Below are 43039 nucleotides of genomic sequence, written 5' to 3'. Positions count from 1 at the left end.
ACCCACCCACAGAGTCAACAGCCATTTTCGCAAAACTGACATTTTTCGGATATTTCTCCGTTTGGCCGTCCACAGGGCCGGGGCAAAACCGGGCCTGTATATATTAAGTGGGGTTCGGGTCGGATTCTGCCTTATCGCCGCCGGAATTTCCGCTAGAAGGAGGAAGGGCGCCGGCTCGGGGCGCCGGTGGCCGCAAGCCAGGCGATGATTCGGCCCTGGCGCGCCTTCCCGTTTGACTCAGGCCCGGCTGCGGGGCACATCTTCAGCAGGCTGCGGCGCGCCAGGAGGGCGCCGCCGCGCAACACCGGAGGAACAATGCCAAACGACGAGTTTCTTGCACGGCAGATGGGCGATCAACCGCCGCTGCTGGCCGGCGGTCGCAAGCCGCCGGATAAACGCGAGATCTCGCTGCGCTGGCTTTCCGGAACCTTCATGACCGGCATCACCTCGAGCCTGCTGATGGGCGTGGCCCTGTTCGGTGCGCTGGAGGGACGCGAGCAACTGGCGATCCCGGCCGAGGCCCTGGCGGCGGCGGACCTGACCGCCGGCGGATCGGGTTCGGTGGAGAAGGGGTCGCGGCTGATCCAGTCGGTCGTTACCGCCAAGCCGGTCGACCGCGCCATCATGGAAGTCTCGACCATGGTCCGCGACGGCGACCACGACGTGGTCCGGCGGCAGCCCTTCGCCCATGTCAAGATCGCGCTGGCCGCCAGCCATCCCGCGGCAGCCTCCAAATCCTATCCGCGCTTCGACCCGCTCAAGATCTTCTCGGCCGGCGAGGCCGAGGCCGCATCGAGCGTCAGGACCGGCGTGATCTACGGCGCCGACGTCGATTCGGAAATCAGCCTGCGCTCCTTCGACTTTCCGCTCGAGGCGCCGGGGCGGCCGTTCGCCGCCTCGATGACGCTGGACGAGGCCGAGGAAACGGTCCGGATCAACGGCTCCGTGCTGACCGACGGGTCGGTCCAGCTCGCCTCGCTCAACTATGTCGACCCGCGGCGCTTCGTGTCCAATCGCATCGATCTCGATTTCAGCGCCAGCCTGAATGCGCGCGTGATCGCGGAGAACGTCTCGGTCGCCTCCTCCTCGCCGATCGGCGAGGCGCGCGTTGAATTCGTCGACGACATCGTGCCGGTCAGGAAGCCTGCGCCCCTGTCCGACATTCTCGATGGCGCGGGCTACGGCGCGGAGCAGTATGAGGCGGCGCTCGCGGTTCTGTCGCGGCAGGTCAACACCGACAAGGTCCAGGACAATTCGGTGATCCGCATCGGCGTCGAGCAGACCGGCGAGCGCGCGCGCATCATCCGCATGAGCGTGTACCACAACGCCAGCCACGTGATCACCGTGGCGCTGTCGGATCGCAACGGCTTCGTGCTCGGCAACGAGCCCCCGCCGACGCCGGCGATCAGGTCCGCCTTCGACGAGACCGCGACCCCGGTTGCGACCGCGCGCGACCTGCCCAATATCTATGACGGCATCTACCGGGCGGGGCTGACCTACGGCATGTCGACCGACATGGTGGAGCAGATCATCAAGATGCTCGCCAGCAATGTCGATTTCCAGTCGCCGCTGCGGCCGACCGACACGCTCGAGGCGTTCTTCTCGGTGGCCGACGAGACGGGGGCGGCGAGCGAGGATTCGGAGCTTCTCTTCGTCAATGCGAAATTCGGCGGCAACACGATACGGCTCTACCGGTTCCAGCATCCCGAAGACAATTCCATCGACTATTACGACGAGGAAGGCCGCAGCGCCCGGCAGTTCCTGCTGCGCAACCCGGTGCCGAACGGCAAGTTCCGCTCCGGCTTCGGCATGCGCCGCCATCCGATCCTGAAATATTCGCGCATGCACACCGGCGTCGACTGGTCGGCCCCGCGCGGCACGCCGATCATCGCCGCCGGCAATGGCGTGGTCGAAAAGGCGAGCTGGGACAAGGGCGGCTATGGCCGGCAGACCATCATCCGCCACGCCAACGGCTATGAATCGAGCTATTCGCACCAGAACACCATCGCCAAGGGCGTCGTCCCCGGCGCCAAGATCCGCCAGGGCCAGGTCATCGGCACGGTGGGGTCGACCGGCCTTTCGACCGGGCCGCACCTGCATTACGAGCTGATCGTCAACGGCAACAAGGTCGATCCGATGCGCATCCGCCTGCCCGACGGCAAGTCCCTGAAGGACGAGGCCTATGCGATGTTCGCCCGCGAGCGCGATCGCATCAATGCGCTTCTGGGCATCGAAGTCGCCAACAAGGAACTGGCGAGCCGCTGAGTTTCGGGATCCGGGACCGGGTCGCCCCGGTCTGGCCGCGCCTGAGGCGCTGGCGCTGTGCCTGGAGCGCGAACCAAGAGAAAAGGCGGGCCCCGAGGACCCGCCTTCCTTGTGGTCACTGGCCGTGATCGTCGACCGGCGTTACGCGGCCTCGCCTCTGGTCTCGTCCGCCGCCGATTGCTCTGCGGCAACGACGAAGACCAGCCTGTCGGACCCGGCGCTCACCGTGACATGGGCGCCCTCTCCGACCTCGCCGAGCAGGATCTTCTCGGCGAGCGGATCCTGCACGTATTTCTGCACCACCCGCTTGAGCGGACGCGCGCCATAGGCGGGATCGTAGCCCTTGTCGGCAAGCCAGGCCCTGGCTTCGTCGTCCAGCTCGACCTCGATCTTGCGGTCCGCCAGCAGCTTGCCCAGCCGAGAGAGCTGGATGTCGACGATCGCGCCCATTTCGGTCCGGCGCAGCCGGTGGAACAGGATGATCTCGTCGATCCGGTTGAGGAACTCCGGCCGGAAGGCGGAGCGGACGACGCCCATCACGTCGTCGCGGACGGCATCTGCATCCTGGTCGTCGCTGAGGCCGGCCAGATATTCCGATCCCAGATTGGAGGTCATGACGATCAGGGTGTTGCGGAAGTCGACCGTCCGCCCCTGCCCGTCCGTAAGCCGCCCGTCGTCGAGCACCTGCAAGAGCACGTTGAAGACATCCGGGTGCGCCTTCTCGATCTCGTCGAACAGGATCACCTGGTAGGGCCTGCGCCGCACGGCCTCGGTAAGCGCGCCGCCTTCGTCATAGCCGACATAGCCCGGAGGCGCCCCGATCAGCCGGGAAACCGAGTGCTTCTCCATGTATTCGGACATGTCCATGCGGATCAGCGCGGTTTCGTCATCGAACAGGAATTCGGCCAGCGCCTTGGTGAGCTCGGTCTTGCCCACGCCGGTGGGTCCCAGGAAGATGAACGAGCCCATCGGCCGGTTCGGGTCCTGCAGACCCGCGCGGGCGCGGCGCACCGCCTTCGACACGGCCTGGACCGCTTCGCCCTGGCCGACCACGCGCTTGCCGATCTCGTCTTCCATGCGGAGGAGCTTGTCGCGTTCCCCTTCCAGCATCCTGTCGACCGGAATCCCGGTCCAGCGCGAGACGATGTGGGCGATGTGATCGGGCGTCACTGTTTCCTCGACCATGCCGGCGGAGTCTGAGTCGCCATGAGCTTCGGCCTCCTTGAGCTGGCGCTCGAGGGCGGGGATCTCCGAATAGGCAAGCTCGCCTGCGCGCTGGTATTCGCCGTTGCGCTGGGCGATCGCCAGGTCGTTGCGGGCCGTTTCCAGCTTCTGCTTGATGTCGGCGGCCAGACCCAGCTTCTGCTTCTCCGACTGCCACCTTGCGGTCAGCGCGCCGGACTTTTCCTCGATGTCGGACAGTTCGCGCTCGAGCCGCTCAAGCCGGTCCTTCGACGCCTGGTCGGTTTCCTTCTTCAGCGCTTCCCGCTCGATCTTGAGCTGCATGATGCGGCGGTCGAGCTCGTCGAGTTCCTCGGGCTTGGAATCGACCTGCATCCTCAGCCGCGCCGCCGATTCGTCGACCAGGTCGATCGCCTTGTCGGGCAGGAACCGGTCGGTGATGTAGCGGTTGGAGAGAACTGCGGCCGACACCAGCGCGGAATCGCTGATCCGCACCTTGTGGTGCTGCTCGTATTTTTCCTTGAGCCCGCGCAGGATCGAGACCGTGTCCTCGACGGTGGGTTCTTCCACCATCACCGGCTGGAACCGCCGCGCGAGCGCCGCGTCCTTTTCCACATGCTTGCGGTACTCGTCGAGCGTGGTCGCGCCGACGCAGTGCAGTTCGCCGCGCGCCAGCGCAGGCTTGAGCAGGTTGGAGGCGTCCATGGCGCCATCGGCCTTGCCGGCGCCGACCAGCGTGTGCATCTCGTCGATGAACAGGATGATGCCGCCGGCATTGGCCTGGATTTCCGTGAGCACCGCCTTGAGCCGCTCCTCGAACTCGCCGCGATATTTCGCGCCGGCGATCAGCGCGCCCATGTCCAGCGCCATAAGCTGCTTGTCTTTGAGCGATTCCGGCACGTCGCCATTGACGATCCGGAGCGCCAGGCCCTCGGCGATGGCCGTCTTGCCGACGCCCGGCTCGCCGATCAGTACGGGATTGTTCTTGGTCCGGCGCGACAGCACCTGGATGGTGCGGCGGATCTCGTCGTCGCGGCCGATCACCGGGTCGAGCTTGCCTTCGCGGGCCGCGGCGGTGAGGTCGCGGGCGTATTTCTTGAGCGCGTCGAAGCCCTGTTCGGCGCCGGCGCTGTCGGCCGTCCGGCCCTTGCGGATGTCGTTGATGACCGTGTTGAGGCTCTGCGCCGTCAATCCGGCATTGGTCAGGATCTTCGAGGTCGCCGCCGAGGATTCTATGACAAGCGCGAGCAGGAGCCTTTCGACCGTGACAAAGCTGTCGCCGGCCTTCTTGGCGGCATCCTCGGCGGTCTGGAAGACCTTGGCGACGGGCTGCGACAGATAGAGCTGGCCGTTGCCGCCGCTGACTTTCGGCAGTTTCGCCAGAGCCGCCTGGTTGGCAAGCCGCACATCAGCGGGCCGTCCGCCGGCGCGTTCGATCAGCGACGATGCCATTCCCTGGTCGTCATCCATCAGCACCTTGAGCAGGTGCTCGGGCATGAACTGCTGATGATTTTCGGCCAGCGCATAGGTTTGCGCGGATTGGATGAAGCCGCGAACGCGTTCCGAGTATTTCTCGATATTCATGGTCTGCTCCTTTTCATGTCTCGCCCTTCTTGGCGCGGGACAGTGGGTCCGGACAGGCTCCCGGTTCCGGCAAGCCTGATTGATGAAGTAGATATGGGTATTCACAAACCCGTGAAAAAGACCTCCCGGCCGAATAAAAAGACCCCGGCTGCGAACAACCGGGGCCTGGATCTCGGACACTGCGGACTGCGATCAGTCGGCCGTTACCGGTTCGGCCGAGGCAGCCGTATCGCCGGCCGAACCCGTGTCAGCCGCATCTTCGCTGCGCACCCGCTTCGGCCGTCCGCGACGGCGCGGAGCCGGACGCGCGGCATCGGTTTCCGTTGTGTCCTGGTTGATCGCCACTTCCGCCGGCACGCCGATGATCTCCGGCTGCGGCGCATCGGCATCAAAGGCGGGCTTGGGCTGGGGTTCCGGACGCGGCGGGCGCTCGCGGCGCTCGCTCCGCTCGGCACGCTCCGGGCGTTCGTTCCTGTCGCTGCGATCCTGGCGCTCCGGCCGGTCCTGCTGCGGCTGCCGCTCGGGGCGGGCCTGCTGGTCGGTGCGCTCGCCGCGCGGCTCGTTCCGGTCGCCGCGCTGGTCGTTGCGATCTCCGCGCTGGTCGTTGCGGTCGCTGCGCTGGTCGTTGCGGTCGCTGCGCTGGTCGTAGGACACGCCGTCGTTGTCATCATCGGAATCGCGGTCGTCGTCGTCCTGATCCTGCGAGTCGCGCCCCTGCTGGAACCGTTCCTGCATCTGCGCCTGCGCCGTCAGGATGATCCGGTTGTAGTGTTCGGCGTGCTGCAGATAGTTCTCGGCCATGACCCGGTCACCGGAACTCTGCGCGTCACGCGCAAGATTCATGTATTTTTCCGCCACATGCTGGGCAGTTCCACGAATTTTTACATCGGGACCGGAGCTGTCATAGGTACGCGATAACGGATTCTGGCCCTTGCGATTGCCGCCGCCACCGTTATTGGGATTGTTTCCGCCGCGTCCGCGACCGCGCTTGTTTTGCTGTCCTGGCCTCATTCGATAGTCACCTGGTTATGTTCCTGAAAAAAACTGTTGGGCGCTTTGGCCGAAAAACGGCTCGCAGGTTGCGCCGCGACAAAGGACCGTCCACCGATCCCGTCACCGTTATGGGTTCAAATGCAGATACCCGCGCCAGAGGCTGTCCTGTGCCGCCAAACTGGCGGGTTCCCGGAACCGAGCCGTCGGATCGAATCTGTTTCAAGACTTGCTATCCGGCGCTGAACCGGAAACTAGCCATGTTTGTCTGCAATTCCAAGCCTTTTCTTGTCGGCCCCATTAAAAGTCGCCGCCGATCGCCTGCGGACCGCCCTGGCTTTTGAACAACAGCACCCTGTCGACACCGCCCAGATCCGCGCGAACCCCCGCCAATTCGAAGCCGCATGCGGCAAATAGCGCCGTGACCGGGTCCTTCTGGCGGATTCCGATTTCGACCGCCAGCAATCCGCCTGCCTCGAGCCGCCCGGCCGCCTGAGCAGCGATCGCCCGATACGCCGCCAGCCCGTCGGGGCCTCCGTCCAGCGCCAGCATCGGGTCATGCTCGACGACCTCCCGCGCAAGCGACGCCAGGTCGGCGGTCGGAATATAGGGCGGATTGGAGACGATCAGGTCGAACCGCGCCTTGATGCCGGTGAGCCAGTCGCCGGTCACCGCTTCGTACCGCGCCGACAGGCCGAGCGAGCGGGCGTTCTGAAGCGCGGCAGCGACCGCGTCCGCCGACACGTCAACGCCGAGACAGCGGGCCTGCGGGCATTCCGCAAGCAGGGCCAGGCCGATGGCCCCGGTTCCGATGCCGAGATCCGCGATGCTGCAGGCCCCCTTCGCCGCCACCGTCGAGCGGACGAAGGGAAGCACCGCGTCGATCAGCGTCTCGGTGTCGGGCCGCGGCTCGAGCGTTGCCGGCGTGAGCGCGAGCGTCAGTCCGTAGAACTCCCGCGCGCCGAGAATGCGGTGGACCGGCATGCCGCTGAGTCTGTCCCGGGCCGCCTGCTCCAGCCGCTGCCGGAGCGTCGGGTTCAGGGGGGCATCGCCACCCGTTGCCAACTCGTGCGGCTCAACCCCCATCATCCCGGCGGCCAACAGGCGTGCATCCAGATCGGCGGTGTCAAGATCGGCGGCGCGGAACGCCGCGCGCAGGGCAAGCCAGGCTTCGCCGATTGTCCCGGCGGCAGCCAGGTCAGGCTTGGTCATGACCGCCAAGGGTGGCAAGCTGACCCGCCTGGTGATCGGAGATCAGCGCGTCGACGATCTCGTCGATTTCGCCGATCATCATCCGGTCCAGCTTGTAGAGCGTCAGATTTATCCGGTGGTCGGTGACACGTCCCTGCGGGAAATTGTAGGTGCGGATCCGCTCCGAGCGGTCGCCCGAGCCGACCTGGCTCTTGCGGTCGGCGGAGCGTTCGCTGTCGAGCTTCTGCCGCTCCATGTCGAACAGGCGCGAGCGCAGCACCTGCATCGCCTTGGCGCGGTTCTGGTGCTGCGATTTCTCCGAGGACGTCACCACCAGTCCGGTCGGCAAATGGGTGATGCGGACGGCCGAGTCGGTCGTGTTGACATGCTGGCCGCCGGCGCCCGACGCCCGCATGGTGTCGATCCTGATATCCTCGGGCTTGATGTCGATATCGATGTCCTGGGCTTCCGGCAACACCGCCACCGTCGCGGCTGAGGTGTGGATGCGCCCGCCCGATTCGGTTTCGGGAACCCGTTGCACGCGGTGCACGCCGGACTCGAACTTCAGCCGGGCGAACACGCCCTTGCCGGTCACCGTGGCGATGATTTCCTTGAAGCCGCCGGCTTCGCCCTCGCTCGCCGACAAGACCTCCACCTTCCAGCCCTGCGCCGCGGCATAGCGTTCATACATGCGGAACAGGTCTCCGGCAAACAGGGCCGCTTCCGAGCCGCCGGTGCCGGCCCGGATCTCGACGATGGCGCTGCGCTCGTCGGCGGCGTCCTTGGGCAGCAGCATGATCTCGATCTGGTGTTCGAGATCTTCTATCTTCTCCCTGACCTTCTTCAGGTCCGCATCCACGAGCTCGCGCATCTCCCGGTCTGTCGTCCGGTCGGCGAGCATCGCCTCGAGATCGGCGCGCTCCGCCTGGGCCTTGTGGAGTTCGCGGATCTCGCCCACCAGCGGCTGCAGCTCGGAATATTCGGACGCCAGCTTCACATAGGTTTCCGCGTCGGGGCCCGCGGACATGCGCGCCTCGACCTCGTCGAAGCGACGCTCGAGTTCACGGATTTTCTGGGCCGGCAATTGTGCCATGGTCTGGTCCTAAAGGCTCACGCCGTTGGCGTCTGCAAAGTCCATCAGGAACTCGCGCACTGTCTTTTCGCTCTGGGTGTCGGCGACGGCGGGCAGCAGCCCCTCCTCCAGCTTGGCGAGGTCGAGCGACAGCAGCATCGACTTGACCGGTCCGATGGAGGACGGCGACATCGAGATGTTGCGGAACCCCAGGCCCAGCAGCGCCATCGCCGACAAAGGCTTGCCTGCGATCTCGCCGCACAGGGTGAGCGAGGTGCCCGCCTTGTTGGCCGCCACCACGATCTGGCGCAACACCCTGAGGAACGGGCGGCCCATCGGGTCGAACCGGTCGGCGACGCGGGAATTGCCCCGGTCGACCGCCATCACGAACTGGAATAGATCGTTGGAGCCGACGGACACGAAGTCCACCTCCTCCATCAGCTCGTCGAGCTGCCACAACAGGCTCGGCACCTCCAGCATCGCCCCGAACTTCAGGCTGCGCGGCAGTTGATGGCCGAAGCGCGACAGGTGGCGCACTTCCTTGTCGAGCAGTTCGCGCGCCAGGCGCAGCTCGTTGACCTCGGTGACCATCGGCAGCATCAGCTTGAGTTCGGTGCCGGCGGCGGCCTTCAGCAGCGCCCTGAGCTGGGTGCGCAGCAGGCCGGGGCGATCGAGCGACAGCCGGATGGCGCGCCAGCCGATCGCCGGGTTCTCCTCTTCCGCCGAGCGGAAATAGGGCACGACCTTGTCGCCGCCGATGTCGAGCGTCCGGAAGGTCACCGGCCGTCCGGCCGCCTCCCTCAGGACGCTGCGGTAAAGGGCCTGCTGCTCGTCGACCTTGGGCATGGTCGAGGCGATCATGAACTGCAGTTCCGTCCGGAACAGGCCGATGCCGCTGGCGCCCGATTCCTTGAGCTGCGGCAGGTCCACCAGCAGTCCCGCATTCATCTGGAGCGTGATGTCCTGGCCGTCGCGGGTGCGCGGCTTGACCTTGCGCAGCGCCCGGAACTGTTCCTGCCGCTTGGCGCGAAACCTGACCTTGTCCTCGTAGGCGCTCTGGATTTCCGAGATCGGGCGCAGATGGACGAAGCCATCCTCGCCATCGACGATGATCGGATCCCGGTTTTCCGCGAGCGAGGCGATGCCGATCACCTGGCCGACGACCGGGATGCCCATGGCGCGGGCGACGATCACCACATGGCTGGTGACGGCGCCGTCTTCGAGCACCAGTCCGCGGATCGCCTCGCGCGGATAGTCGAGGAGCTCGGCCGCGCCCATGGCGCGCGCCACGATGATCGCATCCTGCGGCAGGCCGGAGCCGCCGGGCACGAAGCCGGTCAACTGCCGGAGCAGGCGGTTGGCGAGATCGTCGAAATCATGCAGCCGCTCGCGCAGATACGGATCGGTCATGTGGATCATGCGGGCGCGGGTGTCGCTCTGCACCTTCTCCACCGCCGCCTCGCAGGTGAGCCCGTTGCGGATGGCTTCCTCGAGCTTCCTCACCCAGCCACGGTCATGGGCGAACATCCTGTAGGCCTCGAGCACCGCCCGGTGCTCGCCCTCCATCGAGACGTCGCGGCGCGACAGCATGTCGTCGATCGACACGCGCAAGGATCCGAGCGCCTCTTCCAGGCGCTTGAGTTCCGACTCGCTGTCGTCGTTGAGAAGCTCGGTGACCACGATCCGCGGCTCGTGCAGGATGACGTGGCCGAGCCCGATGCCGTCGCCATAGGCGTCGCCCTTGATCGTCACCGGCCGGCTCAGGTCGAGTTCCAGCCCCGGCCTTGTGATCTGCTTGAGCTCGCCCGTGGCGATCATCTCGGCGAGAACCATCGACGTCGTCTCGAGCGCCTCGACCTCGTCCTCGCGATACTTGCGGTGCGCCTTGTTCTGCACCACCAGCACCCCGAGCGAGCGGCCGGCCCTGAGGATCGGAACCCCCAGGAACGAGCTGTAGATCTCCTCGCCGGTCTCCGGCAGATAGGTGAAGGCCGGATGCGACTGGGCGTCGGAGAGATTGAGCGAGCGGGCGCTCGCCGCGATCGTGCCGACCAGGCCCTGGCCCATCTTGAGCTGGGCCAGGTGGACGGCGTCCTTGTTCAGGCCTTCGGTGGCGAACAGTTCCAAGGCGCCATCGGCGCGCAGCACGTAGAACGAGCACACTTCGGCCACCATATTGGCCGCGATCTGGCGGACAATGCGGTCAAGGCGCTCCTGCGGCTCAAGGGGCTCCGCCATCAATTCGCGCAGCCGCCTGAGAAGGACGCGCGGACCTGCTGAAAGGTCTCTCATCGCGCTTCATTCTCCCAATTCGTGTGGCCGGTCCGGAATTGCTCCCGGCCGGTTCCCCGGGGACAACTCCCGGCAGTTCGATATCGGCGTTTGCCGTTTTGATTTTATCCCGTCGGGCTAAGTCTTATCGAGACCGTAGACCGAATGCAAAGTCCGAACTGCAAGTTCGGCATAGGCGCCGTCGATCAGGATCGAGATCTTGATCTCGGAAGTCGTTATCGCCTTGATGTTAATAGATTTTTCCGCAAGCGCCTTGAAAGCGGTGGCGGCGACGCCGGCATGGCTGCGCATGCCGATGCCGATGACGGAGACCTTGGCGAGACCTGATTCGCTCTGGACCACGTCATAGCCGATCGTCTGCTTCTCGCCCGCCAGCACCGCAAGCGCCTTCTCCGCGTCGCTCGACGGCACGGTGAAGGTCATGTCGGTGCGCGATCCGTCCTCGGAGATGTTCTGGACGATCATGTCGACATTGATATGGGCGTCCGCAAGCGGTCCGAAGATCGCCGCCGAAACGCCGGGCCGGTCGGCAAGCCGCCTCAGGGAGATCTGCGCTTCGTCCTTGGCATAGGCAATGCCGGTCACGACTTCCTGTTCCACGATTTCTTCCTCGTCGCAAATAAGAGTTCCGGGCGGATTGATCAGATCGCTCATTTCGGGCGCGTCCGGATCGTCAAAACTGGAGCGCACGAAGGTCCTGACCTTGTGCACCATGGCTAGCTCGACCGAGCGGACCTGCAGCACCTTGGCGCCGAGCGACGCCATCTCCAGCATTTCCTCGAACGCGATCTTTTTCATCCGCCGCGCCTTGGGCACCATGCGCGGATCGGTCGTGTAGACACCGTCGACATCGGTATAGATGTCGCAGCGGTCGGCCTTGACGGCGGCAGCGATCGCCACCGCGCTGGTGTCCGATCCGCCGCGGCCCAGCGTCGCCAGCCGGTGATCCGGCCCGATCCCCTGGAAGCCCGCCACGACGGCGACCTGGCCCATTTCGAAACGGCGGATCAGTTCGGTGCCGTCGATCTCGAGAATGCGCGCGGCGCCGTGGGCATTGTCGGTCTTGACCGGAATCTGCCAGCCCTGCCACGAGCGGGCGTCGATCCCCATCGATTGAAGCGCGATCGCCAGCAGGCCGCTGGTCACCTGTTCGCCGGAGGCAACGATCGCGTCATATTCGCGGGCGTCGTAGAACGAGGCCTTGGCGCCGGCCACCTTGGGCATGGCCTGCACCCAGCCCACAAGCTCGTTGGTCTTGCCGGCCATGGCCGAGACCACGACGGCCACCTGGTGTCCGGCGTCAACTTCACGTTTGACATGCCGGGCGACATTATGGATCCGGTCCAGGTCGGCAACCGAGGTGCCGCCAAACTTCATCACGATGCGGGCCATATTGAATTATTCCGCTGGCTGACCCGTTTCCGGGCAAGAAAAACCGCCCCAGGTTCCGGAGCGGAAGGTGGCGGTCTCATAGCCATATTTGCCGCGGCCTGCAACAGCATGGATCATGCGACGTTCGCGCCACTTGACAAGCCCGGCCCGACGCCCGAGTTGAAGAGGCACACACCCAACGCCGGAGAGACCGATGAGCCAGACCACACGGACGACGATTGACCAGGGTGAAGTCGAACGTTTTTCTGCGATGGCGGCTGAATGGTGGGATCCGACCGGCAAGTTCCGCCCGCTGCACAAATTCAATCCCGTCCGCCTGACCTATATTCGCGACCATGTCGCAAGCCATTTCGGCCGTGACCCCAGGAGCGACAAGCCCCTGGCGGGCCTGCGCATTCTCGACATCGGCTGCGGCGGCGGACTGCTCTGCGAGCCGATGGCGCGCATGGGCGCGGACGTGCTCGGCGCCGATGCATCGCGCACCAACATCGAAGTCGCCACCATTCACGCCCGGCAGAGCGGCGTCACTGTCAGCTACGAGGCGATCACGTCGGAGGAACTGGCCGCCCGCGGCGAGAAATTCGACGTGGTGCTGAACATGGAAGTGGTCGAGCATGTCTCCGATGTCGACCTGTTCCTGACCTCCTGCGCCGACATGGTCAAACCCGGCGGCCTGATGTTCGTCGCCACCATCAACCGGACCATGAAGGCGATGGCGCTGGCCATCATCGGCGCAGAATATGTGCTGCGCTGGTTGCCGCGCGGCACCCATCAATACGAAAAACTGGTGCGGCCGGAAGAAATCGAAAGCCCGCTGGCGGGGTCCGGAATGACCATCATTGACCGCACCGGCGTGTTCTACAATCCCCTGCAGGACCAGTGGAACCTGTCGCGCGACATGGACGTCAACTACATGCTGCTCGCCGAGCGCCCCAAGGCCGGGTAGGCCCCACCCTCAGACAGGCATATGTTCGAGTTGCGCGAGCAGATCGCGCTGTCCCGGCGAATTGGCCTCGGCAAGGGTCTTCACCCGCGCCCGGTCAATGATGAGCGGCTCGCCATCCGCCCCAAAGGGCTGCTTGAAGGTGAACGCCTCCGGTCCCGCGCCATGGTCGTGCAGCCATTCGAGCTTCCTCGCCCCCTGCTCCCAGTCCGGGCGGCGGCCGGCCTCTACCCACCACAGGACCAGCGGCGGCCAGGTGTTCTTGGTGTTCCAGTTGCGGGCATTTTTCAAAGCTTCGGCGTGCACCCCGGCATAGGCAAAGGCCATCAGGCTCTCGATATTCTCCCACAAGGACAAGGATGACGGGCCCGAGTCCCGTCCGCTGCCCTTGAGAAAGCGCGGAAATATCTGAGGGCCCCAGCTCCTGGGTCCGGGTTCGCCGCGATACCCCGATCGCCCGACAAAGCCGGCGGCCTTCTGCGCGGCAGCAAAGTTCAGCGGTTCACGCCTGAGGAAGCCATGCACCTCGGGCGCATCGTAGTCCGCCACATGCAGACCGAAATTGTACATGGCAAGATGGAACACCGGCGCGTCCACGTCAGCTCAGATCCTCGGGGAATTCCGGCAGGGGGGCGATCTCGATGCCTTCCTCGATCAGCGAGCGGGCATCTTCGGTCGAGGCCTGCCCGATGATGCCGCGGGCTTCGGCTTCGCCATGGTGGATCCTGCGCGCCTCGTCGGCGAAGCGGTCGCCGACATCCTCGGAATTCTGCTTGACCGCCTTCACCAGGTCGCGGAGCTTGCGCATCATCTCGCGCTTCTGCGGATCCATCGCCAGCGGCCGCGCCGGGGTTTCCCGCGAGACAGCCACCGCCGGCGCCATCAGCGCCTTGCCGACCTTGCGCGACCCGCAGACCGGGCACTCGACCAGGCCCCGTTCGCTTTGCCCGTCAAAGTCCGCGCTTGAGGCGAACCAGCCTTCAAAGCCATGGTCCTTGTCGCACTGCAAAGAAAACCGGATCACGCCACTTGCGCTCCCCTGGCCGAGTCCGGGCCGCCTTCGATCCGGTAGCTGCGGGCATTCTTGAGGTTCGGGATCTTGGCGCGCGCGGCCTTGACGTCGTCAAGCGCCAGGGTGGCGACAATGATGCCCGGCTCGTTGCCCTCGGCCTCGGCGATCACCCGGCCCCAGGGGTCGACGATCATCGAATGGCCGTAGGTCTCGCGCCCGTCCTCGTGCACGCCGCCCTGCGCCGCCGAAATCACGAAGGCGCCGTTCTCGATCGCCCGGGCGCGCTGCAGCACATGCCAGTGCGCCTCCCCGGTCTGCCGGGTAAAGGCCGCCGGCGCGGTCAGGATGTCGGCGCCCGCCAGCGCCAGGTCGCGGAACAGATGCGGGAAGCGGATGTCGTAGCAGATCCCGAGACCCAGCCTCACGCCGTCGAGATCGACGGTCTGGGCAATCTCGCCCGGCCGGTACACCGCGCTTTCACGCCAGCTCTCGCCATTGTCGAGATCGACGTCGAACATGTGGATCTTGTCGTAGCGCCCCACGGCGCCGCCGTCGGGTCCGAAGACAACGGCGCGGTTCGCGGTCATCCCGCCCCCCGCATCGATCGCCGTCGATCCGATATGCAGCCAGATACCCAGTTCGGCCGCCAGCGCCGAGGCGGCGCCGAGCACCGGATCGTCGGCCTCGGGCCTGAGGATCCGCTTGAGCCCCGCCCGGTCCTTCTGGATGGCGCCGGTCATCTCCGGCGTCTGAACATAGCGGGCGCCGCGAGACGCGGCCTGCCGGACCAGGTCCTTCATCTCCGCGATATTGGTCTCCGGTGAAACGCCCGAGCGCATCTGCACGGCGGCGGCGACAAATTCGTTCATGGCTCAGGCTCCCGCCAGCATCGTGTCAAGCTTGCCGGACCGCTCCAGCGCATGCAGATCGTCGCAACCGCCGACGTGAACGCCATCGATGAAGATCTGCGGAAACGTCGTGCGGCCATTCGCCTTTGCGATCATTTCCTGCTTCAACTCCGGCGAAAAGGACGCGTCATGCTCGGTATAGCTCACACCCTTGTCGTCAAGCAGCCGTTTGGCTGCCGTGCAGAATCCGCAGAATTGTCGGGTGTAGAGAGTTACATCTGCCATTCAGGCCTCCAACTGTTCAGCCGCCATCGCGGGGTCTTCAGGCATATAGGGTTTCCTCGCCCGGGCTTGCAACCCTGGCAAAGGTCAGCACGTCGACTTGCCGGGCGCCGCCGCGCAACAGCGCCCGTGTCGCCGCCTCCACGGTCGAGCCGGTCGTGAACACGTCATCGACCAGCAGGACCTTGAGCCCCAGCATTCGTTGCGCCTGGGCCGGCGGCAGGGCGAACGCGCCACGCACATTGTCCTGCCTTGCCCGCAATCCCAGCCCCACCTGCTGCCGGGTGGCCCGCACCCTGCGCAACGCTCCGGCCAGAAACGGCTTCCCGGTCCTGACGGCAAGCGCGCGCGCAAGTTCCGCCGACTGGTTGTAGCGCCGCGTAAACAGCCTGTGCCGGTGCAACGGTACCGCCACGATCACGTCGCTGTCGTCGATGACGTCGCGCCCGGCGCGGACCATCCAGGCTGCCATCATCGCCGCCAGATCGGCCCGGTCGGAATATTTCAGCCCATGGACGAGCTTGCGGGCGACACCGTCGTGAAAGACCGCCGCCCGCGCCCTGTGGTAGAGCGGCGGGTTCGCGATGGCTTCCGGAGAGACCAGTCCCTCGCCGCGGTCGTGACTGAACGGCAGACCGGTGATTTCGCAATAGGGCCGCTCGATGAAGCGCACCGTCTCCCAGCAACCGGGGCACAGCGCGGCCGCCTGGCCGGTCATGATCCCGCATCCGGCGCAGACCGGCGGATAGACCAGGTGCATCAGCTGCACGGCGCCGCGATGAAGCGCGGCCGTGAGCCGATGCCTCTCGGTCCCGAGTCCGCGGCTCGGGCGCCCGTCGCCGCTGTGACTTGCTCGGGATAGGTCCATTGGTTGACTTTACCGCCATTCCATCCAACAAGCGAGCCGGAGTTCATCCAGCGGATCGGATCATGGACCGTCTCTTTGACCACACCCTCCTGCGCCAGCGCAGATTGCGCGCGCTCGCCGGACTGGAGCCAGGCGCGGACTTCCTGCTGCGCAGGGTGGCCGAGGACATGGCCGATCGCCTCTCCGTGGTCGAGCGCCGCTTCGAGCATCCGGTCCAGGTGCAGGGCGGCCTGGCCCTGGCCGCCGGGATGATGTCGGCGACGGGTAAGACCGGCGAGTTCCGCTATGTCGATCTCTGCGCCCTGCCGGGCGCCGACGCCGGTTCGGTCACTCTCGCCGATCCGGACCATGTGCCGCTGGCGCCGGCAAGCGCCGATCTGATCGTCTCGCCGCTGGCGCTGCATGTCACCAACGACACGCCGGGCGTTCTGGTGCAGATGCGTCGCGCGCTCAGGCCCGACGGCCTGATGCTGGCGGCCACGCCCGGCGCTGGCACCCTGGGCGAACTGCGCGAGAGCCTGCTGGCCGCGGAAAGCGAATTGACCGGCGGCGCCAATGCCCGCGTCCATCCCTTCGCCGATATCCGCGATTACGGCGCCCTGCTCCAGCGCGCGGGTTTCGCCCTGCCCGTCACCGACATCGATGACATCGTCGTCCGCTACGCCGACATGTTCGGGCTTCTCAGGGATCTGCGGGCAATGGGCATGACCTCGGTCCTGGCCGACCGAAGCCGCAAGCCGGTGAGCCGGTCGCTCTTCCTCAGGGCCGCACAGATCTACGCCGAACGCTTCTCCGACCCGGACGGGCGGATCCGCGCCAGCTTTTCAATCATCCATCTCTCCGGCTGGGCGCCGCATGAGAGCCAGCAGAAGCCGCTCAAGCCGGGATCCGCCAAGGCGCGGCTCGCCGATGCGCTGCGGACGCCGGAACGCAAGCTGCCGCGCTAGGCGGACGAGCCTACTGGCTGTTCTTGAGATGCTGTGCCGCGCCATCCATGGTGGAATTGACGGCGTTGCCGACCGACGCAGCGCCACCGATCAGCGCGATCGATATCATCGACGCAATGAGACCGTACTCGATGGCGGTCGCGCCGCGCCTGTCGCCCAGGAACCGGCGAAAGAGTGATTTCATGACTTGGATCCGATTCTGGCTGGGTGAGGAGCGGCAGGTCCGGGTCAGCAGTCTCCGGTTTTCATGCCATTGCTTTGAATGATGCAGAGCGCGCCGGGACTGTCCTGCAGGATCGACTTGCGGACCGTGTAGATCGTGTGTCCCGATCGGTTCGGGATCGAGCCGGTGGTGATGCTGTCGTACTGGTCGGGCGACCACGCCACCCGTGCCGAGGGTGACCGGTCAGCCAGGATCGGCGTCAGAATGGCCGCGACCGCAACGGCGGCGGTCCCGAACAGCAGCGCCACGCGAACGGCGCCGTATCTCCGGGGCGGAGTCTCCGCTCCGTCCCTGTCCATCACCGTCATCCAGAAATCGCCATCGGCCATGAAACCCCCACAGACAATCCACCCGGATCAGTCGCTGATCCTGATCTTGCGGGAAGGGAATTGAAGTTTCATTAACGCTAACGCCATCGATAAACTTTTAATCAATGGCGCGGCTGGCGGCCGCTCGCGGCCGGAAAAATCACAACAGATCGATCAGGTAGGGGATCAGCGGTTCATCCGCGGGCGGCATCGGATAGTCGCGCATGTCGCGCGGCCGGACCCATTTCAGCGCCTGCCCCTCGAGGCCGCGCGCGGTTCCCTCGAACCGGCGGCAGACGAAAAGCGGCATCAGCAGGTGAAAATCGTCATAGCTGTAACTGGCGAAGGTGAGCGGCGCCAGGCAGGCCTCCTTTGTCGTCACCCCGATCTCCTCGATCAACTCGCGGATCAACGCCGCTTCGGGCGACTCCCCCGGCTCAACCTTGCCGCCCGGAAATTCCCACAGGCCGGCGAGCTTCTTCCCCTCCGGCCGTTGCGTGAGCAGCACCCGCCCGTCGGCGTCGACGAGCGCGCAGGCGGCCACCAGCATGATTCTCTTTTCGCTCATTGGGTTCTATCCCGGTTGCTGGCGATAGGCGTAGCGGTAGACCTCGCCGAATCCCAGCCCCTTGTACAGTGCGACGGCCGCGGTGTTGCCGCTCTCCACCTGCAGCCAGGCGGTCTGGGCGCCACGATGCCGCGCCCAGCGCAATGCGGCCCGCACCACTTCCCGGCCATATCCGGTGCGCCGCATGTCCTGCCTTGTGGCGAGTTCGAACAATCCGGCCAGGTCGTTGTCGTGCACGCACAGAGCGGTCGACAGCGGGCCGGTCTCCTCCTCTTCGAGAACGAACAGGCCGCTCGGCGGCCGGATCGCGCTCAACACTTCCGTCAGGCCGGGCTTGAGCGACTGGTCCCGGCCATGCACGGCAATGGAGGCGTCGACATAGCGGCCGACATCCTTGAGCGGCAGATGATCCATGCCGCCATCGATATCGAGGCGGTCGATCTTGCCGGTCATCACGATGGTCTCCTCAAACCGCAGCCAGCCAAGCGCGTCGAGATGGGCTTCCAGCGGCGGCGGCGCCAGCGGCGTCTGCCGGAACACGAGCGGCCGGTCATAGGAATCGAAGCGGCGGGCGGCCCGTTCGACCCGGATCTCGATGTCGTCGTGATCCGAGGGATCGAGCGGATTGACCGAATTGAGACGCTTGGACGGATGGCCGGCGGTCAGGCGGATCTGCCAACTGCCGTCATACTGGATCGAGGCCGCGGGCCAGGCACGGAATCCAACGGCTTCAAGCCTTCTGACAATGGCAAGGTTTGGCACGGCAAGCCCTTATTCGACGGTGACTTCGACCGCTTAGCTGCGGTAGTCACCATTGATCTCAACATAGGCCTTGGTCAGGTCGCAGGTGAAGACCCGGGCTTTGCCACGGCCAATCCCGAGATCGACTCTGATGGCGATTTCATCCTGTTTCATCACCTTAGAGGCGGCGGCTTCGCTGTAGGCGGGATCGCGTTCGCCATCGACCGCCACGCGCACGTCGCCGAACCAGATGGCGAGCCTGTCGCGCTCGGCCTTTTCGCCGGCCTTGCCCACAGCCATGACGATGCGGCCCCAATTGGCGTCCTCACCGGCAATGGCGGTCTTGACCAGCGGCGAATTGGCGATCGAGCGGGCGATGCGGCCAGCGGCCTTCGCCGAGGCGGCGCCGGTGACCGTGATCTCGACCTGTTTGCGCGCGCCCTCGCCGTCCCGGACGATCTGGATCGCCAGATCCTCCATCAGGCTGGACAGGGCCTTCGAGAACGCCCGCCCGCGGGGATCGCCGGCTTCGGAAACCTTGCCGGCGCCGCGATCGGCGGCAGCGCCCGTGGCGAACACCAGCAGCGTGTCTGACGTCGAGGTGTCGCTGTCGACCGTAACCGCGTTGAAGGTCGCGCCGACATGGCGGCTGAGCATCGCCTGCAGGGCGGACGGTTCGATATCGGCGTCGGTGACGATGAAGGACAGCATCGTCGCCATGTCGGGCGCGATCATGCCTGCGCCCTTGGCCATGCCGTTGAGCGTCACCGACACCCCGTCGATCAGCGCCGTCCTTGTGGCGACCTTCGGATAGGTGTCGGTGGTCATGATCGCGCGCGCCGCATCGATCCACCGGTCGCCGCTCGCCGAAGCCGCCATCCGGTCCAGAACCGTGGCGAACTTGCCGGCGTCCAGCGGTTCGCCGATGACGCCGGTGGAGGCCAGGAACACCTCGGTCTCGGAGCATCCGACCGCCGCGGCGGCCGACTTCGCGGTCAGGTCCGTGGCGGCGCGGCCCTTCTGCCCGGTAAAGGCATTGGCGTTGCCCGAGTTGACCACCAGCGCCCGCGCCCGGCCACCACCGAGGTTTGCCCGGCAGAAATCTACCGGTGCGGACGGGCATTTCGACGTGGTGAACACCCCGGCCACCGCCGCAGGCTGATCAAACACCATCAGCATGACATCCGTCCGGTCCTTGTACTTGATCCCGGCCGCCGCCGTCTCGATGCGCACGCCGGCAATCGGCGCAAGCTCGGCGTAGGACTTCGGCGCAAGCGGAGAAATGGCGGTGGACATCAGGCAATCCTCTGGACGGGATACGGGCGGACGGGTGGTTACTGCTGCGGCTTGAGAGCCTCGTAGGCCGTCTTCAGGGCCGGATCGAGAACCTCGATCTTGGTCTCTTCACGCGCTGTCTTGAGCAGATCCGCATAGCGTTCGCGCATCACCACCTGGCGGACCTGGTCGGCGACGTCCTCGAATGCCGGGGGCGTGGTTTCGCGCCGGTCCTCAAGCTTGATCACGTGCCAGCCGAACTGCGTCTGGACCGGCTCCTTGGCATATTCGCCCGGCTTGAGCGCGAAGGCCGCGGCTTCGAATTCGGGCACCATCTGGCCCTTGCTGAAATATCCGAGGTCTCCGCCCTGCTCGGCGCTCGGGCCGGTGGACTTTTCCTTGGCCAGCTCGGCGAAATCCTTGCCCGCATCGAGTTCGGTGATCACCGCCTTGGCTTCTTCCTCGGTCTTGAGAAGGATGTGGCGGGCGCTGATTTCTTCTTCCGGCGGCGTGGCGGCGATTTCCTTGTCATAGCGCGCCTTGATGTCGGCTTCCGACACCGGATCGACCACGGCGGACTTGAAGATGGCGTTGTGCAGGGCCCGGTCGCGCTGGAAGGCCATCAGTTTCTTGAATTCGTCGGTCTCGTCGAGCTTCTCGGCTTCGGCCTTGCGCGCCAGCGTCTTGATGTCGATGACGGCGGCGAGCGCTGCGACCCGGCGCTGTTCTTCGGGAAGGCTGGCGAACTGGGGATCGAGATCGCCTTCCGCCAGGGCCAGCTCGGACGCGAGGATCTCGACGCCGGCGACCGTGGCCACGACCGGATCGGCTTCGTCGGCGGCGAAGCCTTGAACCGGCGCGAAGGCGATTGAACTGATGAGAAGCGTGGCTGCAAGCTGCGATAGACGCATGGGGAGACCTTTCAATGTGAAGCTTATTCCGGGCGGCCGACCATGTGCATGATGAATTGGGCCGCCGTAAGACGGCCTTTCGCCGCCGTTGACATCGTTCGAACCCCCTCTTATCTGTCAGCCAACCGTCCGTCCAGACGGCTTTCACCGGATGAGGGCCTTCGGGACGGCGTTTTTCAATCGTTTTGCCGGTCGCAGGCCAGCGCCGGTTTTCAGCCCTGCCTCAAGCGCAGCCCAAGAAAGGACCATACTAATGGTCAAGTTCGGCGCAATCGCCCGCAAATTGTTTGGTTCCTCAAATGATCGCCGCATCCGGGCCTATCAGCCAAAAGTCGCCGCGATCAATGCCCTTGAGCCCGAACTCCAGGCGCTCGGCGATGCCGAACTGGCGGCCCGGACCACACAATTCCGTGATCAGCTTGCCGCTGGCGCCGTGCTCGACGACCTGCTGGTTCCGGCCTTCGCCACCGTGCGGGAGGCGGCGCGCCGCGCCATCGGCCTCAGGCCCTTCGACGTCCAGCTCATCGGCGGCATGATCCTCAACGAAAACGCCATCGCGGAAATGAAGACCGGCGAAGGCAAGACGCTGGTGGCGACGCTGGCGGTCTATCTCAACGCGCTTGCCGGAAAGGGCGTCCATGTCGTCACCGTCAACGATTACCTCGCCCGGCGCGACGCCGAATGGATGGCCCGGATCTATCGCTTCCTGGGCCTGACCACGGGCGTGGTGGTGCACGGCATGGACGACAATGAGCGCCGCGAGGCCTATGCCTGCGACATCACCTATGCCACCAACAACGAACTCGGCTTCGATTATCTCCGCGACAACATGAAATATGACCGTGCCCAGATGGTCCAGCGCGGCCACAACTACGCCATCGTCGACGAGGTCGACTCGATCCTGGTCGACGAGGCGCGCACGCCGCTGATCATCTCCGGCCCGCTCGACGACCGCTCGGACCTCTACACCAGCATCGACGCGCTGATCCAGAAGCTCGAGCCCGACGATTACGAGATCGACGAGAAGCAGCGCTCCGCCACCTTCACCGAGACCGGCACCGAGAAGCTCGAGGCCATGCTGGCGGATGCCGGCATGCTCAAGGGCGAATCCCTCTACGACGTCGAGAACGTCGCGGTGGTTCACCACATCAACAACGCGCTCAAGGCCCACCGCCTGTTCACCCGCGACAAGGACTACATCGTCCGCAACGACGAGATCGTCATCATCGACGAATTCACCGGCCGCATGATGCCGGGCCGGCGCTATTCGGAAGGCCAGCACCAGGCGCTCGAGGCCAAGGAAGGCGTCAAGATCCAGCCGGAGAACCAGACGCTCGCCTCGATCACCTTCCAGAACTATTTCCGCATGTATTCCAAGCTTGCCGGCATGACCGGCACGGCCTCGACCGAGGCCGAGGAGTTCGGCGACATCTACGGGCTCGAAGTGGTGGAAGTGCCCACCAACGTGCCGATCGCCCGTATCGACGAGGACGACGAGGTCTACCGCACCGTCGAGGAGAAATACCAGGCGATCATCACCGACATCAAGGCGTCGCGCGAGAAGCAGCAGCCGGTGCTGGTGGGCACGACATCGATCGAGAAGTCGGAACTGCTTGCGGACCTGCTGCGCAAGGAAGGCGTGACCGAATTCAACGTCCTCAACGCCCGCTACCACGAGCAGGAAGCCTATATCGTCTCCCAGGCCGGCGTCCCCGGCGCCATCACCATCGCCACCAACATGGCCGGCCGCGGCACCGACATCCAGCTCGGCGGCAATGCCGACATGCGCGTCGCCCAGGAGCTGGGCGAGATGCCGGAAGGTCCCGAGCGCGACGAGAAGGAAAAGATCATCCGCGCCGAGATCAAGGCGCTCAAGGACAAGGCGCTGGCCGCCGGCGGCCTGTATGTGCTGGCCACGGAGCGGCACGAAAGCCGCCGCATCGACAACCAGCTCCGCGGCCGTTCCGGTCGCCAGGGCGACCCCGGCCGCTCCAAGTTCTTCCTGTCGCTGCAGGATGACCTGATGCGCATCTTCGGCTCCGAGCGCATGGACAGCATGCTCAAGACCCTTGGTCTGAAGGACGGCGAGCCGATCATCCATCCCTGGATCAACAAGGCGCTCGAACGGGCGCAGAAGAAGGTCGAGGCCCGCAACTTCGACATCCGCAAGAACCTCTTGAAGTTCGACGACGTGATGAACGACCAGCGCAAGGTGGTGTTCGAGCAGCGCAAGGAACTGATGGACTCGGAATCGATTGCCGAGACCATCGAGGACATGCGCCGCGAAGTCATCGACGGCCTGGTCAATCTGCACATTCCGGAGCGAGCCTATGCCGAGCAATGGAATGTCGCGGAGCTGAAGAAGGGCGTGCAGGCCTATCTCAACCTCGATCTGCCGATCGAGCAATGGGCAGCGGAAGAGGGCATCGCCGAGGACGACATTCGCAGCCGCATCATCGAGGCCAGCGACAAGCTGGCCAAGGAGCGGGCCGAGCGGTTCGGCCCCGAGATCATGGCCTATGTCGAGAAATCGGTTGTTCTCCAGACACTTGACCATCTCTGGCGGGAGCATCTCGTCAATCTCGACCATCTGCGCTCGGTCGTCGGGTTCCGCGGCTATGCGCAGCGCGATCCGCTCCAGGAGTACAAGTCGGAAGCCTTCGAACTGTTTCAGGCCCTGCTCGCGAACCTGCGCCAGGCCGTCATGGCACAGCTTATGCGCGTCGAGATCGTCCGCGAAGCCGCCGCCACGCCGGAACCCGAACTGCCCGAAGAGATGGAAGGCCATCACATCGACGCCACCACCGGCGAGGACGAGTTCGCTCCGTCCCAGGCCCAGTTGGCGGCCGGCGTCGTGGCGCCGGAAGACCGGGATCCGCAGGACGAATCGACCTGGGGCAAGGTCGGCCGCAACGAACCCTGCCCGTGCGGCTCCGGCAAGAAATACAAGCACTGCCACGGCGCCTTCTAGGGCAAGGCGCTCTTGTCTGGATCGGCGTGAGCCGTCTCCTGCCGCCCACGGCAGGGGACCGCGGAGCAGTGGGCGGTGCCGGAAGCCTCCATGCTCAGCCCGGGCCGCGCCTGACCGGGGTCCCGCCTCCGCGGGGCTTCGCCCGACACTGACACCGTGTTTTCCGCCCTTCTCCTGACCGGCATCGTCGCTTCCACGCCGCGCCACCGCGTGTGAGCCCTGCATGGACGGCAGAAATGTCCCGCGCCAGGAAGATACAAGCCCCTGAAGTTGCCGCTCAAACCGTTTCTTAACGTCGTCGTGACAGAGTGCCGGGGCAACAACGGGATGAAGCCTGAAAATGACGTTGATCGACACAGCGGGCAAGATACTGCCTCCGCGCTATGCCGCGCGGCTGGCGCCGGCGGTCGAGCGTCTGACCCTGCTTCTGGTCGCGACGGACGAAACCAGCGCGGCCAGCCGCATGGCCATCATCGCGTTTGCCATCCGCGTCGTCAGCGCAGCGATCGCCTTTGTCTCGCAGATCCTGCTGGCGCGGCTGATGGGCGAGTTCGAATACGGAATCTTCGTCTTCGTCTGGGTCATCGCCATTATCCTGGGCAATCTCTCCTGCCTCGGATTCCACACCGCCGTGATCCGCTTTCTGCCGCAATACCGGACCGCGGGCGCCGACGAAGCGATCATGGGCCTGGCCGCGACGGCGCGGATATTCGCGATGGTGTCGGCCACGCTGATCGCCGCCACCGGCATTGCCGCGCTCTATCTGCTCGGCGACAGGATCGAATCCCATTATGTCCATCCCCTGTTCGTCGGCGCCTTCGTGCTGCCGATGATCGCCCTCGGCGACGTGCTCGACGGCACCGCGCGCGCCAATGGCTGGCCGGTTCACGCGCTCAGCCCGACCTACATCGTCCGCCCGCTGCTCATTCTTGCCTTTGTCGCCGGCGCCATTGGCCTCGGCCGCGTGGCCGACGCCAACACAGCCATTCTCGCCGCGCTCGCGGCCGCCTACCTGACGACGATCGTTCAGTTCGTCATTGTCACCGGCAAGCTCCGGCACCGGTTTCCGGCGCGCCGGGTCGAGATCCATTTCAGGACCTGGCTGGTGGTCGCCTTCCCGATCTTCCTGATCGAGGGCTTCTATTTCATGCTCACCAATTCCGACGTCATCATCGTCGGGCTCTACCTGCCGCCCGACAAGGTGGCGGTGTATTTCGCCGCCGCCAAGACCATGGCGCTGGTTCATTTTGTCTATTTCGCGGTCAAGGCCGCCGCGGCACAGCGGTTTTCGAGCCTTGTCTCGGGCGCCGACATACCCGCGCTGGCGGCCTTCGCCCGGCAGACGGTGCAGTGGACCTTCTGGCCGTCCTTGCTGGTGGGCGGCCTGGTGATCCTGGCGGGACCGTTCCTGCTATCGCTGTTCGGCCCCGCCTTTCAGGAAGGCCAGATGATCATGGTCGTGCTGTTCGCGGGCATCATCGCCAAGGCCATGGTCGGTCCCGGCGAGGTGCTGCTCACCATGGCGGGCGAACACAAGATCTGCGCGGGCATCTACGCAACGGCGCTGGCGGCCAATCTGGCCATGAACGTCACCCTGATCCCCGCCTGGGGACTGCTCGGGGCCGCCACCGCCACGGCCTCGGCCATGGTGATCGAGGCCGGCCTGCTTCACCTCATCGTGCGGCAAAGGCTCGGCATCGTCATGTTCATCGCCTCCCGGATTCCCGCGGGCCACGGACATCCCGGACCGGAGGCGCGCTGACCATGGCATCGAGCCCCATCATCCATGAAGAAGTGGCGAGCCAGGCCAACACGATGATCGGCGAGTTCGCCGACGTCGAGACCGCCCGCCCGCTGCCCGAGCACGATGTCGAGGTCGGCCGCCCCGGACGGCATCTGGCAATCTATCCGGCGCGCGCCGGCTATGAGCTGCAGGACGAGCTCGACTTCCTGACCAACCGGGCCCTGGAGCCGAACATCTTCTTCTCAGGCCGCTTCCTGGCGCCGGCCATGCCGCGGCTCGAGGACCGGGTCATCCGCCTCATGCTCATGCGCGACGAGACCGAAACCCATTCCCGCATGCGGCTGCTGTTGCCCTTCTCGGTCGAAAAGCCCGGCTTCTCCGTGGGTGCCTCCATCATCCGCGCCTGGGCCAATCCGTTCGGCCCGCTGGGCACGCCTTTGCTCGACCGGGAGGATGCCGCCGAAACGCTCGACAACATGCTCGAGGCGCTGGGCCGGCCGGACTCCGGACTGCCCGGCATCCTGGTTTTGCCCGACATGCGCCTGAACGGGCCGGTGGCCGGGCTGATGCGCGCCGTGGCCGCGGGCCGCAACCTCTCGGTGGTCGTCACCGACGAGCTCGAGCGGCCTTTTCTCGAAAGCCCGCTGGACGGCGATGAGTATCTGGCCAAGTCGATGTCGCGGCATCACCGCCGGGAAATGCGCCGGCAATGGCGGCGGCTGTCCGAGCATGGCGAACTCACCTACATGGTGGCCCGCCAGCCCGACGAAATCCGCTACCATCTCGAGGAATTCCTCACGCTCGAGGATTCGGGCTGGAAGGGCCGCCGCAAGTCGGCGATGGTCGCCGACCGCTACCGCGCGGCCTTTGCCCGCGAGGCGATCAACGGGCTGGCCGAAATCGACAGCGTGCGCATTCATGCGCTGGCGCTCGACGGCGAACCGATCGCCTCGATGATCGTGTTCGTCTCCTCGGGCGAGGCCTGGACCTGGAAGACCGCCTACAACGAGACCTACGCGCATTACTCCCCTGGCAAGCTGCTGGTCGACCGGCTGACCGAGTGGCATCTCGACGACCTCAACATACGGCGCACGGATTCCTGCGCGGTGCCGGATCATCCGGTGATGAGCCGCATGTGGACGGAGCGGGAAGCCATGGGCACGATGGTCATCGGCCTCCACTCCAGGCACGACCGCGACGTCCGGCAGGTGGCGACCCAGCTCCACATCTACCGCAACACCCGAAACATCGCCCGTCTGCTGCGCGAAAAGATCCGCGGCATGGCCCGCCGCTGATCGGCCCGGCTAGTCCGGCCGCTCGCCCTCCCTGGCTTCCAGGATGGCCCGGTCCCTCAGGACCCGCCTGATCACCTTGCCGGTGGTGGTCAGGGGCAGGCTGTCGACGAACTCGATCTCGCGCGGATATTCATGCGCCGACAGCCGCGTCTTGACCCAGTCGCGCACCGCCGCCGCCAGATCGGCGCCCGCCTCGAAGCCGGGCGCCGCCACGATATAGGCCTTGACGATCTCGGTCCGCATCCTGTCCGGCTTGCCCACCACGGCGGCCAGCGCCACGGCGGGATGGCCGGTCAGGCAATCCTCGATCTCGCCTGGGCCGATCCGGTAGCCGGACGAGGTGATGACATCGTCGTCGCGGCCGAAGAACGAGAAATATCCGTCGCTGTCGACGACCCCCTGGTCGCCGGTCAGCATCCAGTCTCCGATGAACTTGGCCCTGGTCGCCTCCTCGTTCTGCCAGTAGCCCAGGAACATCACCGGGTCCGGGCGCCGGACGGCGATCTGGCCGGAGGTTCCGTTGGCCACGACCTGTCCCCGATCGTCGATGACGGCGACCTGGTGGCCGGCGACGGGCTTGCCGATGGCGCCGCCGCGGCTCACGCCCAGTCGGGCGCTGGACGACAGCACCAGGTTGCATTCGGTCTGGCCGTAGAATTCGTTGATGGTCAGGCCCAGCACCTTCTTCGCCCAGTCATAGGTTTCCCGGCCGAGCGCCTCGCCGCCGGATCCGACCGTGCGCAGGTCGAGCCGGTGGCGCGACAGCGGGTCGGCCACCGTGCGCATGATCCTGAGCGCGGTCGGCGGAATGAAGGCGTTGCGGACCTTCATCTCCGCCATGATCCGGTAGGCCAGTTCCGGATCGAATTTCTGCGCCCGCGACGAGACCACCGGCACGCCGAGCAGCAATCCGGGCAGCAGCACATTCAGAAGGCCGCCGGCCCAGGCCCAGTCCGCCGGGGTCCAGAGCTTGTCGCCGGGCTGCGGCATGAATTCATGGTGGGTCTGCACCCCGGGAACATGGCCGATCAGCACGCGGTGGCCGTGCAGCGCGCCCTTCGGCGGTCCGGTGGTGCCCGAGGTGAAGATCATCATCGCCGGATCCTCGGCCCGGGTCTCTACCCCCACGGGCGCATCGGAATGGCCGTTCTCCAGGGCGGCGAAGCCGACCGCCTCAACCCCGTCGCCGGAAGCGTCGCCCGCGTCCTCGCCCGTGACGACGACGGCGCGAAGTTCGCCCAGCCGGGGCGCGATCGCAGCCACCTTGTCGCGACCGTCCGAGGTGGTCACCAGCACCTTCGCGCCCGATGCGGCCAGCCTGTGCTCGACCGCTTCAACGCCGAACAACAGCGCCAGCGGCACCGCGATGGCGCCCAGCTTGTAGATGGCGACATGGGCGATGGCGGTCTCGAATCCCTGCGGCAGCATCAGCGCAACCCGGTCGCCACGCGCCACGCCGAGCGACGCAAGTCCCCGGGCAAAGGCATTCGACCGCCGCGCCAGTTCCCCATAGGTCAATCGATCGTGGTAGCCCTCTGGCTGGAAATGCTCCAGGCAGATCCGGTCCGGCTCGCTTGCCGCCCAGGCGTCCGAGACGGCCTGGCCGATGTTGAAGATCTCGGGGACATCCCATTCAAACCGTGAGGTGATGTCTTCGAGTGTCTGTCCGGCTGGCAGCAGCATGAGTGACGATCCTTGCACGGGCGCCCTGGCTCTCCCGCGCCGCTCCGATGAGCGAAGCGGACCAGGCGCCGGACCATCTCCTATCAGGCGGCAGGGCCGGATTGAAGAGCCGAGCCGTTTTTGCCGCCGGCCCCTGTCCCGGCCGGACAAGCCACGACCCGGTTTGACATTCATCAAGGCGAACCGGCCGGATGAGCCTATGCTGGCTTCGAAGGGTGAATATGGCTTCAGATCCGAGGACCCGAACGCATGCCCAGAAAATCCACCCGATTGAAGGCGGTCGAGACGACGCCGCCGGAGACCCGCTCGCTTCCGGTCCGGACAGCGCCGCAAAAGCGACCCTATGCCGACATTGACCGGATCCTGCGCGGCGCCTTCGCGCGGGCGACCGGCGGCGTGTCGCCCTTCGGCCTGGCCGAAACCTGGACCGACTGGGCGCTGCATCTCTCCCGCGCGCCCGGCCGGCAGTTGGAGCTGGCCGAGCACGGCCGTGACAACCTCCTCAAGCTGATGGATTTCAGCGCCAAGTCCATGGCCGGCGGATCGCCGGCGGCGCCCTTTGCGCCCAAGGACTACGACCACCGCTTCACCGATGCCGGATGGCGACAGGCGCCCTTCAGCCTGTGGCAGCAGGGATTTCTGGCCGCCCAGGACTGGTGGGATCATGCGACCGACGAGGTCCGCGGCCTGCGCCGGCAGGATTCCGACCGCACCCGGTTCCTGGTGCGCCAGATGCTCGACACCGTCTCGCCCTCGAATTTTCCGTGGCTCAACCCGGAGATCATCGCCCGGACATCCGCGACCGGCGGCCGCAATCTGGTCGAAGGCGCGGTCCATGCCGCCGAGGACATGCTGCACACGCTGAGCCAGGTGCACACGCCGCCGCCGGATGGCTACAAGCCGGGCAAGGACCTGGCCTGCACCCCGGGCAGCGTCGTCTATCGCAACGACATTTTCGAGCTGCTGCAATACACGCCGCAAACCGGGGAGGTGCGGTCCGAGCCGGTGCTGATCGTGCCGGCCTGGATCATGAAATACTACATCCTCGATCTCTCGCCGCACAATTCGCTGATCAACTACCTGGTCGGACAGGGGTTCACCGTGTTCGCGATTTCCTGGTGCAACCCCACCGCCGACCAGCGCGAACTGTCGCTCGAGGACTACCGCAAGCGCGGGGTGATGGCGGCGCTGGATGCGATCGGCGCCATCGTGCCGGGGCGGAAGATCCACGCCAACGGCTATTGCCTGGGCGGCACCATGCTCGCCATCGCCGCGGCCGCCATGGCGCGCGACCATGACGACCGGCTCGCCAGCATCACGCTGATGGCCGCCCAGGTGGATTTCTCGGAAGCCGGCGAGCTGCTTCTGTTCCTCGACGAGAGCCAGGTCGCGTTTCTCGAGGACATGATGTGGGATCAGGGCTATCTCGACCGGCCGCAAATGGCGCGCGCCTTCGCCTCCATCCGCGCCGAGGACCTGATCTACACCCGCGCGGTGCAGCGCTATTTCCTCGGCCGGGAGGACCTTCCCACCGATATCGGCGTCTGGAACACCGACACCACGCGCATGCCGGCGCGCATGCATTCGGAATATCTGCGCGGCCTGTTTCTCGAGAACCGGCTGACCGCCGGGCGCTTCGCCGTCGAGGGTCGGGTGATCGCGCTCAAGGACATCTCCGCGCCGATGTTCGTGGTCGGAACCGAGACCGATCATATCGCGCCGTGGAAATCGGTCTACAAGACCCGGCTATTCACCGACGGCGATCTGACTTTCGTGCTGACCAGCGGCGGCCACAATGGCGGCATCCTTTCCGAACCGGGGCACCCGCGCCGTCACTACCGCATCGGCCATCGGCCGGCGGACGCGCTGTATGTCGATCCCGACAGTTGGCTGGCTGAGGTGGAGCCGCGGCAGGGGTCGTGGTGGCCGGAGTGGATCGACTTTCTGTCGCGGCAAAGCTCGGGCAAGGGCGGGCCGCCGCCGATGGGTGCGCCGGCAAGCGGTTACAAGCCGCTCGAACCGGCGCCGGGCCATTACATTCACCAGACCTGAAGCGGCGGGACCGCGGATCTTGGCTTCACCCATCCGCGGGATCCGGGGCTGCGCCCCGCATCCCGCTTTCCGGCCGGACCCGGTCGCGCACAGAGACATGCGTCCGGGCCTGCATCGCGGGGTCCCGGACGCCCGAAGAGAAGAGGAGACCGCATGTCGGACATGATCAAGAGCCTCACCGAGCGCATTCGCGCGCTTGAGGCGGAACTGGAGACCGAACTTGAAAACCGCCGGGCGGATCTGACCTACCGGATCGAGAACGGCCGCGCCGTCTTCGACGCAGAGGTCGCCCGCCGCCAGGCCGAGTTTCGCGTCAACCTGGTCAAATATGTCCGCCATGCGCCGCTGATGACCATGCTGACGGCGCCGCTGATCTATGGCGTGATCTTCCCGCTGCTGTTCCTGGATCTGTTGGTGAGCCTCTATCAGGCCGTCTGCTTTCCGGTCTACGGCATCGACAAGGTCAGGCGCGGCGATCACATCGTGTTCGACCGCCAGCGGCTGCACTATCTCAATAGCCTGGAAAAGCTCAACTGCGTCTATTGTTCCTATGGAAACGGCCTGCTCGCCTATGCCAGCGAGATCGCCTCGCGGACCGAAGCCCACTGGTGCCCGATCAAGCATGCGCAGCGGCTGGCGGCGACCCACCGCCGCTATGCGGACTTCGCCGACTATGGCGACGCCGAGGGCTACAGGCAAAGGATCGAGGCTGCGCGGCGGAAAGGCTGAGCCTGCGGGCACCCCCGAAACAGCGCCGGCGTCGCCTTTGCACCGGGTCAGGCGGTGTCGCCCGGGGGACCAGGCAGTGTTCGTCCGGCGGCGGTTGGTGGGGATGGCTGGTGGCAGGGCCCGGGAAAGGCTGGTGCCCCCTTCCGGACTCGAACCGGAACTCCTTTCGGAACCGCATTTTGAGTGCGGCGCGTCTACCAATTCCGCCAAAGGGGCGCCGCGCCGGGATGACCGGCTTGGACGGCGGGACTATAGTCGGCGATTTGTTCCGGTCAAACGCTTTTTGCCGAATTCCGCCGCCATGGATCAATATCGCGCCGCGCGGGCCGGACGCTGTTTACCCGGCCCCGCTTTCCAATTAAGAGGCAGCCATTGCCGATGTCCGAGAAGAAGGCTCTCCATGCTGCGCAGACTGTATGACTGGACCATGTCGCTGGCCGCCACACGGCATGCCGAAAAGGGGCTGTTCGCGGTGTCTTTCGCGGAAAGCTCGTTCTTCCCGATCCCGCCCGACGTGCTGCTCATTCCGATGACGCTGGCCAAGCCGCAGAGCTGGTTCCGCATTGCCCTGATCTGCACGGTCGCATCGGTCCTGGGCGCCTTCGTCGGCTACGCCATCGGCATGTTCCTCTACGAGAGCATCGGGGTCTGGCTGCTGGAGGCCTATGGCGCTGCCGAGAAATTCGAGAAGATCTCGGAGTGGTACAACACCTGGGGCGGATGGGGGGTCCTGTTCGCCGCGATCACGCCGTTTCCCTACAAGGTGCTGACGATCTTTTCGGGCGCCACCGGTCTCAATCTCCTGGTCTTCGCGGTTGTGAGCGTGGTCGGGCGCTCCTTCCGGTTCTTCCTGGTCACCTGGCTCCTGTCCAGGTTCGGCGAGCCGATCCGGACATTCATCGAGAAGTATCTCGGCCTTCTTTTCACCCTGTTCATGGTGCTTCTGATCGGCGGTTTCTATGCAATCAAATATGTGTTCTGATCATGTTCAAGTCTGATCTCTCCCTTCCCGCGGCGCTCGTGTCGAGAACGGTGGCGGCGCTGTTCCTGGCCATCGCCATGGCGGCGGTCGTCGGCATGGCTCTGGGTTTCGAGCACATCGGCGGCTACATTCCCTGCGCGCTGTGCCTGTCCCAGCGCATCCCCTATTACATCGGCGCCCCGCTGATGCTGCTGGCCGCGCTGATCTCGGTCGCGGGCGGTCCGTCCTGGGCGGTGCGCGCCCTGCTGGGCGTCGGCGGCCTGCTGATGCTCTATGGCCTCGGCATCGCCATCTATCATTCCGGCGTCGAATGGCACTGGTGGCAGGGTCCGACCTCCTGCGCGACCTCGGCCAACGCCGTGACCACCGACGCGGGATCCCTGCTGGGCGATCTGAGCTCGAAGAAGCCGCCATCCTGCGACGAGGCAGCCTTCCGGATGCTGGGATTGTCCTTCGCCGGCTGGAACGTGCTGGTCAGCGCCGCCCTTGCGCTGGTGGCGTTCCGCGCCGCGATGACGAAAGGCTGATGCCTGCCGCGTGAGTGATTTGGACGACGGTGTCCCTGCAGTCGCCGGGGCGCCGCACGCCGTTACGGCTGCAGCTCGACGTCCCAGTAGAGATAGTCCATCCAGCTCTCGTGCAGGAAATTGGGCGGGAACATCCGCCCGTTGTTGTGCAGGTCCTGCACGCTCGGCCGGTAGGGCTTCTGCTGCGGGAACATGCCTGCCTGCTTGGGCATCATTCCGCCCTTCTTGAGGTTGCAGGGGGAGCAGGCGGCGACCACGTTCTCCCAGGTCGTTTCCCCGCCGCACCGGCGCGGGACGACATGGTCGAAGGTCAGTTCATGCGGCGAGCCGCAATACTGGCATTCGAACCGGTCGCGCAGGAACACGTTGAAGCGGGTAAAGGCCGGGAAGCGCGAGGGCTTGATGTAGGTCTTCAGGCACACCACGCTCGGCAGCCGCATCGAAAATGTCGGCGACGACACCGCGTGATCATATTCGGCCACGATCTGCACCCGGTCGAGGAAGACAGCCTTGACGGCATCCTGCCACGACCACAGCGACAGCGGATAGTAACTCAATGGCCTGTAGTCAGCATTCAAGACGAGCGCTGGCAAGGACTGCGGGGATACATAAATCGTCAAGAGGCTCTCCTGAGCGATAGCGATTCGGCATCTGCAGGGACCATATTAGGCCCGTCGTGACAGGATTGTGAAGCACCTGCATTTCAAATGTTGAATTGGACCCGGAACGGCGCAATTCAGGCGCTCAGCGGCATTGTGTCGCGCCGCATGACTTCGGCGTAATAGGCCCACAGCAGCCGCGCCGCCACGCCGCGCCACGGGCTCCATTGCAGCGCCAGCTCCGCCAGGCGCCGGGACTGCGGCCGGCCGTCAAGGCCGAGCGCATGCGCGGCGGCGCTCTGCAGCGCCACGTCGCCGGCGGGAAAGATGTCCGGGTGTCCGGCGCAGAACAACAGGTAGACTTCCGCCGTCCAGGGCCCCACGCCCTTGATCGCCGTCAGCGCGCCGATCGCCACCGGTCCCTCGAGCGCGCAGAGATGGTCGAGATCGAGCGCGCCGGACAGCACGGCCGCGCCAACGCGCTGCAACGTCTCGGCCTTGGCGCGCGACAGGCCCGCCGCCCGCAGGGCTTCGGGCGACAGGGCGGCAACCGCCGCAGGGCTGATCTCTCCCGCCGCCAGTTCCAGCTTCCGCCACAGCGCATTGGCGCTGGCCTTCGACACCATCTGCGACAGGATGATTTCAGTCAGGGGGGCATATCCGGGTGGCTTGCGCCGCAACGGCACGGGTCCGGCGAGCGGAATCACCCGGGCCAGGCGCGCGTCGCAGTCCGTGAGCGCCGCAAGGCCTTCGGCGATATCGTCGGCGCTGTCGATCCGGCGCATGCTCCTCGCTCCCCTCGCCCCGGCCCGCCGCCCGGCCCCGTGACGGGACCGGTGACGCGGCAGGGAAAAAATGACATGAAACACCATGCAGGACGCCAAAGCCACCGCAAACAATGCCCCCCGACCGCCGACCGTCCGCTTCGCGCCGAGCCCGAACGGCCTGCTCCATGTCGGCCATGCGCGGTCGGCGCTTCTCAACGCGCGCTTCGCCCGCGACCATGGCGGCGCGTTCCTGCTGCGCATCGAGGATATCGACCTGACACGGGCGCGCCCCGAATTCGAGGCGGCGATTTTTGAAGATCTCGCCTGGCTCGGCCTCGAATGGTCCGCCCCGGTGCGCCGCCAGTCGGAGCATTTCGCCGACTACGAGGCGGCGCTCGCCGACCTCACCAGGCTGGAACTGGTCTACCCGGCCTTCCTGAGCCGCGCCGAAGCCGCCGAGCGGGTCCGCGACGCCGAAGCCGCGGGCCGGCCCTGGCCGCGCGATCCAGACGGCGCGCCGCATTACCCGGGCAGCGACCGCACCCTTTCATCCGCGCAGCGCCGCCGGCGTATCGAGGACGGCGAACCGCATGCCTGGCGGCTCGATATGAGGGCGGCGCTCGCGGGCCTCGGCGCGCCGCTGTCCTGGGAGGAGGCCGGCGCCGGGCCTCGGGGAGAGACCGGGCTCATCGCCGCCGATCCCGCCGCCTGGGGTGATGTCGTTCTGGCCCGGCGCGACGTTCCCACGAGCTATCACCTGGCGGTCACCGTCGACGACGCGATCCAGGGCATCACCGACGTCATTCGTGGGCAAGATCTCTTCGCCGCGACGTCGGTGCACCGGCTGATTCAGCAGCTTCTCGGACTGCCGGCGCCGCGGTACCGCCACCATGGGCTGGTGCTGGACAAAGACGGACGCAAGCTCTCCAAGAGCGACGGCGCGACCTCGATCGCCTCGCTGAGGGAGAAGGGCGCCACGCCGGCCGACATCATCCGGATGGCCGGACTGGAGCCGGAGCCGCAAGCCTAGGTCGGCCGGACCATCCGCTTGAAGACGGCAAGCAGCAGCAGGATCGCGAAGGACACGGCGATCGCGGCCGGGATAATCATCGCCGAGGGAACACGCCCGAAGGGAATGAGATCGACCGCATTGAGGCCGAGGAAGAAGCCGGCCAGGAGCACGATCATGTTGCCCAAGGGGCCAAACCCGAGCGCCCCGAGCACCGAATCCATGGCGTTGCCGACGAAGAACGACGCCGCCACCGACAGCGCCACGAAATACATCATCATGTCTGAAGACAATCCGGCGAACATGAGCCAATCTCCCTTTCAGCCGCGCCTGCGCACCTGACGCAAATTAGCATGGTAAACGCGGGCCGGAAGGCTGATCGCCAATCTGGCTTAATCGTTAACCTTCGCGGCCGCGCTTTCCTGCGCCCTTCTGGCACGGTCGCGCGCCTTGAGGATCGCCGCGTTGATCTCGGCGCCGAGGATGAAGATGGCCGCGACGATGTAGAGAAACACCAGCGCGATCATGATCGAGGCGAGGCCGGCATAGGTGGAGACGTAGGTCGCGAATTCCTGCAGGTAGCGCGCGAACATCATGGCCCCCGTAATCCAGGCGATCACCGTGACGCCTATGCCCGGCAGCACGTCGATCAGCCGGCGCTTGCCGTCGGGCAGCCAGAGATGGGAGAACACCAGGCCGATGATCAGGACGGTCGCCGCGACAAGGATGCGCCAGTTGTCGACCGCCGCGATCAATGTGCCCATCCAGGGCGCGAACTGCCGCGCCAGTTTGAGCGCCAGCGGCGCCAGCACCAGGAGGAAGCTGATCGAGATGATGACCATCACCGCGACGACGACAAAGCCCAGGCTCTGCGCCCGGGTCACATACCAGGCCCGGGTCTCCGTCACCCGGTAGGCACGGTTGAGCGAAACCCTGAGCGCCTCCACGCCGTTGGCGGAGAAAAACGCCGCCGCAAGCACCGAGATCGTCAAAAGCCCGCCGCGCTCCACCGTGAGAACCTCGATCACCTCGCGCGAGATCGGGGCGGCGATGGTCTCGGGCCATGTGTCGAAAATCAGGTGCGAGGCCGTCTCGGCATAGGCCTCGGCGCCCAGGAAGCTCGCCAGCGCGGTGCCGAAGATCATGAACGGGAACAATGCCATCAGCACCGACAGGGCCACATGGCTGGCCATCGCCCAGCCGTCATCATTGTTGAAATGCGTCACTGCGTCCATGACGACCGTGCGGAAACGTTTCAATGATCACTCCTGTAATGGCCGTTCATTGGCCGGTCCGGCATTGTCAGTCCTGACTGATTATGGGATCTGAAGCCTCTCGGGAACAGGGGCAGACCGCACAATGACCGATTCTGACAAAGCAAGAACGATCCTGATCACCGGCTGTTCCAGCGGGATCGGCGCCCATTGCGCCCGGGCGCTCAAGGCGGAGGGCTGGCAGGTCATCGCCTCGGCGCGCAGCCAGGCCGATATCGACGACCTCCGGGCCGCCGGACTCGAGGCCTATCGCCTTGATTACGCCGAACCGGCCAGCATCGCCGAGTTCTTCGAACGCGCCATGACCGCCACGTCGGGGCGCTGTGACGCGCTCTTCAACAATGGCGGCTACGGTCAGGTCGGCGCCCTCGAGGACCTCCCGGTCGAGGCGCTGCGGGCCCAGTTCGAGACCAATTTCTTCGGCTATCACGATCTCACCCGCAGGGTCATCCCGGTGATGCGGGAGCAGGGCCACGGCCGCATCGTGCAGTGCTCGTCGATCCTGGGCCTGGTCCCCATGCGGTTTCGCGGCGCCTACAATGCGTCCAAGCACGCGCTGGAAGGCTATTCGGTGACTTTGGCGATGGAGCTTCAGGGCTCCGGCATCCATGTCAGCCTGATCGAGCCGGGGGCCATCGCCAGCCGCTTCCGGGCCAATGCGCTCGAACAGTTCCATCGCAGCATCGACATTGACGCCTCGGTCCACCGCAGCGACTACCAGGACCAGTTGCGCCGCCTGGAGAAGCAGGAATCCTCCACCAGCGGCAAGCTCGGTCCCGACGCCGTGCACAAGGTCCTGCGCCACGCCCTGACCTCTCCTCGCCCGCGCTACCACTACCCGGTCACAAGGGAGGCGAAGCTGGGCGTCATCGCCCGCAGGCTGCTGCCCGCCCGGCTTTTCTACCCCTGGCTGGCCCGGCAGACCTGACCCTTTGCGCAGCCCGCCCGACAGAATGGACATGCCGGCAAAACCGCCTATGTTCCACCCCATGATCCACAAGGAAACCGCTTGATGTCGTCTGTCACCTATGTCCTGTCCATCCTCGTCATGCTGTCCGTGGCGGTCGTGCTGGTGCGCGGCCTGGTCAACATGGCGCGCGGCGGCTCCGGCAATCTCTCCAACAAGCTGATGCAGGCCCGCGTGATCCTGCAATTCGTCGCCGTGGTGCTGATCGTCGCCACCCTGTGGCTCACCGGCGGCGGCCGCTGACCTGTGTCGCGCCGGTCGCGATCCCTCGGCGCGGCGGCTTGAAATCTCAATCGGAAGGCATGCCCAATGGTCAAGCTCAACAAGATCTACACCCGGACCGGGGATGACGGCACCACCGGCCTGGTCTCGGGCAAGCGGCGTCCGAAATACGACCTGCGGATCGAGGCCTACGGCACGGTCGACGAGGCCAATGCGGTCATCGGCCTGGCGCGGCTGCACACAGCCTCCCTGCCCGCGCTCGACGCCATGCTGATGCGCATCCAGAACGACTGTTTCGATCTCGGCGCCGATCTCGCCACGCCCGACACCGGCGAGCCCCCGGCCTATGAACCCTTGCGGATCGTCGACGCCCAGGTGACCCGCATCGAGACCGACATCGACACGCTCAACGCCGATCTGGAGCCGCTCAACTCCTTCGTCCTGCCGGGCGGCTCCGATGCGGCCGCCTATCTGCATCTGGCCCGCACGGTCGCGCGCCGCGCCGAACGGCTGATCGTCGAGCTCGCCGATCGCGACGGCGAGACGGTCAGTCCGGCCGCGATCCGCTTCATCAACAGGCTGTCGGATTTCTTTTTCGTCGCCGCCCGCTGGGTCAATGACCGCGGCCGCGCCGATGTGCTTTGGGTTCCGGGAAAAAACCGCTAGCTTGCCGGCCTGCGGCCCGCAGCCGCTGTGGCCAGGGGGAAATCCGCAATGTTCATTCCGCTGCATGATGCCAATGATCTCAAGCACATCAAGCTGCAATGGGTGACCTGGTCGCTGATCGCCATCAATGTGATTGTCTGGCTGGTGACCGGCCTTGCCGGGGATGACAGCGAGTTCACCAACGCCGCATTCCTGGGCTTGGGATTCATCCCCTCGGTGGTCAACGACATTGCCGAACTGCCCGCTTCGCTGATCCTCGTGCCCGAAGATGCGACCTATGTCACCTACAGCTTCCTGCATGGAAACCTGATTCATCTGGGCTCGAACATGCTGTTTCTGTGGGTTTTCGGCGACAATGTCGAAGACGCCATGGGACATATCCGGTTTCTGATCTTCTATATCCTCTGCGCCGCGGCCGGGGCCTTCATGCACGGGCTGCTCCTGCCCGATTCGGAGGGACCGCTGATCGGCGCGTCCGGGGCGGTCGCGGGCGTCGTCGCCGCCTATCTCATGCTGCATCCGCGGGTCCGGGTCTGGGTGCTGGTGCTCGGCCGCATCCCGCTGCCCCTGCCCGCCTTCATCCCGCTGCTGTTCTGGGTCGTGTTCCAGTTCTTCATGGTGATCACGGACCTTGACGGCGAAGTGTCCTGGGGCGCCCATATCGGCGGCATCCTTGCCGGCGCGCTTCTGGTGCTGGTCCTGCGCCGGTCGGGCGTTCCGCTGTTTGACCGGACCATCGACACGCCGAAGGCGGTGGTCCACAAAACCCCGCACCCCGAACCGTCCAAAGCCCCCGCGCGCGCCCCGCCGCCCAAATGGGGTCGTTAGCGCCGGCCCGGGTGGCGGGCACTGTCGAATTGACGTGAGCGTCAACGTCTTTTATGCCGCGTTGCAGAATCTCCTGCGCCGCAGCGATTGAATTTGGAGAAAAATCGCGTATCCATGTCGCCAATCGGCTATCCGGCAGGCGGCGTCGCAGGCAAAGTCCGGATCAACGACCTGCTTCCCGGGCGTTCCAGGGTGTGCAGGACAGGGCCGGAGACAGTAGGCCAAGCTAAGTGAGGAAGGCAAACCGATGAAAATTCTCGTGCCGGTCAAGCGGGTTGTTGACTACAACGTCAAGATCCGGGTCAAACCAGATGGCAGCGGCGTCGATCTCGCCAATGTGAAGATGTCGATGAATCCGTTTGACGAAATCGCCGTCGAGGAAGCCCTGCGCCTCCGCGAGTCCGGCAAGGCGACCGAAGTGATCGCGGTGTCGATCGGCGCCGCCAAGTCGGAAGAGACGCTGCGCACGGCGCTCGCCATGGGCGCCGACCGGGCGATCCTGGTCGAGGCCGACGGCGTGATCGAGCCGCTGGCGGTCGCCAAGATCCTCAAGGCCATCGTCGGCGAGGAAAATCCGGACATGGTGATCCTCGGCAAGCAGGCGATCGACGACGACGCCAACCAGACCGGCCAGATGCTGTCGGCTCTGCTCGGCTGGGGCCAGGCCACCTTCGCCTCCAAGGTCGAGATCGGCGACGGCTCGGCCGACGTGACCCGCGAAGTCGACGGCGGCCTGCAGACCATCTCGGTCAAGCTTCCGGCCATCGTCACCACCGACCTGCGCCTCAACGAGCCGCGCTACGCTTCGCTGCCCAACATCATGAAGGCCAAGAAGAAGCCGCTCGACAAGAAAACCGCCGCCGATTACGGCGTCGACATCGCGCCGCGCCTCGAGGTCATCAAGACCGAGGAGCCGGGCGGCCGCAAGGCCGGCGTCAAGGTCGGCTCCGTGGCCGAACTCGTCGACAAGCTCAAGAACGAAGCAGGCGTGCTGTAAGCGCGGTACAGGGAGATATATTCATGGCCATTCTCATCATAGCCGAACACGACCACGCCTCGCTGTCCGACCAGACCGCCAAGGCCGTCAGCGCCGCCACCCAGATCGGCGGCGACATCCATGTCCTCGTCGCCGGCAAGAACGCCAAGCCGGCCGCCGAGGCGGCGGCCAAGCTTGACGGCGTCTCCAAGGTCCTCCTGGCCGAAGGCGACGAATACGCCAACCGGCTGGCCGAACCGCTGGCGGCCCTGGCGGTCTCGCTGGCCGACGGCTACGACACGCTGATGGCGCCCGCCACCACGAGCGGCAAGAACGTCATGCCGCGGGTCGCGGCCCTTCTCGACGTCATGCAGATCTCGGACATCATCGAGGTCATCGCCGCCGACACGTTCAAGCGGCCGATCTATGCCGGCAACGCGCTGCAGACCGTGCGCTCGACCGACGCCAAGCGCGTCATCACCGTGCGCACCGCCTCCTTCCAGGCGGCCGGCGAAGGCGGATCGGCCTCGGTCGAAACCGTGTCCTCGGCCGGCGATCCGGGCCTGTCGTCCTTCGTCAAGGACGCGATCGCCACCAGCGACCGCCCGGAACTGACTTCCGCGAAGATCATCATCTCCGGCGGCCGCGCGCTCGGCTCGTCCGAGAAGTTCCTCAGCGTCATCCTGCCGGTGGCCGACAAGCTGGGCGCCGCCGTCGGCGCCTCGCGCGCCGCCGTCGACGCGGGCTACGCGCCCAACGACTGGCAGGTCGGACAGACCGGCAAGGTGGTCGCGCCCGATCTCTACATCGCCTGCGGCATCTCCGGCGCCATCCAGCACCTGGCCGGCATGAAGGACTCCAAGGTCATCGTCGCCATCAACAAGGATGAGGAAGCGCCGATCTTCCAGGTCGCCGATTACGGCCTGGTCGCCGACCTGTTCGAGGCCCTTCCCGAGCTTGAAAAGGCGCTCTGAGAAGTCAATAATCGCATTGAGACCATTGGCCGGGCTGGACGTCTCCATCCCGGCCATTTAGGTTCAGGGCTCGGGCAGGCTCGCTCAGAAGCATCCGGCAGCATCCTAAAATCAGTCAGGCGGGACAAATGGGCAACCAGATCAAGAGTGTCGGCATTATCGGCGCGGGACAGATGGGCGGCGGGATCGCGCATGTCTGCGCCATGGCGGGCTACGATGTCTATGTTCATGACACCTCGGCGGACACGCTTCAGACCATGCTCGCCACCATCAGCGGCAATCTCGCCCGGCAGGTGGCGTCGGGCAAGACCACCGAGGCCGAGCGCGAGGCGGCGCTGGCCCGCATCAGGTTCGTTCCAGCGATGAGCGGCCTGGCGACGATGGATCTGGTCATCGAGGCCGCCACCGAGGACGAGACGGTCAAGCGCAAGATCTACCAGCAGCTCTGCCCGCTGCTCAATCCCGAGGCGATCCTCGCCACCAACACCTCGTCGCTGTCGATCACCCGCCTGGCGTCGGCCACCGACAGGCCGGAACGCTTCATCGGCATCCATTTCATGAATCCCGTGCCGGTGATGAAGCTCGTCGAGCTGGTGCGCGGCATCGCCACCGAGGACGAGACCTTCCAGGCGGCGCGCGGCTTCGTCGACTCGCTCGACAAGACCATCACCGTGACCGAGGATTTCCCCGCCTTCATCGTCAACCGCATCCTGCTGCCGATGATCAACGAGGCGATCTACACGCTCTACGAAGGCGTCGGCACCGTCGAGGCGATCGACACCGCCATGAAGCTTGGCGCCAACCATCCGATGGGGCCGCTGCAACTGGCCGATTTCATCGGCCTCGACACCTGCCTGTCGATCATGCAGGTGCTCCACGACGGCCTCGCCGATTCCAAGTACCGGCCCTGTCCGCTGCTGGTCAAATATGTCGAGGCCGGCTGGCTCGGCCGCAAGTCCGGCCGCGGCTTCTACGATTATCGCGGCGACGTGCCCGTCCCAACCCGCTAGAGCAGGCGATGCAAGCCAATGCCCTCCGCCGCGGCATGAACCTGTGGCCGCCGCTGCTGTTCGCCGGCATCCGGATCCGCCGCATCAGCGATGATTTCCGCGCCGTCGATGTCGAGCTGCGCGAGCGCTTCTACAACAGGAACTATGTCGGCTGCCATTTCGGCGGTTCGCTGTTCGCCATGACCGATCCGTTCTGGATGATGATGGTGATGCGCAATCTCGACCTGAGCTACACGGTCTGGGACAGGTCCGCGACGATCGATTTCCTGCGTCCCGGACGCGGCACCGTGCGAGCCGAATTCCGGCTCGACGCCCAGGCCCTCGACGACATCCGCACCAACACCGCGGCCGAGGACGCGAGATACCTCAAGACCTTCTCCGTCGACATCGTCAATGACGATGCGCAGACCGTAGCGCGGGTCACCAAGACCCTGCACATCCGGCGCAAGCCCGACACAAGGAGCCGCATCGGCGGGTGACCGGGCGCGCCGTCCTTCGCGCCGTGGCCGGCGTCAATGCAGATTCATTTATATAAAACATATTGAATATAGATTTTGAAATTGCTATATCTGCGCCATGAGGCCGCTGGATGCCCAGCGGCGCAGGGCTTGGCCCGATCGAACACGAAGGAAATCTAACATGGCGCTTGATCGCATCATTCTGGCATTCGCGGGATTCATGGTTCTCTTGTCGGTGGCGCTGGGCATCTATGTCTCGCCCTACTGGTTCCTCCTGACCGTCTTTGTCGGTCTGAACCTGATCCAGTCCTCGTTCACCGGCTTCTGCCCGGCCGCCATCATCTTCAAGAAGCTGGGCGCCAAGCCCGGCTGCGCGTTCAACTGATCCGCTCACAGGCAGGACACAGCGCCG

Annotated in this window: 42 protein-coding genes and 1 tRNA gene; 20 read left to right on the top strand and 23 right to left on the bottom strand. The window is 65.5% G+C overall.

The genetic code is table 11. The annotated features are described in order from the left end of the window. Window positions 1–315: 315 nt before the first annotated feature. On the top strand, window positions 316–2265 hold the full coding sequence (locus LL06_RS07770) for a M23 family metallopeptidase (protein ID WP_035524574.1): 1950 nt from the start codon (window positions 316–318) through the stop codon (window positions 2263–2265). A gap of 141 nt (window positions 2266–2406) precedes the next feature. Here LL06_RS07770 and clpB read toward each other — a convergent pair whose 3' ends face one another. The 6 genes from clpB to LL06_RS07740 form a co-directional block, all read right to left on the bottom strand. Beyond that, window positions 2407–5031 (bottom strand): ATP-dependent chaperone ClpB, encoded by a 2625-nt coding sequence (clpB, locus tag LL06_RS07765; protein ID WP_035524571.1) that lies wholly within the window; start codon window positions 5029–5031, stop codon window positions 2407–2409. 192 nt (window positions 5032–5223) lie between these two features. Then, a complete protein-coding gene (locus LL06_RS07760) occupies window positions 5224–6042 on the bottom strand; it encodes a DUF4167 domain-containing protein (RefSeq protein ID WP_035524568.1) in 819 nt (272 codons plus the stop codon). Between the two features lie 279 nt (window positions 6043–6321). Beyond that, entirely contained in the window at window positions 6322–7233 is a 912-nt protein-coding gene (gene prmC, locus LL06_RS07755) for a peptide chain release factor N(5)-glutamine methyltransferase (RefSeq protein ID WP_081963768.1), read from the bottom strand. Further along, window positions 7220–8305 carry a peptide chain release factor 1 gene (gene prfA / locus LL06_RS07750; protein WP_035524565.1) on the bottom strand — a complete coding sequence of 362 codons (1086 nt, stop codon included), beginning with the start codon at window positions 8303–8305 and terminating at the stop codon, window positions 7220–7222. The genes prmC and prfA overlap by 14 nt, the downstream gene beginning before the upstream one ends. A gap of 9 nt (window positions 8306–8314) precedes the next feature. Continuing rightward, window positions 8315–10576, bottom strand: coding sequence for a phosphoenolpyruvate--protein phosphotransferase (gene ptsP, locus LL06_RS07745; protein ID WP_035524563.1), 2262 nt, complete (start codon window positions 10574–10576; stop codon window positions 8315–8317). Window positions 10577–10693: 117 nt separating this feature from the next. After that, window positions 10694–11968 carry an aspartate kinase gene (locus tag LL06_RS07740; RefSeq protein ID WP_035524560.1) on the bottom strand — a complete coding sequence of 425 codons (1275 nt, stop codon included), beginning with the start codon at window positions 11966–11968 and terminating at the stop codon, window positions 10694–10696. 193 nt (window positions 11969–12161) lie between these two features. On the opposite strand from LL06_RS07740, the gene ubiG reads away from it, so the two are divergent. Continuing rightward, window positions 12162–12914 carry a bifunctional 2-polyprenyl-6-hydroxyphenol methylase/3-demethylubiquinol 3-O-methyltransferase UbiG gene (ubiG, locus tag LL06_RS07735; RefSeq protein ID WP_035524558.1) on the top strand — a complete coding sequence of 251 codons (753 nt, stop codon included), beginning with the start codon at window positions 12162–12164 and terminating at the stop codon, window positions 12912–12914. A 9-nt stretch (window positions 12915–12923) separates the two neighbouring features. Here ubiG and LL06_RS07730 read toward each other — a convergent pair whose 3' ends face one another. From LL06_RS07730 to LL06_RS07710, 5 genes are read right to left on the bottom strand one after another with little or no spacing between them, the layout of a single operon-like run. Further along, complete coding sequence (locus tag LL06_RS07730) at window positions 12924–13481, bottom strand: DUF3291 domain-containing protein (RefSeq protein ID WP_035524588.1); 558 nt, start codon at window positions 13479–13481, stop codon at window positions 12924–12926. 28 nt (window positions 13482–13509) lie between these two features. Further along, window positions 13510–13935 carry a DUF1178 family protein gene (locus LL06_RS07725; protein WP_035524555.1) on the bottom strand — a complete coding sequence of 142 codons (426 nt, stop codon included), beginning with the start codon at window positions 13933–13935 and terminating at the stop codon, window positions 13510–13512. Further along, on the bottom strand, window positions 13932–14792 hold the full coding sequence (locus LL06_RS07720) for a carbon-nitrogen hydrolase family protein (RefSeq protein WP_035524552.1): 861 nt from the start codon (window positions 14790–14792) through the stop codon (window positions 13932–13934). Before LL06_RS07720 ends, LL06_RS07725 begins: the two co-directional genes overlap by 4 nt. Window positions 14793–14795: 3 nt before the next feature. Beyond that, on the bottom strand, window positions 14796–15056 hold the full coding sequence (gene grxC, locus LL06_RS07715) for a glutaredoxin 3 (protein WP_035524549.1): 261 nt from the start codon (window positions 15054–15056) through the stop codon (window positions 14796–14798). Window positions 15057–15093: 37 nt separating this feature from the next. After that, entirely contained in the window at window positions 15094–15813 is a 720-nt protein-coding gene (locus tag LL06_RS07710; RefSeq protein WP_052161299.1) for a ComF family protein, read from the bottom strand. A gap of 170 nt (window positions 15814–15983) precedes the next feature. Between LL06_RS07710 and LL06_RS07705 the strand changes: the two genes are divergently transcribed. Continuing rightward, a complete protein-coding gene (locus LL06_RS07705) occupies window positions 15984–16868 on the top strand; it encodes a methyltransferase domain-containing protein (RefSeq protein WP_035524548.1) in 885 nt (294 codons plus the stop codon). A gap of 10 nt (window positions 16869–16878) precedes the next feature. Here the strand turns inward: LL06_RS07705 and LL06_RS26830 are convergent, their stop codons facing one another. From LL06_RS26830 to LL06_RS07680, 6 genes are all read right to left on the bottom strand, one after another. Further along, complete coding sequence (locus LL06_RS26830; RefSeq protein WP_081963763.1) at window positions 16879–17052, bottom strand: Flp family type IVb pilin; 174 nt, start codon at window positions 17050–17052, stop codon at window positions 16879–16881. Between the two features lie 44 nt (window positions 17053–17096). Continuing rightward, window positions 17097–17420, bottom strand: coding sequence for a hypothetical protein (locus LL06_RS07700; protein ID WP_035524546.1), 324 nt, complete (start codon window positions 17418–17420; stop codon window positions 17097–17099). 139 nt (window positions 17421–17559) lie between these two features. Further along, window positions 17560–17967 (bottom strand): (deoxy)nucleoside triphosphate pyrophosphohydrolase, encoded by a 408-nt coding sequence (locus tag LL06_RS07695; RefSeq protein ID WP_035524543.1) that lies wholly within the window; start codon window positions 17965–17967, stop codon window positions 17560–17562. Between the two features lie 6 nt (window positions 17968–17973). Next, window positions 17974–18729, bottom strand: coding sequence for a GNAT family N-acetyltransferase (locus tag LL06_RS07690; protein ID WP_035524541.1), 756 nt, complete (start codon window positions 18727–18729; stop codon window positions 17974–17976). A gap of 33 nt (window positions 18730–18762) precedes the next feature. Continuing rightward, window positions 18763–20004, bottom strand: coding sequence for a bifunctional glutamate N-acetyltransferase/amino-acid acetyltransferase ArgJ (gene argJ, locus LL06_RS07685; RefSeq protein ID WP_035524538.1), 1242 nt, complete (start codon window positions 20002–20004; stop codon window positions 18763–18765). Window positions 20005–20042: 38 nt separating this feature from the next. After that, window positions 20043–20894 (bottom strand): peptidylprolyl isomerase, encoded by an 852-nt coding sequence (locus LL06_RS07680; RefSeq protein ID WP_035524536.1) that lies wholly within the window; start codon window positions 20892–20894, stop codon window positions 20043–20045. A gap of 253 nt (window positions 20895–21147) precedes the next feature. Here LL06_RS07680 and secA point away from each other — a divergent pair, with 253 nt between their 5' ends. The 3 genes from secA to LL06_RS07665 all read left to right on the top strand — a co-directional run bounded on the left by secA (window position 21148) and on the right by LL06_RS07665 (window position 26904). Continuing rightward, window positions 21148–23865: a preprotein translocase subunit SecA gene (secA, locus tag LL06_RS07675; protein ID WP_035524533.1), complete on the top strand. Its 2718-nt coding sequence runs from the start codon at window positions 21148–21150 to the stop codon at window positions 23863–23865. A gap of 340 nt (window positions 23866–24205) precedes the next feature. Then, window positions 24206–25627, top strand: coding sequence for a lipopolysaccharide biosynthesis protein (locus tag LL06_RS07670; RefSeq protein WP_052161297.1), 1422 nt, complete (start codon window positions 24206–24208; stop codon window positions 25625–25627). A gap of 53 nt (window positions 25628–25680) precedes the next feature. Continuing rightward, window positions 25681–26904, top strand: coding sequence for a GNAT family N-acetyltransferase (locus LL06_RS07665; RefSeq protein ID WP_052161298.1), 1224 nt, complete (start codon window positions 25681–25683; stop codon window positions 26902–26904). A 9-nt stretch (window positions 26905–26913) separates the two neighbouring features. On the opposite strand, the gene LL06_RS07660 is transcribed toward LL06_RS07665, so the two are convergent. Further along, complete coding sequence (locus LL06_RS07660; protein ID WP_035524581.1) at window positions 26914–28584, bottom strand: AMP-binding protein; 1671 nt, start codon at window positions 28582–28584, stop codon at window positions 26914–26916. Window positions 28585–28836: 252 nt separating this feature from the next. Between LL06_RS07660 and LL06_RS07655 the strand changes: the two genes are divergently transcribed. Together LL06_RS07655 and LL06_RS07650 are read left to right on the top strand one after the other, a co-directional pair. Next, on the top strand, window positions 28837–30639 hold the full coding sequence (locus LL06_RS07655) for an alpha/beta fold hydrolase (RefSeq protein ID WP_081963761.1): 1803 nt from the start codon (window positions 28837–28839) through the stop codon (window positions 30637–30639). A gap of 153 nt (window positions 30640–30792) precedes the next feature. Then, complete coding sequence (locus tag LL06_RS07650) at window positions 30793–31368, top strand: hypothetical protein (RefSeq protein WP_035524529.1); 576 nt, start codon at window positions 30793–30795, stop codon at window positions 31366–31368. Window positions 31369–31499: 131 nt separating this feature from the next. Here LL06_RS07650 and LL06_RS07645 read toward each other — a convergent pair. Then, window positions 31500–31584, bottom strand: a tRNA-Leu gene (locus tag LL06_RS07645). Window positions 31585–31768: 184 nt separating this feature from the next. Here LL06_RS07645 and LL06_RS07640 point away from each other — a divergent pair. Together LL06_RS07640 and LL06_RS07635 are read left to right on the top strand one after the other, a co-directional pair. Next, window positions 31769–32350, top strand: a complete 582-nt coding sequence (locus tag LL06_RS07640; RefSeq protein ID WP_035524527.1) for a YqaA family protein — start codon at window positions 31769–31771, stop codon at window positions 32348–32350. A gap of 2 nt (window positions 32351–32352) precedes the next feature. After that, entirely contained in the window at window positions 32353–32877 is a 525-nt protein-coding gene (locus LL06_RS07635; RefSeq protein WP_052161296.1) for a disulfide bond formation protein B, read from the top strand. A gap of 62 nt (window positions 32878–32939) precedes the next feature. On the opposite strand, the gene LL06_RS07630 is transcribed toward LL06_RS07635, so the two are convergent. Together LL06_RS07630 and LL06_RS07625 are read right to left on the bottom strand one after the other, a co-directional pair. Next, window positions 32940–33497, bottom strand: a complete 558-nt coding sequence (locus LL06_RS07630) for an HNH endonuclease (RefSeq protein WP_035524525.1) — start codon at window positions 33495–33497, stop codon at window positions 32940–32942. Between the two features lie 116 nt (window positions 33498–33613). Next, window positions 33614–34261 carry a DNA-3-methyladenine glycosylase gene (locus LL06_RS07625; RefSeq protein ID WP_035524522.1) on the bottom strand — a complete coding sequence of 216 codons (648 nt, stop codon included), beginning with the start codon at window positions 34259–34261 and terminating at the stop codon, window positions 33614–33616. 85 nt (window positions 34262–34346) lie between these two features. Between LL06_RS07625 and gluQRS the strand changes: the two genes are divergently transcribed. Then, on the top strand, window positions 34347–35273 hold the full coding sequence (gluQRS, locus tag LL06_RS07620) for a tRNA glutamyl-Q(34) synthetase GluQRS (protein WP_035524520.1): 927 nt from the start codon (window positions 34347–34349) through the stop codon (window positions 35271–35273). On the opposite strand, the gene LL06_RS07615 is transcribed toward gluQRS, so the two are convergent. Both LL06_RS07615 and LL06_RS07610 read right to left on the bottom strand, forming a co-directional pair. Next, a complete protein-coding gene (locus LL06_RS07615; protein ID WP_035524517.1) occupies window positions 35270–35557 on the bottom strand; it encodes a hypothetical protein in 288 nt (95 codons plus the stop codon). The two genes, gluQRS and LL06_RS07615, sit on opposite strands and share 4 nt — an antisense overlap. 87 nt (window positions 35558–35644) lie before the next feature. After that, the gene (locus tag LL06_RS07610) at window positions 35645–36487 is read right to left on the bottom strand and encodes a YihY/virulence factor BrkB family protein (protein WP_052161295.1); all 843 of its coding nucleotides are present in this window, start codon (window positions 36485–36487) and stop codon (window positions 35645–35647) included. Between the two features lie 124 nt (window positions 36488–36611). Between LL06_RS07610 and LL06_RS07605 the strand changes: the two genes are divergently transcribed. The 9 genes from LL06_RS07605 (at window position 36612) to LL06_RS07565 (ending at window position 43012) form a co-directional block, all read left to right on the top strand. Then, window positions 36612–37454 carry an SDR family oxidoreductase gene (locus LL06_RS07605; protein ID WP_035524510.1) on the top strand — a complete coding sequence of 281 codons (843 nt, stop codon included), beginning with the start codon at window positions 36612–36614 and terminating at the stop codon, window positions 37452–37454. An 84-nt stretch (window positions 37455–37538) separates the two neighbouring features. Continuing rightward, on the top strand, window positions 37539–37736 hold the full coding sequence (locus tag LL06_RS07600) for a twin transmembrane helix small protein (RefSeq protein ID WP_035524508.1): 198 nt from the start codon (window positions 37539–37541) through the stop codon (window positions 37734–37736). A gap of 66 nt (window positions 37737–37802) precedes the next feature. After that, window positions 37803–38381, top strand: coding sequence for a cob(I)yrinic acid a,c-diamide adenosyltransferase (locus tag LL06_RS07595; protein ID WP_035524505.1), 579 nt, complete (start codon window positions 37803–37805; stop codon window positions 38379–38381). 48 nt (window positions 38382–38429) lie between these two features. Further along, window positions 38430–39209: a rhomboid family intramembrane serine protease gene (locus tag LL06_RS07590; RefSeq protein WP_035524501.1), complete on the top strand. Its 780-nt coding sequence runs from the start codon at window positions 38430–38432 to the stop codon at window positions 39207–39209. Between the two features lie 247 nt (window positions 39210–39456). Continuing rightward, the gene (locus LL06_RS07585) at window positions 39457–40206 is read left to right on the top strand and encodes an electron transfer flavoprotein subunit beta/FixA family protein (RefSeq protein ID WP_035524499.1); all 750 of its coding nucleotides are present in this window, start codon (window positions 39457–39459) and stop codon (window positions 40204–40206) included. A 23-nt stretch (window positions 40207–40229) separates the two neighbouring features. Then, complete coding sequence (locus LL06_RS07580; RefSeq protein WP_035524497.1) at window positions 40230–41159, top strand: electron transfer flavoprotein subunit alpha/FixB family protein; 930 nt, start codon at window positions 40230–40232, stop codon at window positions 41157–41159. Between the two features lie 128 nt (window positions 41160–41287). Continuing rightward, window positions 41288–42169, top strand: coding sequence for a 3-hydroxybutyryl-CoA dehydrogenase (locus LL06_RS07575; RefSeq protein ID WP_035524494.1), 882 nt, complete (start codon window positions 41288–41290; stop codon window positions 42167–42169). An 8-nt stretch (window positions 42170–42177) separates the two neighbouring features. Further along, the gene (locus LL06_RS07570; protein WP_035524491.1) at window positions 42178–42648 is read left to right on the top strand and encodes a DUF4442 domain-containing protein; all 471 of its coding nucleotides are present in this window, start codon (window positions 42178–42180) and stop codon (window positions 42646–42648) included. A gap of 160 nt (window positions 42649–42808) precedes the next feature. Next, window positions 42809–43012, top strand: coding sequence for a DUF2892 domain-containing protein (locus tag LL06_RS07565; RefSeq protein WP_035524489.1), 204 nt, complete (start codon window positions 42809–42811; stop codon window positions 43010–43012). Window positions 43013–43039: the final 27 nt, after the last annotated feature.

This window comes from Hoeflea sp. BAL378 (assembly GCF_000759435.1).
GTDB lineage: Bacteria > Pseudomonadota > Alphaproteobacteria > Rhizobiales > Rhizobiaceae > Hoeflea.
Note: the sequence above shows the minus strand (reverse complement) of the source record. Positions and strands in the feature narration are given on the sequence as shown.

Bases quoted from the DNA above. Each gene is read 5' to 3' on its own strand.
- LL06_RS07585 (WP_035524499.1), top strand. From the start codon at position 39,457: ATGAAAATTCTCGTGCCGGTCAAGCGGGTTGTTGACTACAACGTCAAG.
- LL06_RS07565 (WP_035524489.1), top strand. From the start codon at position 42,809: ATGGCGCTTGATCGCATCATTCTGGCATTCGCGGGATTCATGGTTCTC.
- LL06_RS07640 (WP_035524527.1), top strand. From the start codon at position 31,769: ATGCTGCGCAGACTGTATGACTGGACCATGTCGCTGGCCGCCACACGG.
- LL06_RS07670 (WP_052161297.1), top strand. From the start codon at position 24,206: ATGACGTTGATCGACACAGCGGGCAAGATACTGCCTCCGCGCTATGCC.
- prfA (WP_035524565.1), bottom strand. From the start codon at position 8,305: ATGGCACAATTGCCGGCCCAGAAAATCCGTGAACTCGAGCGTCGCTTC.
- LL06_RS07570 (WP_035524491.1), top strand. From the start codon at position 42,178: ATGCAAGCCAATGCCCTCCGCCGCGGCATGAACCTGTGGCCGCCGCTG.
- gluQRS (WP_035524520.1), top strand. From the start codon at position 34,347: ATGCAGGACGCCAAAGCCACCGCAAACAATGCCCCCCGACCGCCGACC.
- LL06_RS07600 (WP_035524508.1), top strand. From the start codon at position 37,539: ATGTCGTCTGTCACCTATGTCCTGTCCATCCTCGTCATGCTGTCCGTG.
- LL06_RS07610 (WP_052161295.1), bottom strand. From the start codon at position 36,487: ATGGACGCAGTGACGCATTTCAACAATGATGACGGCTGGGCGATGGCC.
- LL06_RS07705 (WP_035524548.1), top strand. From the start codon at position 15,984: ATGGACCGTCTCTTTGACCACACCCTCCTGCGCCAGCGCAGATTGCGC.
- LL06_RS07710 (WP_052161299.1), bottom strand. From the start codon at position 15,813: ATGCACCTGGTCTATCCGCCGGTCTGCGCCGGATGCGGGATCATGACC.
- LL06_RS07635 (WP_052161296.1), top strand. From the start codon at position 32,353: ATGTTCAAGTCTGATCTCTCCCTTCCCGCGGCGCTCGTGTCGAGAACG.
- LL06_RS07595 (WP_035524505.1), top strand. From the start codon at position 37,803: ATGGTCAAGCTCAACAAGATCTACACCCGGACCGGGGATGACGGCACC.
- LL06_RS07680 (WP_035524536.1), bottom strand. From the start codon at position 20,894: ATGCGTCTATCGCAGCTTGCAGCCACGCTTCTCATCAGTTCAATCGCC.
- LL06_RS07665 (WP_052161298.1), top strand. From the start codon at position 25,681: ATGATCGGCGAGTTCGCCGACGTCGAGACCGCCCGCCCGCTGCCCGAG.
- LL06_RS07700 (WP_035524546.1), bottom strand. From the start codon at position 17,420: ATGGCCGATGGCGATTTCTGGATGACGGTGATGGACAGGGACGGAGCG.
- LL06_RS07615 (WP_035524517.1), bottom strand. From the start codon at position 35,557: ATGTTCGCCGGATTGTCTTCAGACATGATGATGTATTTCGTGGCGCTG.
- LL06_RS07720 (WP_035524552.1), bottom strand. From the start codon at position 14,792: ATGAACGAATTTGTCGCCGCCGCCGTGCAGATGCGCTCGGGCGTTTCA.
- argJ (WP_035524538.1), bottom strand. From the start codon at position 20,004: ATGTCCACCGCCATTTCTCCGCTTGCGCCGAAGTCCTACGCCGAGCTT.
- LL06_RS07650 (WP_035524529.1), top strand. From the start codon at position 30,793: ATGTCGGACATGATCAAGAGCCTCACCGAGCGCATTCGCGCGCTTGAG.
- clpB (WP_035524571.1), bottom strand. From the start codon at position 5,031: ATGAATATCGAGAAATACTCGGAACGCGTTCGCGGCTTCATCCAATCC.
- secA (WP_035524533.1), top strand. From the start codon at position 21,148: ATGGTCAAGTTCGGCGCAATCGCCCGCAAATTGTTTGGTTCCTCAAAT.
- LL06_RS07575 (WP_035524494.1), top strand. From the start codon at position 41,288: ATGGGCAACCAGATCAAGAGTGTCGGCATTATCGGCGCGGGACAGATG.
- prmC (WP_081963768.1), bottom strand. From the start codon at position 7,233: ATGACCAAGCCTGACCTGGCTGCCGCCGGGACAATCGGCGAAGCCTGG.
- LL06_RS07740 (WP_035524560.1), bottom strand. From the start codon at position 11,968: ATGGCCCGCATCGTGATGAAGTTTGGCGGCACCTCGGTTGCCGACCTG.
- LL06_RS07770 (WP_035524574.1), top strand. From the start codon at position 316: ATGCCAAACGACGAGTTTCTTGCACGGCAGATGGGCGATCAACCGCCG.
- LL06_RS07605 (WP_035524510.1), top strand. From the start codon at position 36,612: ATGACCGATTCTGACAAAGCAAGAACGATCCTGATCACCGGCTGTTCC.
- LL06_RS07625 (WP_035524522.1), bottom strand. From the start codon at position 34,261: ATGCGCCGGATCGACAGCGCCGACGATATCGCCGAAGGCCTTGCGGCG.
- LL06_RS07730 (WP_035524588.1), bottom strand. From the start codon at position 13,481: ATGTACAATTTCGGTCTGCATGTGGCGGACTACGATGCGCCCGAGGTG.
- LL06_RS07760 (WP_035524568.1), bottom strand. From the start codon at position 6,042: ATGAGGCCAGGACAGCAAAACAAGCGCGGTCGCGGACGCGGCGGAAAC.
- LL06_RS07695 (WP_035524543.1), bottom strand. From the start codon at position 17,967: ATGAGCGAAAAGAGAATCATGCTGGTGGCCGCCTGCGCGCTCGTCGAC.
- LL06_RS07655 (WP_081963761.1), top strand. From the start codon at position 28,837: ATGCCCAGAAAATCCACCCGATTGAAGGCGGTCGAGACGACGCCGCCG.
- LL06_RS07580 (WP_035524497.1), top strand. From the start codon at position 40,230: ATGGCCATTCTCATCATAGCCGAACACGACCACGCCTCGCTGTCCGAC.
- LL06_RS07590 (WP_035524501.1), top strand. From the start codon at position 38,430: ATGTTCATTCCGCTGCATGATGCCAATGATCTCAAGCACATCAAGCTG.
- LL06_RS26830 (WP_081963763.1), bottom strand. From the start codon at position 17,052: ATGAAATCACTCTTTCGCCGGTTCCTGGGCGACAGGCGCGGCGCGACC.
- grxC (WP_035524549.1), bottom strand. From the start codon at position 15,056: ATGGCAGATGTAACTCTCTACACCCGACAATTCTGCGGATTCTGCACG.
- ptsP (WP_035524563.1), bottom strand. From the start codon at position 10,576: ATGAGAGACCTTTCAGCAGGTCCGCGCGTCCTTCTCAGGCGGCTGCGC.
- ubiG (WP_035524558.1), top strand. From the start codon at position 12,162: ATGAGCCAGACCACACGGACGACGATTGACCAGGGTGAAGTCGAACGT.